This is a genomic window from Geopseudomonas aromaticivorans, assembly GCF_019097855.1.
GTDB classification, from domain to species: Bacteria; Pseudomonadota; Gammaproteobacteria; order Pseudomonadales; family Pseudomonadaceae; genus Geopseudomonas; species Geopseudomonas aromaticivorans.
The window spans coordinates 109,365-163,238 of sequence record NZ_JAHRGL010000010.1 but is presented as its reverse complement, the minus strand read 5'-3'; the positions used below and the strand labels follow the sequence as shown (position 1 = coordinate 163,238).

Below are 53,874 nucleotides of genomic sequence, written 5' to 3'. Positions count from 1 at the left end.
CGGTGGCCGACCGCAGCTGGCCAACGATCTGGCGCGGCAGGTGCGCCTGGACGTGGTCAAGCATGCCGGCGGCGACACCCTGCGGGTGCGCAACGAACTGTTCGCCCCAGTCGAACTGGAGCTGCGCCTGGAGGATGTGGCCAACGCCAGCGGCGCGCCGAACAAGCCGGTGCGCTGGGTGCTGCCGCCGCGCAGCCAGATCCGCCTGCTGACCCTGGCGCCGCGCGATCCGGCGCAGCCGCTGCGCTACACGCCGAAGCTCAGCCATGCACTCGGCGATCCGCGCCTGCTGCCCAAACCCTATAGCTACCCGCTGCCGTGGAATGGGGGGCCGTTCCGCCAGAGCCAGGGCGCCAACGGCCTGTACAGCCACTTCACCGCCAAGGGTCGCTACGCGGTGGACATCGCCATGCCGGAAGGCACGCCGATCCTCGCCGCGCGCCAGGGCGTGGTGGTGAGCACGCGCAACGACCAGGCCGGGGTCAAGCCCGAGCCGGGCGGCAACCATGTGCGCATCCTCCACGACGACGGCACCATGGGCGTCTACCTGCACCTGCAGCAGGGTTCGGTGCAGGTTGCCTCCGGCCAGCGGGTGCGTGCCGGTATGCCGATCGCCCGTTCCGGCAACACCGGCCGCAGCAGCGGCCCGCACCTGCACTTCGTGGTGCAGCGCAATGTCGGTCTGGCGGTGGAGTCGATCCCCTTCCGCTTCGCCCAGCCGGTCGACAGCCTGCCCAGGTACGCCGTCGGCGGCGAGGATTGAGGCGCCATCGTCCGCGCGGACCTGCAGCGGAGCGCCTGCTCGAGCGGCAACAAAAAGGGCCACCCCGCGGGGTGGCCCTTTTCGTTGCGATCGCCGCCAGGCGCTGGCGCGGGAGGCGCGATCAGTCGAGCTTGAGGACCTTGGCCAGCAGGATCTTCGGTCCCTTCATCTTCTTGACGATGATGCGCAGGCCATGGGTCTCGAGGGTTTCGTCTTCCGCGGGCAGGCGCTTGAGGGTGTCGTAGATCAGCCCGGCCAGGGTGTCGGCCTCGACCTCGTCGAGGTCGACCTCGAGCAGGCGCTCGATCTTGAACAGCGGCGTATCGCCGCGCACCAGCAGCTTGCCCGGCTGGTAGGCGAGCAGGCCGCGCTCGGTCTTGCGGTGCTCGTCCTGGATGTCGCCGACCAGCACTTCGAGCACGTCCTCCATGGTCAGGAAGCCGACCACCTTGCCGTCGGCCTCCTCGACCAGGGCGAAGTGCGCGCCACCCTGGCGGAACTGCTCGAGCAGGCGGCCGAGCGGCATGTGCCGCGACACCCGCTCCAGCGGGCGCAGCAGGGGACGCAGGTCGAAGGCTTCCGCCGGTCGCTCGGCACCGGCCAGGGCCAGCAGCAGGTCCTTGATGTGCAGCACGCCGATGAACTGCTGCTCGGCGTCCAGCACCGGGTAGCGGCTGTACTTGTGGCGGCGGATCTCGTCGAGGGTTTCGCTGAGGCTGGCGTCGGCGTCGAGGCAGACCAGGTCCTCGCGCGAGTTGGCCCAGTCCACCACCTCCAGTTCGCCCAGCTCCATGGCTGAGGCCAGCACGCGCATGCCCTGGTCGCTGGGGTCGCGGGCGCGACTGGAATGCAGGATCAGCTTCAGCTCGTCGCTGCTGTAGTGATGCTCGTGGTGCGGCCCCGGCTCGCCCTGGCCGGCAATGCGCAGGATGGCGTTGGCGCTGGTGTTGAGCACCCAGATCGCCGGGTACATGGCCCAGTAGAACAGGTACAGCGGCACGGCGGTCCACAGCGACAGCAGCTCGGGCTGGCGGATCGCCCAGGACTTGGGCGCCAGTTCGCCGACCACGATGTGCAGGTAGGAAATGACGAAGAAGGCGCTGAAGAAGGAGATGCCGTGTACCAGCGTCGGCGAGTCGATGCCGAGCTGCCCCAGCAGGGGTTCGAGCAGGTGGGCGAAGGCCGGCTCGCCGACCCAGCCGAGGCCGAGGGAGGCGAGGGTGATGCCCAGCTGGCAGGCCGACAGGTAGGCGTCGAGCTGGCCGTGCACGGTGCGCAGGATATGCCCGCGCCAGCCGTGTTCGGCGGCGATGGTCTCGACGCGGGTGGAGCGCAGCTTGACCATGGCGAACTCGGCGGCGACGAAGAAGCCGTTGAGCAGGACGAGGAGCAGGGCGAACAGAATGAGGCCGAAGTCGGCGAAGTAGCTGAACAGGGTGGCGCTGGGGGAGGGGTCCATGGACGGTCTTGTATAGGTAATGAGGGCTATAGGATGGGATCTGACGGCGCACCTTTCAAGTCCGCCGGGCTCCGCGCACCTTGCGCCGTGGCGGGGCAGGCGCCATCCCGGCGCCCGCTGCCCGCGCAGTCCGCGCGGGTGTGGCTCAGCTGCGCACCACCTGCGCCAGCGGGAAGTGGCAGGTGAAGGTGCTGCCCTTGCCCACAGTGCTGTCGATCTTCAGCCGGCCACTGTGGTGGATCAGCACGTGCTTGACGATGGCCAGGCCCAGGCCGGTGCCGCCGGTGTTGATCGAGCGGCTGGCGTCGACCCGGTAGAAGCGTTCGGTCAGGCGCGGGATGTGCTTGGCCTCGATGCCGATGCCGCTGTCCTGCACGGCCAGGTGGCCGCCGCTCTCGTCGGCCCACCAGCGGATACGGATCTCGCCGCCTTCCGGGCTGTACTTCACCGCGTTGAACACTAAGTTGGAGAAGGCGCTGCGCAGCTCCGACTCGCTGCCCTTGAGCTTCACCGTCGGATCGGCCTCCAGGCTGATGCGGTGACGGTCGGCGGACAGCGCCTGGGCGTCGGTGCGGATGCTCAGCAGCAGCAGATCGACCGCCACCGGCCGGCTGTCGGCTGGGTAGGGGGCGGCTTCCAGGCGGGCGAGCAGCAGCAGGTCGTTGAGCAGGTTCTGCATGCGCGAACCCTGCTGCTGCATCTGTTGCAGCGGCCGGCGCCAGCGCGGATTGACCGTCTCGACATTGTCCAGCAGGGTTTCCAGGTAGCCGGTGATCACCGTCAGCGGCGTGCGCAGCTCGTGGGAGACGTTGGCGACGAAGTCCTTGCGCATCTGCTCGAGTTGGTAGACGCGGGTCACGTCGCGCACCAGCATCAGGTGCTCGCCGTTGCCGTAGAGGGTCAGCTGAAACTGCAGGCGCACATGGTCGTTGACCGGCGAAGGCAGCTCGAGAGGCTCGCGGTGGTTGTCCTGGGCGAAATATTTCTTGAAGTGCGGGTGGCGCACCAGGTTGGTGATCGGCTGGCCACCGTCCTGCTTGCGCTTGAGGCCGAGCAGGGTGCCGGCGGCGCGGTTCCACCACTCGAGATTGCCCTGGCGGTCGAGCATGATCACCGCATCCTGCAGCGCCGCGGTCGACTCCTGCACGCGGTCGACCACCGCCTGCAGACGGCCACGTGCGTGCTGGTTGCGCTTCTGCAGCTGGTAGATCAGGTCGTACACCTCGCCCCACAGCCCGGAGCTTTCCGGTGGCAGGTCGTCGCTGGCCCGCTGCAGCCAGTCGAGCAGGCGCAACAGCTGGCGCAGGCACCAGAACAGGTAGCCGCCCAGGCCGAACGCCAGCGCCCAGGCGTATTGGCCCGTGATCAGGCCGAGCAGCAGACAGCCTCCCAGCAGCAACAGCAGGCGGCGGGTCAGCGCGCCGCGCCAGTCGTGGTTCACCTTGCAGTCCTTGTAAAGCGGCCCTGGTCAGCGGCACAGCGGGTTGTCGCGCCGAACCGGTTTTCAGCCCTTGGTGGAGAAACGATAGCCGGTACCGCGTACCGTCTGCACCAGGTTTTCGCAGGTTTCGCCCAGCGCCTTGCGCAGGCGGCGGATGTGCACGTCGACCGTGCGCTCCTCGACATAGACGTTGCCGCCCCACACCTGGTCGAGCAGCTGGCTGCGCGTGTAGGCGCGCTCCTGGTGGGTCATGAAGAACTGCAGCAGGCGGTATTCGGTCGGCCCCATCTCGGCCGCCTTGCCGTCGATGGTGACGCGGTGGCTAACCGGATCGAGGATCAGCCCGCCGATCTCGATCGGTGCCTCGGCATCGCTGGCGCCGGCGCGGCGCAGCACGGCCTTGAGGCGGGCGACCAGCTCGCGCGGCGAGAACGGCTTGGTGATGTAGTCGTCGGCGCCGACCTCCAAGCCCTGGATCTTGTTGTCCTCCTCGCCCTTGGCGGTGAGCATGATGATCGGCGTGTCAGCGGTCAGCTCGTCGCGCTTGAGGCGGCGGGCCAGCTCGATGCCGGTGGTGCCGGGCAGCATCCAGTCGAGCAGGATCAGGTCGGGCTTGCGGTCGACGATCAGCGCATGGGCCTGTTGGCTGTTTTCCGCCTCCAGGCACTCGTAGCCGGCCATTTCCAGGGCGACGGCGATCATTTCGCGAATCGGTGCTTCGTCGTCAACGATGAGGATGGATTTGCCAACCATGGGGGCTGTCTCTGTAGTCCGTGGGCATGCTGGGCATTACATAACGGAATTATTGCAGTGATGTGACATGTAGACGGGTTGCCGGGCCGCAGGTCGTCTGGTCGGGGCGGTTTCGCCCTGGCGGGGCGGCCGCCGACCGGGTGGCGGCCGAACCCCTCGACTATGCTGCAACGGCAGGCCGGCAGTTGCCGGCAGGCCATCCCTGGTGCGTCATCCCGCGCAGGTGGGGTCGGCGCCGGGTCGTTTCATCCCACCCGAGGAAGCTGCGATGCTCAGAATCTCCCCGACCCTGCTGGCCGTGGTCGGCGGCGCCACCCTGACGCTGCTGGGACAGGTCCAGGCCGCCGAACCGGCGACCGTCCAGGACGGCATGCTGGTCGATGCCAGGGGCATGACCCTGTACACCTTCGACAAGGACGCCATGGGCAAGTCCAGCTGCAACGACAGCTGTGCGACCAACTGGCCGCCGCTGGCCGCCAGTGCCGATGCCGACGAGGGCGACGACTGGACGGTGATCCAGCGCGCCGACGGCGGCTGGCAATGGGCCTACTACGGCCGGCCGCTGTACACCTTCGCTCAGGACCAGAAGCCGGGCGACATGCTCGGCGACGGCAAGATGAACGTCTGGCATGTCGCCAGGCCCGAGGCGGAGGACGCCGGCGACCGCTAGCCGGCCCGGCGCCCTCCGGCACCCGCTGGCGGCGGGGCGCGCGTTAGCGCAGTGCGTGGTCGGCGATGGTGCCGGCGAGGATCGCCAGGCCGGCCCAGTGGTTGTGCAGGAAGGCGCGGAAGCAGGCCTGGCCGTCGCGGGTGCGGGTGCTCCAGAATTCCCAGGCGAAGCAGGCCGCCGCCGCTGCCAGGCCGAGGTGGAAGTACAGGCCGAGGCCGAAGCGCCCGGCGGCCAGCAGCAGGCACAGCAGGCTGAGGCCCTGGAGGACGACGATGATCAGGCGGTCGGCGTCGCCGAACAGGATGGCGGTGGACTTCACGCCGATCTTGAGGTCGTCGTCGCGGTCGGTGATCGCGTAGTAGGTGTCGTAGGCCACCGTCCACAGCAGGTTGGCCAGGTACAGCAGGCCGGCCGCGGCGGGCAGGCTGCCGGCCTCGGCGGTGAAGGTCATCAGGATGCCCCACGAATAAGCGGCGCCGAGCACCACCTGCGGGTAGTAGGTGTAGCGCTTCATGAACGGATACAGCGCGGCCAGCACCAGCGCGCCGCACGACAGCCATACGGTGCTGGCGTTGGTCAGCAGCACCAGTCCGAAGCTCACCGCCATCAGCACGGCGAACGCCAGCAGCGCCTCGCGCGGGGTCATCCTCCCGCTGGCCAGTGGGCGGGCGCGGGTACGCTCGACATGGCCGTCGACGCGGCGGTCGGCGAAGTCGTTGATCGCGCAGCCGGCCGAGCGGGTGAGCACCACGCCGAGGGTGAAGATCAGCAGGTTGGCCAGCGACGGCACGCCGCCTGCGGCAATCCACAGCGCAGTGAGGGTCGGCCACAGCAGCAGGTAGATGCCGATCGGCCGGTTCAGGCGGGTCAGGTCGATGAAGTCCTGGGCGCGCGGATGCAGGCGCGCCAGGGGCTTGAGCAGGGTCAGGGACATCGCGGGCCTCCGCAGGTGAAACCGTCCGGCTGCCGCCGCGCGTGCGGCCGGGCAAAGGGCGCCAGTATAAGGGGTGGCGCCAGACAGGGGTGGTTCAGCTCTGTGGCGCGGCGTCCGCCTGCCACAGCGCTGACAGGAAGACCTCGGCCACCAGGACGCCCAGCGGCCCCTGGCAGAACAGCGAGCGGCGGCCCCACAGCGCTGTCGTGCGCACCGCCGCGGGCAGCAGCGCGGCCGGATAGCGGCAGGCTTCGATCGGCTGGCGGGTGAAGGCCGGATCGCGGAACAGCAGGTGGCCCAGCGACGTGGTGCCGAGCTGGTCGAGGGCGAAGGGGTGGCGCTCCAGCCCGCTGCGCGCGGCCACGCTGCGGGCGAACACCCAGGGCAGGCCCCGGCCGCGCAGGTAGACCTCGCGCACCCAGCCCTCGCTGCCGGGCGGCACGCCGAGGGCGGCGCATTCGTCGGCACGCAGGATCTGCCAGCCCTCGACCAGCGGCTCGACGGCGAAGGTGTCGCCGCTGAGGGCTGTGAGGCGGCGGGTCAGCGAACCCTGCTCGTTGAGCCAGTCGAGTTCTCGGGCGTCGGGCGTGGGGTGCAGCTGGTCAGTGGCCAGCCACTCGGGGCTGGCGCAGGCAGTCTGGGACACGGCGGGATACCGCAGCGAAAAACCAGCGGCCAGTCTAGCATGCACCTTCCGGCCTTGCCGACCGGCGCATGCCGGGGCGGGGCGCACGTGACGTACCGCTGGTCCGCCGCCGCCCTCTACGACCATCGGCCGGCTCCGGGCCGCTGGCGCCTGCCGGTCCGGCGTGCCATTCTTCAACGGTCAGCCGCAGCCCAGAGCCTGTGCGGCGCCTCTGCAGCCCCGACGGCGCAGGTGGCGGGCGGTGGCAGCAGGGATACGCCCATGCCGGGCAGCCCGCACAACAAGAACAAACCCGAGAGGCAAGTATGCGTAAACCGGAACTCGCTGCCGCAGTCGCGGCAAAGGCCGACCTGAGCAAGGAGCAAGCCAGCCGCGTACTCAACGCGGTGCTCGAAGAGATCACCAGTGCGCTGAACCGTGAGGACAGTGTCACGCTGGTCGGTTTCGGCACCTTCCTGCAGCGCCATCGCGGGGCGCGCACGGGCAAGAACCCGCAGACTGGCGAGCCGGTGCAGATCCGCGCCAGCAACACCGTCTCCTTCAAGCCGGGCAAGGCGCTGAAGGACGCGGTCAACTGAGTGTGCCAGCCCGGAGTCGTCCGACTCCGGGTCGTGGTAGCCGGTCGAGCGATCCGTGGTCCAGATAGTCTTCGACCGGCGTGCGACGCGCTAGAATCCAGGTTTCCTTTGCGTGGCTCAGAGGTTCTGCCGTGAAATTCCGCCTCCTTCTCTGGCTGCTAGGCCGCCTGCTGGCCGGAGCCAGTCGTACCAACCCCGAGTTCCGCGAGCAACTGGTTGATCGCGACCTGGTGTTCCAGCTGCAGACCCAGGACGGCAAGATCGTCCGCCATTTCGTGGTCAAGGACCGGCGCATCCGCAGCGCCGCCGGAAGCGTGACGCATCCGGCGTTCAGCATCGCCTTCCGCGACAGCGCCTACGCCTTCGCCACCCTCACGGCGGCGAACAAGCAGCTGGCCTTCATGCAGGGCATCCAGAACCGCGACATCCAGATCCACGGCAACCCGGCGCTGGTGATCTGGTTCCAGGGGCTGACCAAGTACCTCGGCCCGCAGAAGAAGCAGGCCGCCTGACTACACCTGGCCGTACTGCTGGCCATGCCTCAGCCAGCGCTCCAGCAGGGGCGCGGCGTGCTGCGGCCAGCGCGCCAGCAGGCTCTGCGCCGCGCCGCGCACCGCCGGCAGCAGGTCGGCGTCGCGCATCAGGTCGGCGACCTTGAACTGCAGCAGGCCGGTCTGGCGGGTGCCGAGCATCTCGCCAGGGCCGCGCAGCTCCAGATCCTTCTCGGCGATGACGAAGCCGTCCGAGGTCTCGCGCATGATCGCCAGGCGCTCGCGGCCCATGTGCGACAGCGGCGCGTGGTAGAGCAGCACGCAGTGGCTGACCGCGCTGCCGCGGCCGACCCGCCCGCGCAGCTGGTGCAGCTGCGACAGGCCGAGGCGCTCGGGGTTCTCGATGATCATCAGGCTGGCGTTGGGCACGTCGACACCGACCTCGATCACCGTGGTGGCGACCAGCAGCTGCAGGCGCGCGGCCTTGAACTCCTCCATCACCGCGGCCTTCTCCGCCGGCTTCATGCGCCCGTGGATCAGGCCGACGCGCAGCTCGCCCAGCGCGGCGGACAGTTCCTCGAAGGTGGTCTCTGCCGCCTGGCAAGTCAGTTCCTCGGACTCCTCGATCAGCGTGCACACCCAGTAGGCCTGGCGGCCCTCGGCGCAGGCGGCGCGCACCCGCTCGATCACTTCCGGACGGCGGCTGTCGGCGATCACCAGAGTGGTCACCGGGGTGCGTCCGGGCGGCAGTTCGTCGAGGATCGAGGTGTCGAGGTCGGCGTAGGCGCTCATCGCCAGGGTGCGCGGGATGGGCGTGGCGGTCATGATCAGCTGGTGCGGGCACAGGCGGCCGTCGACGCCCTTCTGGCGCAGCGCCAGGCGCTGCTGCACGCCGAAGCGGTGCTGCTCGTCGATGATCGCCAACGCCAGGCGCTGGAACCGTACCTCGTCCTGGAACAGCGCGTGGGTGCCGATCACCATCGGCGCGCCGCCGGCGATGCGTTCCAGCGCGCTGGCGCGCGCCTTGCCCTTGAGCTTGCCGGCCAGCCAGGCGACCTCGATGCCCAGCGGCGCGAGCCACTTGCCGAAGTTGAGGAAGTGCTGCTCGGCGAGGATCTCGGTGGGCGCCATCAGCGCCACCTGGTAGCCGGCCTCGATGGCCTGCAGAGCGGCCAGCGCGGCGACCACCGTCTTGCCGGCGCCGACGTCGCCCTGCACCAGGCGCAGCATCGGCTCGTGCTGCTGCAGGTCCCAGGCGATCTCGCCGGCCACCCGCTGCTGGGCGCCGGTCGGCTGGAAGCCGAGGTTGGCGAGGAACTGCGCCGGCAGGCGCGTGGCCTTGGCCAGCGGCGGTGCCTGCTGGGCGCGGATGCTCTCGCGCAGGCGCTGTAGCGACAGCTGGTGGGTCAGCAGCTCCTCGAAGGCCAGGCGGTGCTGCGCCCAGTGGCGGCCCTCGGCCAGCTCCTCGAGGTCGGCATCCGGCGGCGGTCGGTGCAGGTAGCGGATGGCGTCGGCCAGCGGCGCGAGGTCGTACTGGCGGGCCAGTTCGTCCGGCAGCCAGTCGGGCAGGCTGTGGCCGTTGAGGCTGCCCAGTGCCTGCTGGCTGAGAGCGCGCAGGCGCTGCTGGGTCAGACCCTCGGTGCTCGGGTAGATCGGCGTGAGGCTCTGTTCGACCGCGGCCGACGGCTCGTCGGCCGCCAGGGCGCGGTATTCGGGATGGTAGATTTCCAGGCCGGTGGCGCCGGTACGTACCTCGCCGTAGCAGCGCAGGCAGGTGCCGCGCTTGAGCGCGTCCTTCTGCGCCTGGCTGAAGTGGAAGAAGCGCAGGCTGAGGGTGCCGCTGGCGTCCTGCAAGCGCACCAGCAGGCTGCGGCGGCGGCCGAGGACGATGTCGGCGCCGCTCACCACGCCTTCCACCACCGCATCGCCGCCCGGGCGCAGGGCGCCGATCGGGCTGACCCGGGTGCGGTCCTGGTAGCGCAGCGGCAGGTGGAACAGCACGTCCTGCAGGCTTTCCAGGCCGACCTTGGCCAGCTTCTCGGCCAGTGCCGGGCCCACGCCCTTCAGCGTGGTGACGGCGATGCGCGCCAGTTCGGTCATGCCGGCTGCGCCGCCTCCGCGACATGCGGCGGGCGGGCCAGCGAGCACAGGCGGATGGAGTCGGCGAGGATCTCGATGGCCTTGGGCCGCGGAAAGCTGGCGCGCCAGGCGATGGCCACGGTGCGGTAGGGCACCGGCGGGGTCAGCGGGCGGATGGCGATCACGCCCGGAGCGTAGTGGTGGCTGTCCACCGCGGTGAACGGCAGCACCGAAATCCCCAGTCCCGAGGCAACCATATGGCGGATGGTTTCCAGCGAGCTGGACTCCACGGTGGTGTGCTGCTGCCCCTCGCTGCCCTTGCGGGTGGTCGGGCAGGCTTCCAGCACTTGGTCGCGGAAGCAGTGGCCTTCGCCGAGCAGCAGCAGGCTCTTGTCGTTGAGCATGGCGCTGTCGATGGTCTGCCGCGCGGTCCACGGATGGTCGGCCGGCATCACCACGAAAAATGGTTCGTCGTACAGCGGCTTGGTCAGCACGTCGGCCTCGGCGAAGGGCAGGGCGATGATGATCGCGTCCAGCTCGCCGGTGCGCAGCTTGTCGCGCAGCACGTGGGTGAAGTTTTCCTCGATGTACAGCGGCATCTGCGGGGCGACCCGGTGCAGCTGCGGGATCAGGTGGGGAAACAGGTAGGGGCCGACGGTGTAGATGGCGCCGACCTTGAGCGGCGCCGCCAGCTGGTTCTTGCCGGCCTGGGCTAGCTCGCGGATGCCCTGGGCCTGCTCGAGCACCTTCTGCGCCTGGGCGACGATGCCTTCGCCGACCGGAGTCAGGCGCACGGCGCTCTTGCTGCGCTCGAAGATCAGGACACCCAGCTCGTCCTCGAGCTTCTTCACCCCGACCGACAGAGTCGGCTGGCTGACGTGGCAGCGCTCGGCGGCGCGGCCGAAGTGCTGTTCCTGAGCGAGGGTGACGATATAGCGCAGTTCCGTGAGTGTCATAGCGAATATCCATTGAGATGCCCCCAAGCATAGCGGCTGTCTTCAATGGAACCAACCGCCCGCACGCCGGCGGGCGGTTGGCGGCCGCTCAGCGGCGCTCGAGGGAGTAGACGAAGGGTGCCACCACCTCGAGGCTGCCATTGCGCAGCAGCTCCGCCGGCGGCATCGGCAGCGGCTGGGCTCGGCGGATCATCTGCAGGGTGGCGCGGTCCAGGCTGGCGCTGCCGGACTTGCCGGCCAGCTCGAAGGACAGAACCTGGCCCTGGCCGTCGACCACGAAGCGCAGCTTGACCACCCCCTGCTGGCCGCGCCGGCGCGCGTCCTCGGGGTAGCGCTTGTGACGGTTGAGGTGGGCGAGCAGGCGGCTCTGCCAGCTGGCCTGGGCCTGGGCTGGCGCCGGGCTGCCGGCCGGCGGGCTCGGCTGGGCAGCCGGTTCGCTGCGTGCCGGGGCCATGGGCTGGGCGTTTGCTTGCGGCTCCACCGCTGGCTGGGGCTCGGCCTTGGGCGCCGGTTGCGGCTTGGCGACGGGCTTGGGCGGGTGCGGTCGCGGCTTGGGCGGCGGCGGCAGGGACAGCCTGGGCTTGGGCGCCTCGATCAGCTTGGGCTGCGGCGGCGGCTCGGGGGCGCGCACCGGCTCGGGCGGCGGTGGTGCGGCGGCGGGCGGTGCGGGCGCCAACTCGATGAGCATCGCCGGTGGCGGCAGCTCGAGCGGCGTGGCCTGCGGCTGCCAGTCCAGCGACCACAGCGCCACGCCGACGTGCAGGCCGAGCACCAGCAGCAGGCTGCTGGCCCAGCGTGGCAGGCTGCGCGCGAGACTCATGGCCGGCCGACCGTTTCCAGGCCGACCAGGCCGATCTTCAGGTAGCCGGCTCCGCGCAGCAGGTCCATGACCTCCATCAGCCGCGCGTAGTCGACCGCCTGGTCGCCGCGGATGAACACGGTCTGCTCCTTGTTTCCCCGGCTCTGGCGGTCGAGGGCGGCCCCCAGCTGCTCCGCCGCAACGGCGTCGTTGCCGAGGAACAGGCCCCGGTCTTCCTTGATGCTCAGGTAGATCGGCTGCTCCGGGCGTGGCTGCGGCGTGGCGCTGGAGGCGGGCAGGTCGACCTTGACGTCGACGGTGGCCAGCGGCGCGGCGACCATGAAGATGATCAGCAGTACCAGCATCACGTCGATGAACGGCGTGACGTTGATCTCGTGGGCTTCCTGCAGGTCGTCACTGCCCTCGTTCATGTGCATGCCCATGCTTCAGCCCACCTTGGCCATGGGGGCGGCGCCGCTGCGCGCGGCGGCTGCCGGCGGCTGGCGGTCGAGGTCGCGGCTGACCAGCAGCAGCACCTGGGCGGAGATGTCGGCGACCTGCGCCTTGTAGCCGGCGATGGAGCGGGCGAACACGTTGTAGATCACCACCGCGGGAATCGCCGCGACCAGACCGAGGGCGGTGGCCAGCAGGGCCTCGGCGATGCCGGGGGCGACCACCGCGAGGTTGGTGGTCTGCGATTCGGCGATGCCGATGAAGCTGTTCATGATGCCCCACACGGTGCCGAACAGGCCGACGAAGGGCGAGGTGGAGCCGATGGTGGCCAGCACGCCGGTGCCCACGCTCATCTTGCGGCCGCTGGCGGCGACCAGGCGCTCGAGGCGGAAGCTGACGCGCTCCTTGATGCCGTCCTTCTCCGCGATGCTGGCCGACAGGCGCAGTTCGTCCTGGGCATCCTCGATCAGCACGGCGCTGAAGCTGTGCTTGGCGTGGGCCAGCTCGGCGGCCTGGTCGAGGCTGCGCAGGCCCTTGAAGTCGGCCAGTTCGCCGCGCAGGCGGCGCCGCGCGCCGAGTAGCTCAAGGCCCTTGGCCAGGCCGATGGTCCAGGTGATCACCGAGGCCAGCAGCAGGCCGAGCATCACCCCCTGCACCACCACGTCGGCGTTCTGGTACATGCCCCAGGGCGACAGGTCGTGGGCCGGACTGCTGTCGTCCGCGGCGGGGCTGTCGGTGGCGGCGGCTGGCGCGGCGGCTGCGCTTGGCGCAGGAGCGTCACTGCTCACGCTGGCACTCGCAGCGGCCGGATTGGCGGTCTGGGCCGGCTGTTCGGCGCAGGCGAGCGGCGCCAGCAGCAGGCTGGCGAGCAGCGCGGCGATGGCGGGCAGGCGGATGGACTGGGCGCGGGGGACGAGAGGATTCATGCGGGCCGGACCTGTAGAGGGCAAACGGATGTCGGGCGCCGCCAAGGCCGGCGCGGAAGAAGCACGGTCGAGATTATTGCAAACTATTCTTGTTTGTAAACGATTCGTGAACATTTTCGCAACGCGCCCCCGCAGCGTTCCCGGCTAATGCCTTTCACCATCGACGGGGTATGCTGGGGTTTTCCGTCCGGAGTCATGCGATGTCCGTTCCCCCTTCCGTGGTGATCGCCGGCTGCGGCGATGTCGGCAGTCGCCTTGCGCTGCAGCTGTGCCAGGCCGGCTGGCAGGTGTACGGCCTGCGCCGCGATGTCGCGGCCCTGCCAGCGGGCGTGCTGCCGCTGGCGGCCGATCTGGGCGAGGTCGAGTGTCCGCCACGGTGGCCGGCGGCCGCGCCGGACTATCTGGTCTATTGCGCCACCCCGGCCAGCTCCGACGAGAGCGCCTATCGGGCCCTCTACGTCGACGGCTTGCGCCATGTGCTGGGCTGGCTGCGCCAGCGCGGCCAGCGGCCGCGGCGGCTGCTGTTCGTCTCCAGCACCGGCGTCTACGGCCAGCAGGAGGGCGAGTGGGTCGACGAGGGGGCGCCCTGCCAGCCGCCGGGCTACTCCGGGCAGGTGCTGCTGGAGGCCGAGGAGGTGGCGCTGACGTGCGGCTGGCCCGCCAGCGTGGTGCGCCTGGCCGGCATCTACGGGCCAGGCCGGCGCTGGCTGCTCAGTCAGGTGCGGGCCGGCTACCGGGTGAGCAGCGAGCCGCCGCTGTACGGCAATCGCATCCACGCCGACGATGCGGCCGGCCTGCTGGCCTGTCTGTTGCAAGTCGATGCCTGCGGGGGGGCGCTGGAGGCGGTCTATCTCGGCGTCGACGACGAGCCGGCGCCGCTGCATGAGGTGATTGCCTGGTTGCGCGGGCAGCTGGGCGTGAGCCACTGGGCGGCCGAGTCGACGGTACGCCGCGCCGGCAGCAAGCGCTGCAGCAACGCCCGGGCCCGTGCGCTGGGCTGGGTGCCGCGCTATCCGAGCTATCGCGAGGGCTACGCAGCGCTGCTGGAGGCGGCGGCCGAAAGCCCGCGGTGAGCGGAAGGGCCGCTGCGGGCTAGTCGCGCTCCAGCAGCCAGGCGCGCCGACCGGGACGGTACTGCGGCACGTCGCTGTGCAGGGCCTGGTTTTCCGCCGTGTAGATGCTCAGCTCGTCGTCGGCCAGCTGGAACAGCCATTCGCGCCCCTGCTCGCCGTTCTGCAGCCAGATGATCTCCTGCTCCTCGCTGCGTTCGGCGCAGTCGCCGGCCAGGCACAGGGCGTAGCGTTCGACGCCGGGCAGACCCTCGACCCGACCGTCGGGGTGGAAGCGCACCCGGCCCTGCTGGCCGGCGCCTTCGCGGATTTCCCAGTCGCCGCCGAACAGGGCGGCGTACAGCGCCTGTTCGAAGGCCTGGCCGGGCAGGCCGTCGGCGGCCTCTTCGGCGAGGCTGAAGCGTTGCTCGGGAGCACTGGCGCTGGGCTTCTGTACCAGCTCGTCGCCGTCGACGGCGAAACCTTCCTTATAGTCGCCGTGGAAGGTCACCCGCCAGTGCTCGTCGCCCTCAGGCGCCAGGTGGCCCTCGCCGAATTCGGCGCCGTTGCTCGACCAGGCGGTGTGCCGCTGTGGCGCGAAGCGCCATTCCAGGGTGGGGCCATAGGCGAGCAGGGCCTCGCGCAGCTTGCCGCTGTCGGCGGCGGCCTCGATGGCTGGCTGGTTGATCCAGGTGCCGGCGATATCGTCCGGTCCGCTGGCGCAGCCGCCGAGCAGGCCGGTGCACAGCAGAAAGGGCAGGGCATGGCGCATGGGGCGTCCTTTCCGGGGAAAACGGGGGATGTCGCGCTGCGCCGGCGCGGGTCCGGCGCAGCGCGGGGATCAGGCGAGGACGAGAATGGCGTCCATCTCCACCTGGGCGCCGCGCGGCAGGGCGGCCACGCCGATGGCGGCGCGCGCCGGGTAGGGCGGCTGGAAGTAGCGGCTCATCACCTCGTTGACGGTGGCAAAGTTGCCGAGGTCGGTGAGGAAGATGTTCAGCTTGGCGGTATCGGCCAGCGAGCCACCGGCGGCCTCGGCGACCGCCTTGAGGTTCTCGAACACCTGTACGGCCTCGGCCTCGAAGCCGCCTTCGACCATCTGCATGGTGGCCGGCACCAGCGGGATCTGTCCGGACAGGTAGACGGTGTTGCCGGCCTTGATGGCCTGGGAGTAGGTGCCGATGGCCGCCGGGGCCTGGTCGGTGCTGATGACGCTCTTGCTCATGGGAGCTCCTTGCAGAGAGGGTGGCGAAGGCAGGCGCCGGGGTGCGGCGGGCGCGCTGCCGGTGAGGGTAGCCGGCGCGGCTCAGGCGCGCAGGCGGGTGATGCGGGTGACCTCTTTGATCGTGCGCAGGCGCTTGATCACTCGCGCCAGGTGCACGCGGTCGTGCACGCTGACCACCAGCTGGACCACGCTGATGCGGCCGTCGCGCTCGTCCATGCTGATCTTCTCGATGTTGCCGTCGGCGCTGGCCACCGCGGTGGCCAGCAGGGCGATCAGGCCGCGCTGGTGCTCCAGCTCGACGCGCAGCTCGACGTTGAATTCGCCGCTGACGTCCTTGGCCCAGGACAGCGGGATGCACTTGTCCGGGTTGTGGCGGAATTCGCTGATGTTGTGGCAGCCATCGAGGTGGATGACCATGCCCTTGCCGGCCGACAGGTGGCCGACGATGGGATCGCCGGGGATCGGCGTGCAGCACTTGGCGTAGCTGATCACCAGGCCCTCGGTGCCGCGGATCGCCAGCGGGCCGTCGTGGCTGGGCATCTGCTCGCTGCCGCCCTCGGCCAGCAGGCGGCGGGCCACCACGTAGGCCATGCGGTTGCCCAGGCCGATGTCCTCGAGCAGGTCGTCGAGGCTGTCCTGCTGGTATTCGGCGAGCACCGCGGCGAGGCGCTCGGCGGCGATTTTGTCGAGGTGGCTGTCGAAGCCGGCCAGCGCCTTGTTGAGCAGGCGCTCGCCGAGGCTGACCGACTCCGAGCGGCGCTGCTGCTTGAGCGAATGGCGGATGTGGGTGCGCGCCTTGCCGGTGACCACGAAGTTGAGCCAGGCCGGATTCGGTCGCGCGCCCGGGGCGGTGACGATCTCCACCGTCGCGCCGCTCTGCAGCTGCTCGGACAGCGGCGCCAGGCGGCGGTTGATGCGGCAGGCGATGCAGCTGTTGCCGACGTCGGTGTGCACCGCATAGGCGAAGTCGACCGCCGTGGAGCCCTTGGGCAGCTCCATGATGCGGCCCTTCGGGGTGAACACGTAGACCTCGTCGGGAAACAGGTCGATCTTCACGTTCTCGATGAATTCGAGGGAGTTGCCCGCGCGTTGCTGCAGTTCGAGGATGCCCTTGACCCACTGGCGGGCGCGGGCGTGGCTGCCGCGGGGGCTTTCCTCCTCGTTGGACTTGTACAGCCAGTGCGCGGCGATGCCGTGCTTGGCCATCTCCTCCATCTCGCGGGTGCGGATCTGGATCTCGATGGGCACGCCGTGCATGCCGAACAGGGTGGTGTGCAGCGACTGGTAGCCGTTGGCCTTGGGGATCGCGATGTAGTCCTTGAAGCGCCCAGGGAACGGCTTGTACAGGCTGTGCACCGCGCCGAGCACCCGGTAGCAGGTGTCGACCTTATCGACGGTGATGCGGAAGGCGTAGACGTCCATGATCTCGTTGAACGCCCGGCGCTTGCCGCGCATCTTCTGGTAGATGCTGTAGAGGTGCTTCTCGCGCCCGGTGACTTCGCCCACCAGTTCTTCCTGGGCCAGACAGTTGGTCAGCGATTCCTGGATCTTGCCGACGATCTCGCGACGGTTGCCGCGCGCCTTGCGCACGGCCTGGCGGATGCGCTCGGCGCGCATCGGGTGCATGGCCTTGAAGCCGAGATCCTCGAACTCGGCGAACACGTTGTGCATGCCCAGGCGGTTGGCGATCGGCGCGTAGATCTCCAGGGTTTCCTTGGCGATGCGCCGGCGTTTCTCGCCGGCCAGCACCTCGAGGGTGCGCATGTTGTGCAGGCGGTCGGCCAGCTTGACCAGGATCACGCGGATGTCGCGGGCCATCGCCATGGCCATCTTCTGGAAATTTTCCGCCTGCGCCTCGGCCTTGGTCTGGAAATCCATCTGGGTCAGCTTGCTGACCCCGTCGACCAGCTCGGCGACGGTCTCGCCGAATTGCGCGCTGAGGGCATCCTTGGGGATGCCGGTGTCCTCGATGACGTCGTGCAGCATGGCGGCCATCAGGCTCTGATGGTCCATGTGCATGTCGGCGAGGATGCTGGCCACGGCCAGCGGATGGGTGACGTAGGGTTCGCCGCTGCGCCGGCGCTGGCCGTCATGGGCCTGCTCGGCGTAGTAGTAGGCGCGGCGGACCAGATTGACCTGGTCCGTCGTGAGGTAGCTGCAAAGCCTGTCGGCGAGGGCGTCTATGCTGGGCAAGTGTTCACTCCAGACCGGACTGTGCCGGTGCTTCAGGCGCGCGACGTCGACCCGGCAATTCAGATCTCCTCGCTGTTGTTTTCCTCGAAGGCCGCAAACAGCGGGGTTTCCTCGACGATGTCTTCCTGCGCGACTACTTCATAGTTGACCAGACCTTCGGCGATTTCACGCAGGGCCACCACGGTCGGCTTGTCGTTGTCCCAGGCTACTTTCGGCTCCTTGCCGCCGGTCGCCAGCTGGCGGGCGCGCTTGCTGGAGAGCATGACCAGTTCAAAACGGTTATCGACGTTGTCCAGGCAGTCTTCGACGGTGACGCGGGCCATGGTGTTCCTCTTTATCGCAACGGCTGGGCCCGGGAGTGCCGGGCGGATTGGATAGTCTAAAAAATCGCCAATGGTTAGGGAAGTGCCGAATGCGCTCGCGCTTCAGCGCAGCAGGCGTTCGAGCAACCCGCTATGGCGCTGCTGCTGGGCGCACTGGTGCAGCTGGCGGGCGCGGAAGATCGCCTTGAGGTCTTCCAGAGCATGGCTGAACTGGTCGTTGATTACCACATAGTCATACTCGACGAAGTGGCTCATTTCGCTGACCGCCTCGCGCATGCGCTGCTCGATGATCTCCTCGCTGTCCTGGCCGCGGTTGTTCAGGCGCTGGCGCAGCGCCTCCTGCGACGGCGGCAGGATGAAGATCGACTGCGCGTGCGGCATCAGCCGGCGGACCTGCTGGGCACCCTGCCAGTCGATCTCGAGGATCAGGTCGAGGCCGCCGGCCAGGGTCTGCTCGACCCAGCGCTGCGAGGTGCCGTAGAGATTGCCGAACACCTCGGCGTGCTCGAGGAACGCGTCCTGTTCGAGCATGCCGAGAAAGTCCTCGCGGGCGACGAAGTGGTAGTTCACCCCGTCCACCTCGCCCGGGCGCATGGCGCGGGTGGTGTGCGACACCGATACGCGGATCTGTTCGTTGCTGTCGAGCAGCGCCTTGACCAGGCTGGTCTTGCCGGCGCCGGAGGGGGCCGAAACGATGTAGAGGGTGCCGGACGTGGCGCTCATTTGGGTTCCTGTCACTGCGGGATTACTCGATGTTCTGCACTTGTTCGCGCATCTGCTCGATCAACACCTTGAGGTTGACCGCAGCCTGCGTGCTGCGCGGGTCGAAGGCCTTGGAGCCGAGGGTGTTGGCCTCGCGGTTGAGTTCCTGCATCAGGAAGTCCAGCCGCCGACCGGCGGCACCGCCGGCCTTGAGCACGCGGCGCACCTCGCGCACATGGGTGCTCAGACGATCCAGCTCCTCGGCCACGTCACTCTTCTGCGCCAGCATCACCAGTTCCTGCTCCAGGCGCTGCGGATCCAGTTCGACCTGCAGCTCGCTGCAGCGGTCGAGGATCTTCTGCCGCTGGGTGGCGAGCATCTGCGGCACCAGTTCGCGCAGGTTGTCGACCTCTTTGAGCATCGCGGCCAGGCGCTCCTCGAGCAGCGCTGCCAGGGCGGCGCCTTCGCGCTCGCGGCCGCTCTTCAGTTCGTTCAGCGCCTGCTCGAACAGCGCGAGGGCGGCGGCGTTGAGCGCCTGCGGATCGGCGGCGTCGGCCACCAGCACGCCCGGCCAGGCCAGCACTTCCAGCGGGTTGAGCGCGGCCGGCTGCTGGATCAGTGCGGCGACCGCTTCGGCAGCGGCGACCACCTGGGTGGCGCGCTCGCGGTCGACCTGCAGCGACTTGCCGCTGCCTTCCTCGGCCAGGCGCAGGGTGCATTCGACCTTGCCGCGGGCCAGGGCCTGGCGCAGCGCTTCGCGCACGGCGCCTTCGAGGTCGCGGAAGGCTTCCGGCAGGCGCAGGTGCGGCTCCAGGTAGCGGTGGTTGACCGAGCGCAGCTCCCAGCTCAGGGTGCCGTACGGCCCGGCCTTCTCGACCCGGGCAAAGGCGGTCATGCTGTGTACCATGGGCGGTCCTCGCAGTGATAAGGGGACGGCGCGCACGGACGCCGTGGATATTCAGTCCGCCAGTGTAACCCAGGCGCCGGGCGGCCCCAATGCGACGGTGGTTCGCGATGCGCAGGGGCCTCTATAATGGGACGCAGTTTTTCTTCATCTCGACAGGACATGCCGATGAATCGTCCCAGTGGTCGCGCCGCCGACCAGATGCGCCCGATCCGTATCACCCGCCACTACACCAAGCACGCCGAGGGTTCGGTGCTGGTGGAGTTCGGCGACACCAAGGTGATCTGCACGGTGAGTGCCGAAGCCGGCGTGCCGCGCTTCCTCAAGGGCCAGGGCCAGGGCTGGCTGACCGCCGAATACGGCATGCTGCCGCGCGCCACCGGCTCGCGCACCCAGCGTGAAGCCACGCGCGGCAAGCAGGGTGGCCGCACCCTGGAGATCCAGCGCTTGATCGGCCGCTCGCTGCGCGCCGCCCTGGACCTGAGCAAGCTCGGCGAGACCACCCTGTACATCGACTGCGACGTGATCCAGGCCGACGGCGGTACCCGCACCGCGTCGATCACCGGCGCCACCGTGGCGCTGATCGATGCGCTGGCGGCGCTGAAGAAGCGTGGCGCGCTCAAGCAGAACCCGCTCAAGCAGCTGGTCGCTGCGGTGTCGGTGGGCATGTATCAGGGCGAGCCGGTGCTCGACCTCGACTATCCGGAAGATTCGGCGGCGGGCACCGACCTCAACGTGGTGATGACCGACGCCGGCGGCTTCATCGAGGTGCAGGGCACCGCCGAGGGCACGCCGTTCCAGCCGGAAGAGCTGAATGCGATGCTCGAACTGGCGCGCAAGGGCATCGGCGAGCTGTTCGAGCTGCAGCGCGCCGCTCTCGACGCCCAGTAAGGTCAGCCGATCCGCCGGCGGGCGCCGCCCGCCTGGCCATCAAGGAGGCACGCCATGAGTGATTCAGCGCAGCCGGGGCCGCAACTGCCGGTCCCGCCGCCCTCCGCCGAGGCGCGCAAGTGGGCGATGCTTTGCCACTACGCGGCCTTCGCCTGGCTGCTGGCACCGATGATCGGCAACGTCGTCGGCCCGCTGGTGGTCTGGCAGCTCAAGCGCGAGAGCGATCCCTATGTCGATGCGCAGGGGCGCGAAGCGCTGAACTTCCAGCTTACCCTGAGCCTGGCGCTGCTGGTCTGCGGCGCGCTGGCCTGGCTGCTGATCGGCTTTCCGCTGATGGCGCTGGTCAGCGTGGTCGGCCTGGTGCTGACGGTGATCGCCGGCATCAAGGCCAACGAGGGCAAGCCTTGGCGCTATCCGTTCTGCATCCGCTTCCTCAGCTGACGCCCTGCCGCGCATAAAAAAGCCGACTCGCTGAGTCGGCTTTTTTCAGGGCGACCGGCCTCAGATGCTCAGCGTCCAGTCGTAGTCGACCAGCAGCGGCGCATGCTGGGAGAAGCGCGGCTGGCGCGGCAGCTGGGCGCTGCGCACGCAGCGGCGCAGGCCGGGGGTGAGCAGCTGGTAGTCGAAGCGGAAGCCGAGGTTGAGCATGGCCGCCTGCTCGGTGTCCGGCCACCAGCTGTACTGCTCGCCCTCGCGGCTGACTTCGCGCAGGGCGTCGACGTAGCCGAGGTTGCCCAGCACTTCGTCCATCCACGCCCGCTCGGGCGCGAGGAAGCCGGGCGCCTGCTGGCACTCGCGCCAGTTCTTCACGTCCAGCTTCTGGTGCGCCACGTACAGCGAGCTGCAGTAGATGTACTCGCGGCGCTTGCGACGCTGCTTGTTCAGATAGCTGGTGAAGTCGTCCATGAACTTGAACTTGGCGTTCAGGTCGTCGTCGCCTTTCTGTCCGCTGGGCATCAGCAGGCTGGCGATGCTGACCTTGTCGAAATCGGCCTGCAGGTAGCGTCCGTAGCGGTCGGCCTGCTCGAAGCCGAGGCCGAAGATCACCGCCTTGGGTTGCTGCCGCGAATAGATCGCCACTCCGCCCTGGCTGGGAACCTCGGCGTCGGCGGCATACATGAAGTAGCCGTCCAGCTGCCAGGCGGGATCTTCCATGTCGTAGCTCGAGGCGCGGGTGTCCTGCAGGCAGATGACGTCGGCATTCTGGCTTTGCAGCCAACCGAGCAGGCCGCGTTCGACCGCTGCCTGCATACCGTTCACGTTGACACTGACAATCCGCATAAATGGCCCCTGAAAAAACCTGTGTGTATGATACCTGAGCTTCGTGCTTTTTTGGCTAAAACAGGCATCCCATGCAGGCATATCAACGCGAATTCATCCGCTTCGCCATCGAGCGCGGCGTTCTGCGCTTCGGCGAGTTCACCCTCAAGTCCGGGCGCACCAGTCCCTATTTCTTCAACGCCGGGCTGTTCAACAGCGGCCTGGCGTTGGCTCGGCTCGGCCGTTTCTACGCCGAGGCGGTGCAGGCCAGTGGCATCGACTTCGACGTGCTGTTCGGCCCGGCCTACAAGGGCATCCCGCTGGCTTCCGCCACCGCCATCGCGCTGGCCGAGCAGCATGGCCGCGACCTGCCGTGGTGCTTCAACCGCAAGGAAGCCAAGGAGCATGGCGAGGGCGGCAGCCTGGTGGGTGCGCCGTTGGTCGGACGGGCGCTGATCGTCGACGACGTGATCACCGCCGGCACCGCGATCCGCGAGGTGATGCAGATCATCCAGGCGCAGGGAGCGCAGGCCGCCGGCGTGCTGATCGCGCTGAACCGCGAGGAGCGCGGCCAGGGCGAACTTTCGGCGATCCAGGAAGTCGAGCGCGACTTTGGTATACCGGTGGTGAGCATTGTCTCGCTGAGCCAGGTGCTGGATTATCTCGCCCAGGATCAGGCGCTCAAGCAGCACCTGCCGGCAGTGGAAGCCTACCGCGCGCAGTACGGAATCTGATCGGCGCAAAATTTTTTAGGCCATATAACAACTATTAGAAATATTATTTTTCTGAATTGGCATGCCAGTTCAAGGCCTGCCAGGTGGCCATGCGCAGCATGGTCACCTATCTCATAAGAATAATAGTGATTAAGCAGGGTAATTCGGCCATGGCCGGACTTCGTCTTAAATATTAATCTAATAATAGTTGAATGTATGTCTGATAATAATCAAAATAGTTATCGCGAGCTGCATAAGCCCAAAGAACAGTTTGCCTCGCGGGAAGAATATCTCGAGCACGAGCTGACCATCATGGCGCCGCGGCGCTGGGCGCTGAACCTGCCGTTTCGCGACTATCGCTTCGAACTGGAAGACTGGGTCCCGGCGATGGCCGCGACCATCGGCAAGATCGTCATGGTCGCCGCGGTGGTGGCCGCGTTTGCCGGGCCGCTGGGCCTGTCCAGCGAGTTCGTCATCGAAAACGCCCGCTTCGAGATGCTGATCGCCGCGCTGCTGTTCGTGCTGCTGTTTTCCGGGGTCTTCAACCCGACGGCCAACCTGGCCGGCACCCATGGCCCGCTGATTCCACTGATTCCGCTGATCGTCGCCTCCGGTGGCCACCCGATGGCGCTGGGCATCATGGTCGGCGTGCTGGGCTTCGTGCTGGGGATTTCCAAGGGCGGCAGTCTGCTGGCGCGGCTGACCAGTGACGGGGTGTGTGGCGGCCTGCTGCTTTATCTCGGCTTCATTGGCGTTACTTCGCAGATCAAGAGTCTGTTCGCCTGGGCCGATGGCTTCGACATGGGCTATATCGCCTTCGTGATCGTGTTTGCCACCATCGTTATGTATGCCTATCTGGAACATATTCGCATGCGCTGGCTGGCGATTCCGCTGGGCGCCATTCTGGCCGCGGTAATTGCCTTCGCGCTGGGTGCGCCGTTCGAGTTCTCCACGCAGCCGGGTATTCCCAATTTGAATCCGGCCTACTGGTGGGGCGAAGATACCGGCTGGCAACTGGGTCTGCCGGAATTCCAGCACTTCGTTGCCGTGGCGCCCTTTGCCGTACTGGCGGTGGCGATGTGGTCGCCGGACTTCCTCGGTCATCGGATCTTTCAGGAGCTGAACTATCCGCCCAAGGCCAAGAAGGTCCTGATGAACATCGACGACACCATGTGCATCGCCGCGGCGCGCCAGGCGGTCGGTACGGCGCTGGGCGGCGGCAACCTGACCTCGTCCTGGGGGACCTACATGGTGCCGGCGGCCATCGCCAAGCGGCCGATTCCGGCCGGCGCGATTCTCACCGGTCTGCTCTGCGTGATTGCCGCGCTGTGGGGCTACCCGATGGACCTGGCGATCTGGCCGCCGGTGCTCAGCGTGGCCCTGTTGGTCGGTGTGTACCTGCCGCTGCTCGAAGCCGGCATGCAGATGACCCGCGAGGGCAAGACCTCGCAGTCGGCGGCCATCGTGATCTTCTCCTCGGCGCTGGTGAATCCGGTGTTCGGCTGGTCGCTGACCATGCTGCTCGACAACCTCGGCCTGATCGGCGACAAGGAGCGCGGCCAGGGCCTGGGTCATCGCGATCGCTGGATCATCCCGGGCGTGGTGTTCCTCGTCCTCTGCGGGGTGATGGCGGGGATCGGCATGTTCCCGGGCATCCCGGCGCTGCTGGAGTCTTTCCGCGCGCTGGCCTGATAACATGGCGCGGGCAACAAGAGGGGGAGCCGCGGCTTCCCCTTTTTTGTCGCAGAACCAAGGTCGCGAACAGGCGCTCAGCGTCGCCCGAGCAAGCCCGATGACGTGAGGGGCTGATCAATGCAGATGGGAAACAAGGTGTGGCTGTTGTTGCTGGGGGTGCTGGCGGTGACCCCGGCGCAGGCCGAGCTGTACCGCTACCTGAACCGGCAGGGGGTGGTGGTGCTGGATCGCCAGGGCGTGCCGCCGGAATACGTCGGCAATGGCTACGAGGTGATCGACGAAGAGGGGCGGGTGCTGCGCGTAGTGCCGCCGGCACCGAGTGCCGAGGAACTGCGCCGGCGGGTCGCGGCGCAGCGTCAGGCTCGCGCCGATGCGCAGTTGCGGCGGCTCTACCCCCGGGTGGCCGACCTCGAGGTGGCGCGGGGACATCAGTTGCGTGATCTGGACGGCCTGATCGCGGTGGCGCGCGGCAACCTGCACGCTGTGCAGCAGCGGGCGCTGGGGTTGGAGCGTCAGGCGGCGGAGCACCAGCGTGCCAGCCAGCCGCTACCGGCGGCGCTGCTGCAGCAGCTGGAAGGATTGCGTGGCGAGCAGCATCAAGCCGAAGCTGAGCTGCAGCGGCTGCAGGGGCTGCGTCAGCGCAGCGAGGCGAGCTTTGCCGCCGACCGGCTGCGGCTGATCGAGATCCTCGGCCGCGAGCCCTGATGGTCGACGCCGGAGGAGACCTCCGGCGTGACCGCTCGCCTCGGCGCAGTCGCGCGTTGGCGAGCCCTCAGCCCTGGCGGGCGTTGCTGATCCCTCAGCGCGGCTGCGCGTTGGTGATCAGGGTGCCGACGCCGCTGTCGGTGAAGATCTCCAGCAGCACGGCATTCGGCACGCGGCCGTCGATGATGTGCGCGCTGTTGACGCCGCCCTGCACCGCCTCGAGGGCGCAGCGGATCTTCGGCAGCATGCCGCCGTAGATGGTGCCGTCGGCGATCAGGCCGTCGACCTGGGCGGTGGACAGACCGGTCAGCACCTGGCCCTGCTTGTCGAGCAGGCCGGCGGTGTTGGTCAGCAGCATCAGCTTCTCGCACTTGAGCGCTTCGGCCACCTTGCCGGCCACCAGGTCGGCGTTGATGTTGTACGACTCGCCGTCCGCGCCGACGCCGATTGGCGCGATCACCGGGATGAAGTCGCCGGCCACCAGCATGTTCAGCAGGTCGACGTTGACCCCGACGACTTCGCCGACGTGGCCGATGTCGATGATCTCCGGCTGGGTCATTTCCGGCGTCTGGCGGGTGACCTTGAGCTTCTTCGCCTTGATCAGGCCGGCGTCCTTGCCGGTCAGGCCGATGGCGCTGCCGCCATGCTGGTTGATCAGGTTGACGATGTCCTTGTTGACCTGGCCGCCGAGGACCATCTCCACCACGTCCATGGTCTGCGCGTCGGTGACGCGCATGCCGTCGATGAAGTGGCTCTCGATCGACAGGCGCTTGAGCAGGTCGCCGATCTGCGGGCCGCCGCCGTGCACCACCACCGGGTTGATGCCGACCGCCTTCATCAGCACGATGTCGCGGGCGAAGCTGGTCTTCAGCTCGTCGCTTTCCATGGCGTTGCCGCCGTACTTGACCACCAGGGTCTTGCCGGCGAAGCGGCGGATGTAGGGCAGGGCTTCGGTGAGGACCTTGGCTACCTGTTCGGCAGCTTCACGATTGAGAGGCATGCTGGGCTCCAGTGGCATCAGAAAGGCAGTTCCAGGTCAGGGGCCACGGCCTTGAGCTGGGCGTGGAAGACCTGCTGGATCCGTGCGAGTTCGGCGGCGTCGTCGGCCTCGAAGCGCAGCACCAGCACCGGGGTGGTGTTGGAGGCGCGCACCAGGCCCCAGCCGTGGGGGTAGTCGACGCGCACGCCGTCGAGGGTGAACAGGTTGGCGTCGCCCCACTGGGCGTCGCGCTGCAGGGCCTCGATCAGGGCGAACTTGCGCTCGTCGGTGACCTTGATGTTGATTTCCGGGGTGGACAGGGCGACCGGGAAGTCGGCGAACACCTCGGCGGCGCTGCGCTTCTCCAGGCTGAGGATTTCCAGCAGGCGCACGGCGCTGTAGATGCCGTCGTCGAAGCCGTACCAGCGCTCCTTGAAGAAGATGTGCCCGCTCATCTCGCCGGCCAGCAGGGCGCCGGTTTCCTTCATCTTCGCCTTGATCAGCGAGTGGCCGGTCTTCCACATCAGCGGACGACCGCCGTAGCCGCTGATCAGGCCGGCCAGACCGCGGGTGCACTTGACGTCGAAGATCACGTCGGCGCCGGGGTTGCGGCTCAGCACGTCGCGGGCGAACAGCATCAGCAGGCGGTCGGGATAGATCATCTCGCCGGCGTTGGTCACCACGCCGACGCGGTCGCCGTCGCCGTCGAAGGCCAGGCCCAGATCGGCGCCGGTCTCGGCGACCTTGGCGATCAGGTCCTTGAGGTTCTCCGGCTTGCCCGGATCCGGGTGGTGGTTGGGGAAGGTGCCGTCGACGTCGCAGAACAGCGGGATCACCTCGCAGCCGAGCGCCTCGATCAGCTGCGGGGCGTTGACCCCGGCCACGCCGTTGCCGCAGTCGACCACCACCTTGAGCGGACGGGCCAGCACCACGTCGTCGGCGATGCGCTGGTGGTACTGCTCGAGCACCTCGACCTGGGTCAGGCTGCCGTTGCCGCTGGCCAGATCGTTGCTCTCCAGACGCTGGTGCAGGGCCTGGATGCGCTCGTTGGCCAGGGTGTGGCCGGCGATGACGATCTTGAAGCCGTTGTAGTCCGGCGGGTTGTGGCTGCCGGTGACCATCACGCCGCTGCTGGCGCCGAGCACGTGGGTGGCGAAGTACAGCACCGGGGTCGGCACCATGCCGATGTCGGTGACGTTGCAGCCGCTCTCGCGCAGGCCGCGGATCAGCGCTGCGGCCAGCTCCGGGCCGGACAGGCGGCCGTCGCGGCCGACCACCACGCCGGGTTCGCCGCAGGCGAGGCTTTCCGAGCCGATGGTGCGGCCGATCCAGTAGGCGGTTTCGCTGGTCAGGCTGTCGCCAACCACGCCGCGGATGTCGTAGGCGCGGAAGATGCTGGCCGGCAGATGCGGGGCATTGGTGGTGTTCATCTGGGAGTGTTGCTCCATGCTGGGTTGAGCCGGCAGGGCCGGTTCGGGATCAAACAGGTCGAAAACGTCCGCCGTGGCCGGGGTCGGCGCTGTGGCGGGCGCGAGATTGTTCGGGGCGCCCGCTACTGAGACTGCGGCAACGCCGCGCGGTTCGCTCGGCGGCAGTCTGGCCAGCAGGTCGGCGAGGTCGCGGTATTCGTCCTCGAGCAGCTGCGGCGCCGGTGCCTGCGGGCTGATGCCCAGGCGCCGGGTATAGCTTTCCAGCGCCTCGCGATCATGCCGCTGGCGTTGCCGTTCGGCCTGCCGGTACAGGGCGGCGCCGCCGAGGGCGCCGGCCAGCACCAGCAGGCCGGCCAGCAGGCCGGTCCACGGCGCCGGCGTGGCCGGTTGCAGGGCGACGCCGGGACGCAGGCCGAGTTGCCAGTTGGGATGCGCGCTGGGCCAGGTGCGCAGCGGGCCGTCGCCCTGGCCGCGCTGCAGCAGCAGCTGCGCCGGGCTGGCGGGGAACTGCTGCAGCAGCTGCAGCTCGCCCACCGCGGCGGGCAGCGGCGGCAGGCGGTCGAGCAGGCGCTGCAGGTCGCTGACCAGCAGCAGGGTGCCGCGCACCTGGCCGTCGGCGTCGAGCACGGCGGCGGCGCTGTACAGCAGCCAGCGTGCGCCGATGCGGTAGGCCTCGGGGGGCGGTGCGATCCCCTGTTCGGCACGGCGCAGCAGGTCGAGGGCGGCGAAATTCAGCGGTGCGCTGCGCGTTTCGTCGAGCTGCGCGCCGCCGCGGCGGTTCAGCTGCGCGTCGAGCAGGTCGCTGCGGTAGCCGAGCAGGCGGGCGGCCGCCTGGCTGCGGCTGGCGGCATCGCCGGCCAGGGCGGCGTGCAGCTCGGGCTGCCCGGCGATGTCGCGGGTGTCCTGCGCCAACTGCTGCAGGCTCTGCTGCAGCGCCCCGAGCGGACCGGCGACCCACGCCTCGGCCAGCTGCTGGCGGTGCTCCGCGCTGCTCTGCTGCTGAGCGTGCTGCAGCAGCGCGCCGCCGGCCAGCAGGCCGAGCAGGCTGCCGGCGGCGATGGGCAGCAGGCGGGCGCGCAGGGCGCCAGGCGGGTTCGCGCGGGGCATGGGGGCGGTCAGTGCTGGCCGCTGTGGCCGAAGCCACCGGCACCGCGCAGGCTGTCGTCGAACTGCTCGACCAGCTCGAAGCGCGCCTGCACCACCGGCACCAGCACCAGCTGGGCGAGGCGCTCGCCGACGGCGATGGTGAAGGCGCTCTGCCCGCGGTTCCAGCAGGACACCATCAGCTCGCCCTGGTAGTCGGAGTCGATCAGACCGACCAGGTTGCCGAGGACGATGCCGTGTTTGTGGCCCAGGCCCGAGCGGGGCAGGATCAGCGCGGCCAGGCCCGGGTCGGCGACGTGGATGGCCAGGCCGGTGGGGATCAGCACGGTCTGGCCGGGCTCGAGGGTCAGTTCCTGCTGCAGCATGGCGCGCAGGTCGAGGCCGGCAGAGCCGGGGGTGGCGTATTCCGGCAGCGGGAAGTCGCGGCCGAGGCGCGGGTCGATAATCTTGGCTTGCAGTGCGTGCATGTAACGATCAGCTCTGGTGGAGTCGTGCGGCGATGAAGGCGATCAGCTGGCGGGCGATCTTGCCCTTGCTGGTCTGGGCGAAACTGTTCTGCGTGAGCTGGCGATCGATGATGGTGATCGCGTTGTCCTCGCTGTTGAAGCCGATGCCGGGATTGGCCACGTCGTTGGCGACGATCAGGTCGAGGTTCTTGTCCCTGAGCTTGCGCGCCGCGTAGTCGAGCAGTTTCTCGGTCTCGGCGGCGAAGCCGACGCTGAACGGCCGGTCGGCACGGGCGGCGAGGGTGGCGAGGATGTCCGGGTTGCGCACCATGCGCAGCTGCAGGCCGTCGTCGCTGCCCGGGTCCTTCTTCATCTTCTGTGTGGCGATGACCTCGGGGCGGTAGTCGGCCACCGCGGCGGCGGCGATCAGCAGGTCGCAGGGCATCGCCGCCTCGCAGGCGGCCAGCATGTCGCGGGCGCTGACCACGTTGACCCGCGTGACGCGCTGCGGGGTCGGCAGGTGTACCGGGCCGCTGACCAGGGTCACCACGGCGCCGGCCTCGGCGGCGGCCTCGGCGAGGGCGAAGCCCATCTTGCCCGAGCTGTGGTTGGTGATGTAGCGCACCGGGTCGATGGATTCCTGGGTCGGTCCGGCGGTGATCAGCACCCGACAGCCGGTCAGCAGGCCGCGCTCGAAGCAGTCGGCGGCGCGCTGCGCCAGCTCGTCGGCTTCCAGCATGCGTCCGGGGCCGACGTCGCCGCAGGCCTGGCTGCCGGCAGCGGGGCCGAACAGGCGCAGGCCGCGCGCGGCGAGCAGCTCGGCGTTGGCCTGGGTGGCCGGATCGCGCCACATCGCCTGGTTCATCGCCGGGGCCAGCGCCACCGGCGCGTCGGTGGCCAGTACCAGGGTGGTCAGCAGGTCGTCGGCGACGCCCTGGGCCAGGCGCGCCAGCAGGTCGGCGGTGGCCGGGGCGATCAGCACCAGGTCGGCCCAGCGGGCCAGCTCGATGTGGCCCATGGCCGCCTCGGCGGCGGGGTCGAGCAGGTCGTGGAACACCGGGTGGCCGGACAGCGCCTGCAGGGTCAGCGGGGTGATGAATTCGCGGGCCGCGCGGGTCATCACCACGCGCACCTCGGCGCCCTGGTCGCGCAGGCGGCGGACCAGCTCGGCGCTCTTGTAGGCGGCGATGCCGCCGCCGATACCCAGGACGATGCGTTTACGCTGCAGCCGCTGCATGGACCAGCCTTTTATTCTGTGGACGGGGTGGAATGCACGGCAGCGCGAACGGGGTCACAACAGGCGCTGCCGGCTTCGAAACAGGTCGGCTAAGATAGCACAGCGCCACTCGTGCAGGCAGCGTGGGACGCGGCCTGCAGGGTGAAATGCGCGGGTGCGCCAGGACGGCGCGCGACCATCACGCAGGGAGATGAGCGATGAGCATTCGGGACTGGCCGGTGCAGGAACGGCCGCGGGAAAAACTGCTGGCCCACGGGGCGGCGACCTTGAGCGATGCCGAGCTGCTGGCGATCTTCCTGCGCACCGGGGTGGCCGGGCGCAGCGCGGTGGATCTGGCGCGCCATCTGCTGGCCGCGTTCGGCGGCCTGCGCCAGTTGCTGGAGGCCGATCTGCACGGCTTCAGCGCCCATCTGGGCCTGGGGCCGGCCAAGTACGCCCAGCTGCAGGCGGTGCTGGAGATGGGTCGCCGCCACCTGGCCGCGCGGATCCAGCGCGACTCGGCGCTGGAAAGCCCGCAGGCGGTGCGCGATTACCTCAAGGCGCGCCTGCGCCACGAGCCGCACGAGGTGTTCGCCTGCCTGTTCCTCGACACCCGCCACCGCGTGCTGGCCTTCGAGGTGCTGTTCCACGGTTCCATCGACGGCGCCAGCGTCTATCCGCGCCAGGTGGTCAAGCGCGCACTGGCCCACAATGCCGCCGCGGTGATCCTCACCCACAACCATCCCTCGGGGGTGGCCGAGCCGAGCCAGGCCGACCGCCAGCTGACCCAGAAGCTCAAGGAGGCGCTGGCGCTGGTCGAGGTACGGGTGCTCGATCATTTCGTGGTCGGCGACGGCGAGCCGGTGTCGCTCGCCGAATACGGCTGGATCTGACACACTACGCGGTCTGTGTTCTTCCCGGCCGGTGGTCGGCTCCGCGGCGTGTGCCTTGCGAGCGCCGCGGCTTTCTGCTATAAAACTGCGCTCTTTTCTGGGGCCCGGCTTTTCAGCCCGATGGCACAGTCGGTAAGACCCCGATAGAAAGTAAAATTCACACCGATTCAAGCGGCCAACCCATGCCGGGTTGGGCATGTGGTTAAGAGGGCTGAGGTATGTCGAGAGTCTGTCAAGTGACCGGTAAGGGTCCGGTTACCGGGAACAAAATTTCCCACGCGAACAACAAAACCCGTCGTCGTTTCCTGCCGAACCTGCAGCACCATCGTTTCTGGGTCGAGTCCGAGAAGCGCTTCGTGCGTCTGCGCGTATCGGCCAAGGGCATGCGCGTCATCGACAAGCGCGGCATCGACGCCGTGCTGGCTGAAATCCGCACCCGCGGCGAAAAAGTTTAAGGAGCACAATCATGCGTGATCTGATCCGTTTGGTGTCCAGCGCCGGTACCGGCCACTTCTACACCACCGACAAGAACAAGCGCACTACCCCCGGTAAGATCGAGATCAAGAAGTACGATCCGGTCGTCCGCAAGCACGTGATCTACAAGGAAGGCAAGATCAAGTAATTGATCCGGCCCTTGAAGAAGAAACCCGCCCCTCGTGGCGGGTTTTTTCTTGCCTGCGTTTTCTGCGTTTTGCCGCTGCGGCTCAGGCGAGCTGGCGCAGGGCGCCGGCGAGGATCTCCAGCAGCCGGTCGATCTGCTCCCGCTCGATGATCAGCGGCGGCGACAGCGCCAGGGTATCGCCGGTGCAGCGCACCAGCGCGCCGTCCCGGAAGCACTGCTCGAACACCCGCTGGCCGCGGCGGCCGGCGCCGGCCGGATCGGCGGCGAGCTGCACGGCGCCGACCAGGCCGACGCAGCGGATGTCGACCACGTGCGGCAGGTCGCGCAGGCCGAGCAGGGCGGCGCACCAGTAGTCCTCCAGCGCGACAGCGCGCTGGAACAGCTCCTCTTTCTGGTAGATGTCCAACGCGGCAAGGGCGGCGGCGCAGGCCAGCGGGTGCCCCGAGTAGGTGTAGCCGTGGAACAGCTCGATGCCGTCCGGGCCCTGCATGAAGGCGTCGAAGATGTACTGGTGGACGAACACCGCACCCATCGGCACCGCGCCGTTGGTCAGCCCCTTGGCGCTGGTGAGGATGTCCGGTACCACCCCCCAGCGCTGCGAAGCGAAGGCCTCGCCGACGCGCCCGAAGCCGGTGATCACCTCGTCGAAGATCAGCAGGATGCCGTGCCGGCGGGTGATCTCGCGCAGCCGCTGCAGGTAGCCCACCGGCGGCAGGATCACCCCGGCCGAGCCGCTCATCGGCTCGACCATCACCGCGGCGATGTTCTCCGCGCCGTGCAGGGCGACCAGCCGTTCCAGCGCGTCGGCCTGTTCCGCGCCGAAGGCCGGCAGGCCGCGGCTGAAGGCGTTGCGCTCGATATCCAGAGTGTGCGGCAGGTGGTCGACCCCCGGCAGCAGGTTGGCGGAGAACGCCCGGCGGTTGCCGAGCATGCCGCCCACCGACAGGCCGCCGAAGCCGACGCCGTGGTAGCCCAGTTCGCGGCCGATCAGCCGGGTGCGGGTGCCCTGGCCGATGGCGCGCTGGTAGGCGAGGGCGATCTTCAGCGCGGTGTCCGCCGACTCCGAGCCTGAGTTGGTGAAGAACAGCTTGTTCAGCCCCGGCGGGGCGATGGCGGCGAGGCGCTCGGCCAGCGCGAACGGCAGCGGGTGGCCCATCTGGAAGCTCGGCGCGTAGTCCAGCGTGGCGACCTGGCGCGCCACTGCCTCGCTGATCTCGCGGCGGCCGTGGCCGGCGTTGCAGCACCACAGCCCGGCGCAGCCGTCGAGGATCTGCCGGCCGTCGACACTGCGGTAGTACATGCCCTCGGCGCTTTCCAGCAAGCGCGGGTTGGCCTTGAACTGGCGATTGGCGGTGAAGGGCATCCAGTAGTCATCGAGGCGCGGATTGGCAGCGTGCGGCTGGCTTGGCTCGCTCATGGCGTGGTCTTCCTGCGCAAAAGGGCGTGGTGGCTGGGCGATGTGTGCAGGATAGTGAACGCTAGGGCGTCTCGCGCATCGATTCGTCAAGAATCCTGAGCTGTTTCGCCTGCAATTTCGCCGGCCCCGGCTTGCGCAGGTTTTCCCGCTGCAGCCATGATGCTCAAAACAACAGCCCCGGAGCACCTCATGAGCACGCCTAGCCGTACCGAGTGGGAACACCGCGCCAGCATCCTGAAGATCGAGAGTCGCGCCTTTATCCATGGCGAGTACGCCGCGGCCGTCTCCGGGGCGACGTTCGACTGCCGCAGCCCGATCGACGGCCGTCTGCTGGCGCAGGTGGCCAGCTGCGACGCCGCCGACGCCGAGCGGGCGGTGGCCGATGCGCGCGCCGCCTTCGAGTCCGGGGTGTGGTCGCGGCTGGCGCCGGCCAAGCGCAAGGCGATCATGCAGCGCTTCGCCGGCCTGCTCGAGGCCCACGACGAGGAGCTGGCGCTGCTGGAAACTCTTGACATGGGCAAGCCGATCAACGATGCGCTGAAGGTCGACCTGCCGGCCGCGGTGCGCTGCCTGCGCTGGTGCGCCGAGGCGATCGACAAGCTCTACGACGAGGTGGCGCCGACCCCGCACGACCAGCTCGGCCTGGTCACCCGCGAGCCGGTCGGCGTGGTCGCCGCCATCGTGCCGTGGAACTTCCCACTGCTGATGGCCTGCTGGAAGCTCGGCCCGGCGCTGGCCGCCGGCAACTCGGTGGTGCTCAAGCCGTCGGAGAAGTCGCCGCTGACCGCCCTGCGCATCGCCCGGCTGGCGGTCGAGGCCGGCATCCCGCCGGGCGTGTTCAACGTGCTGCCCGGCTACGGCCACACGGTGGGCAAGGCGCTGGCGCTGCACATGGAGGTCGACACCCTGGTGTTCACCGGCTCCACGCGCACCGCCAAGCAGCTGATGATCTACGCCGGCGAATCGAACCTCAAGCGCGTGTGGCTGGAGGCCGGCGGCAAGAGCCCGAACATCGTCTTCGCCGACGCGCCGGACCTGCGCGCCGCGGCGCGTGCCGCCGCCGGGGCGATCTGTTTCAACCAGGGCGAGGTGTGCACCGCCGGCTCGCGCCTGCTGGTCGAGGCCGCGATCAAGGATGAGTTCGTCACCCTGCTGCTGGAGGAGGTGCAACGCTGGCAGCCCGGCCATCCGCTGGACCCGGCGACCAACGTCGGCGCGCTGGTCGACGAGCAGCAGCTCGGTACCGTGCTCGACTACATCGCCGCCGGCCACGCCGAGGGCGCCCAGCTGCGCTGCGGCGGCGGCCGGGTGCTGGCGGAAACCGGCGGAGTGTTCGTCGCGCCGACGGTGTTCGACGGCGTCAGCAACGCGATGAAGATCGCCCGCGAGGAAATCTTCGGCCCGGTGCTGTCGGTGATCGCCTTCGACTCGGCGGAGGAGGCGGTGCGCATCGCCAACGACACCCCCTACGGCCTGGCCGCGGCGATCTGGACCGCCAGCCTGTCCAAGGCCCACCTCACCGCCAAGGCGCTGCGCGCCGGCAGCGTGTGGATCAACCAGTACGACGGCGGCGACATGACCGCGCCGTTCGGCGGCTTCAAGCAGTCCGGCAACGGCCGCGACAAGTCGCTGCATGCCTTCGACAAGTACACCGAGCTGAAGGCGACCTGGATCAAGCTGTAAGCGGCCCGCGCGGGTCGCTGCGGATCTGCGGCCGGGCTCCCGTCATCGGGGCCCGGCCGCACTGTTTTGTGCCGCCCGGCAGCGCCGGAAGACCAGGAGAACGATGGTGCGTTGGGCAACCTACTTGGCGGTGACCGGGGCGGTGGTGCTGGTCGGGCTGGCGCTCGGCCTCAGCCTGCCGCTGGTGTCGTTGCGCCTGGACGGCTGGGGCTACGGCCCGTTCGCCATCGGCGTGATGGCGGCGATGCCGGCCGTCGGTGTGCTGCTCGGCGCGCGCCTGAGCGGCTGGCTGGCGGGGCTGTGCGGCACGCCGCGCAGCCTGCAACTGAGCCTGCTGCTCAGTGCCGGGTCGGTCGCCGCCCTGGCGCTGTGGCCGGACTACGGGCTGTGGCTGCTGCTGCGCCTGCTGCTCGGCATCTCGCTGACCGTGGTGTTCGTCCTCGGCGAAAGCTGGATCAACCAGCTGGCCCCCGAACAGTGGCGCGGCCGGTTGGTGGCACTGTACGGCACCGGCTTCGCCCTCAGCCAGCTGTGCGGGCCGCTGCTGCTCAGCGTGCTGGGCAGCGCCGGCGACCAGGGCTTCTGGCTGGCGGCGGCGCTGCTGGTGGTCGGCATCCTGCCGTTGCTCGGTCGCGACGGCGCACCGCAGGTCGGTCGCCACAGCCTGGCCGGCGGCGGGCTGCTGGTCTTCTGCCGCGGCCAGCCGGCGATCGCCTGGGCGGTGGTGCTGTTCGCCGCCTTCGACGTGCTGGTGCTGACCCTGCTGCCGGTCTACCTGCTGCGCGAGGGCATCGAGCAGGCCAGCGCGCTGCGCATGCTCGGCGCGGTGGTGCTGGGCAACGCCGTGCTGCAGCTGCCGCTCGGCCTGCTCGCCGACCGCCTGCCGCGCGCCGCGCTGCTGCGCGCCTGCGGCCTGGTGCTGTTGGGCGCCAGCCTGGGACTGCCGCTGGCGCTGCATTCGCCGCTGGTCTGGCTGCTGCTGCCGCTGCTCGGCGCCAGCGCCGGCGGCCTCTACACCCTGGCGCTGGTGCTGGTCGGCGCGCGCTATCGCGACGACGCGCTGGTGCGTGCCAACGCCCACATCGCCCTGCTGTGGGGCACCGGCTGCCTGCTCGGCCCGCTGTCCACCGGCGCCGCCAGCCAGTGGCTGAGCGGCCACGGCCTGCCGCTGTTGCTGGCGGGGGGCGCGGCGCTGTTCCTCGCCCTGGCCGCGCGGCGCGGTGCCTTCGAGCTGCGCGGCGATTCGCAGTAGGACGGGCTGGCCCGACAGGCGCCTGCGTGGTACGCGCGGCGCACCTTACCGTTCGGCACCCCTCCCGTCGTAGGGTGCGCCATGCGCACCAATCCTTGCGAGCAAGCGGGGCCGGGCAACGAGGTGCCTACAGCCGCTCTTTGATTTGCTCCCAGAGCATGCCCAGCGCCAGCAGCGGCGCGCGCAGCCGCGGGCCGCCGAGGAAGGTCGGGTGCGGCACCTTGGCGAACAGCTCGAAGCCGCTGCTGTCTTCGCCGTGGATGGCCATGGCCAGCAGCTGCGCCGCCAGGTGGCTGGCGTTGAGGCCGTGGCCGGAGTAGGCCTGGGCGTAGAAAACGTTGGGCTGCTCCGGCAGGCGGCCGAGCTGCGGCAGGCGGTTGGCGCCGATGCCGATCATGCCGCCCCAGGCGTAGTCGATGCGCGCCTCGCGCAGTTGCGGAAACACCTTGAGCATCTTCGCCCGCATGTAGGCGGCGATGTCCGCCGGATCGCGCCCGGAGTAGTGGCAGGCACCGCCGAACAGCAGGCGGCGGTCGCGCGACAGGCGGAAGTAGTCGAGCGCCACGCGCTGGTCGCACAGCGCCATGTCCCGGGGGATCAGTTGCCGCGCGCGTGCCTCGCCCAGCGGCTCGGTGGCGATGATGTAGCTGCCGGCCGGCAGCACCTTGCCGGCCAGCTGCGGCTGCAGGCCGGCGAGGTAGGCGTTGCCGGCGAGGATCAGCCGCTCGGCGCGCACCCGGCCACGGGCGGTGTGCACCAGGATCTGCGCGCCGTAGTCGATGCGCGTCGCCGCCGAGCGCTCGAACAGTCGGGCGCCCAGACCGACGGCCGCCGCCGCCTCGCCGAGGGCCAGGTTGAGCGGGTGCAGGTGGCCGGAACCCATGTCGATCAGCCCGCCGCAGTAGCGGTCGGAACCGACCACCTCGGGCATCTGTTCAGGCTGCAGCAGGCGCAGCTCGTGGCGGTAGCCGAGCGCCAGCAGCTCGTCGCGGGCGCGGGCGAAGTCCTCCAGATGCTGCGGGCGATTGGCCAGGTCGCAGTAGCCCCAGCGCAGGTCGCAGTCGATGGCGAACTCCGCGATGCGCCGACGCACCAGCTCCACCGCCTCCAGGCCGTACAGCTTGAGGCGGCGCACGCCGTCTTCGCCGAGCAGTGGCAGGAAGCGCTCGACGCCGTGGCCGACGCCGCGGATCAGCTGGCCACCGTTGCGCCCGCTGGCGCCCCAGCCGATCTGCCGCGCCTCCAGCAGCGCCACCGCGTAGCCGCGGCGGGCCAGTTCGATGGCGCAGTTCAGTCCGGTGTAGCCGCCGCCGACGATGCACACATCCACGCCGATCTCGCCGTCCAGCGCGGGAAACGCCAGCGCCCGGTTGGCGCTGGCGGCGTACCAGGACGGTGCGTGCTGGTCGGTGTGGGTCGGGATGCGGGACATGTTGTCGCGAAACCTCCGGGATTTCCGACGAGGATAGGCCAGTTGCCGCCAATCAGTCGGCAATCGGCAGCGCCAGGCTCTCCTTGACCTCTTCCATGACGATGTAGCTCTTCGACTCGCGCACGTGCGGCAGCTTGAGCAGGATGTCGCCGAGCAGCTTGCGGTAGGAGGCCATTTCCGAGATGCGCGCCTTGACCAGGTAGTCGAAGTCGCCGGACACCAGGTGGCATTCCAGCACCTGCGGCAGGCGCAGCACCGCGCGGCGGAACTCCTCGAAGGTGTCGCCGGACTTGTAGTCCAGGCTCAGCTCGACGAACACCAGCAGGCCGGCGCGCAGCTGCGGCGGATCGAGCCGCGCGTGGTAGCCGAGGATCACCCCGTCGCGCTCCAGGCGGCGCACCCGCTCGGTGCAGGGGGTGGTCGACAGGCCGACCCGCTCGCCCAGTTCGGTGAAGGAGATCCGCCCCTCCTCCTGCAGGATGCGCAGGATGTTGCGATCGATGCGGTCCAGGTCGCGGCGGGATTTGTGCGGACTGCTCATGGGGAATGCCCCTCCCGAGGCGCATTTGCTCTGCGATTTGTCGCAAAATAGCGCCTCGCCGCCAGTGAAAGCCACTGCCGCAGCGCTTCCCATGCCCGTCCCGGTCGCACTCGCCGGGGCCACCACCAGGAGACTCCCCCATGGCCATCCGCCGCCTGCACAGCGAGCCGCGCTACAGCGAGATCGTCATCCACAACGGCACCGTCCACCTCGGCGGGCAGCTGGCCGACGACCTGTCCGGCGATATCCGCCAGCAGACCCGCGAAACCCTGGCCAACATCGACCGCCTGCTGGCCGAGGCCGGTACCGACAAGACCCGCATCCTGTCGACCACCATCTACCTGCGCGATATCGCCACCGATTTCGCCGCCATGAACGAGGTTTGGGACGCCTGGGTCGCTCCCGGCGCGTCGCCGGCGCGCGCCACGGTGGAGGCCCGCCTGTACGCGCCGGAGGTGCGCGTGGAGATGATGGTGATCGCTGCGCTGCCGTGAGCGTGGCTGCCCCGGCAGGCCGGCGCTGCGCCGCGCCCTGTCGGCGGCTTTGTTGAAAATACTGCACGGCGTTGCCATGCTATACGCAACAACCCCATCAGCCTGAACGATCGAGGAGGACGCCAGCCTTGGACGTCGGAGCCCGTCTGTACGCCATCCGCAAACTCAAGGGTCTGTCCCAGCGCGAGCTGGCCAAGCGGGCGGGAGTGACCAACAGCACCATTTCGATGATCGAGAAGAACAGCGTCAGCCCCTCGATCAGCTCGCTGAAGAAGGTGCTGGGCGGCATCCCCATGTCGCTGGTGGAGTTCTTCTCCATGGACATGGCGCACGACGACCAGGCTCAGGTGGTCTACAAGTCCGACGAGCTGATCGACATCGGCGGCGGCGCGGTGGCCATGAAACTGGTCGGCCGGGCCTTCCCCAACCGCACCCTGGCGTTCCTCGACGAAACCTATCCGCCGGGCGCCGACACCGGCCGGGAAATGCTCAGCCACGAGGGCGAGGAGGCCGGCATGCTGGTCGAGGGGCGCCTCGAGCTGACCGTCGGCGAGGCGGTGTTCATCCTCGACACGGGGGACAGCTACTACTTCCGCAGCGACCAGCCGCACCGCTTCCGCAATCCGTTCGAGCAGCCGGCGCGGCTGATCAGTGCCACCACCCCGGCCACGTTCTGAACGGGCGGCGTTCGTCCGCACCGCTGTCAAGCCCTTGCGACCATCGGGCTTGTTTCGGCCGGCTCGGCTTTGCCGTTATACTGCGGCGCCCGCGTGGTCCATCGCCCCGGGCGTGACTAGCCACGAAAGAGGGTGTAAGGGTGAACCTGATCAAGAAATTCCTGGCAGCCCAGGCTGCCGTGCTGGCCCTGTGGGCGGTTGGTGCCCAGGCCGATAGCGATGACAACATCGCCGAGCGTCTCAAGCCGGTAGGCGAAGTCTGCATCGCCGGCCAGGAGTGCAAGGGCGTGGGTGCCGTGGCTGCCGCTGCCGGCGGCGCGCGCAGCGCCGATGACGTCATCGCCAAGCACTGCGGCGCCTGCCACAGCAGCGGCGTGCTGGGTGCGCCGAAGATCGGCGACGCCGCCGACTGGAAAGCCCGTGCTGGCGAGCGCGGCGGTTTCGATGCGCTGCTGAAGTCGGCCATCGCTGGTCGTAACGCCATGCCGCCGAAGGGCACCTGCGCGGATTGCTCCGACGACGAGCTGAAGGGCGCGATCCACAAGATGTCCGGCCTGTAATTCTGCCGCATCGCAAAAAAACCGCCGCTCAAGGCGGTTTTTTTGTGCTTGTGCAGTGCACACAACTACCCTGATTTAGTGCTAGGCTCTGATCTATCCGGCCAGCGATGGCAGCCCCGATGCGGCCTGCTTCGCGCGCCCTCCGCCCGCTGCGCACTTGGCTCCCCCGGCTTGCCGACCTGCGCGCTGCGCGGATTTCCTGCGAGCCCAGCGAGGAGCGGTAGATGAACATCAGTGCCCTGCAGCCTATGACTCCCCCGGCCGTCTCGGTTCCCCGTGTCGCCGGTAATCCTCTCGATCTCAAGGTCCACGCGGCGATCGCCCGCGCCAACAGCTCGGTATCGCCCATCAGCCTGCTGCTGGCCATGATGGACTGGTCCGGTCATCTCGCCGGCTCGCCCGGCAAGCAGCTGGAGCTGCTGAACCTCGGCCTGGAGCAGACCCGCCGCCTGCTCGAGTATGTCCGTGAAGTCGCCAGCGCCTCGCCCGACTGTCCGGCGCACGAGTGCGTCGAGCCGCCACGGCGCGACCGGCGCTTCGCGGCCAAGGAATGGCACCAGTGGCCGTTCAGCCTGATGCACCAGTCGTTCCTGCTCAGCCAGGAATGGTGGCAGGTGGCGACCCACGGCGTGCGCGGCGTCTCGCGCCACCACGAGGAAGTGGTGGCCTTCGCGGCCCGCCAGCTGCTCGACATGTTCTCCCCCGGCAACTACCTGGTGAGCAATCCGCTGGTGCTGCAGCGCACCGCCGCCACCGGCGGCGCCAACCTGGTGCGCGGCATGATCCACGCGCTCGAAGATGCCGAGCGCCTGGCCGCCGGCCATCCACCGGCCGGCACCGAGAACTTCGTGGTCGGCCGCGACGTCGCCGCGACCCCAGGCAAGGTGGTGCTGAAGAACCGCCTGATCGAACTGATCCAGTACACCCCGACCACCGCCACCGTGCATCCGGAACCGATCCTGATCGTGCCGGCATGGATCATGAAGTACTACATCCTCGACCTGTCGCCGCACAACTCGCTGGTCAAATACCTGGTCGACCAGGGCCACACGGTGTTCTGCCTGTCCTGGAAGAACCCGGGGGCCGAGGACGGCGACCTCGGCATGGACGAGTACCTGCAGCTCGGCTTCTTCGCCGCCCTCGACGCGATCAATGCCATCGTTCCCGATCGCAAGGTGCACGCCACCGGCTACTGCCTGGGCGGTACCCTGCTGGCCATCGCCGCGGCCGCGATGGCCCGCGACAACGACGAGCGCCTGGCGTCTATCTCCCTGCTCACCGCCCAAACCGACTTCACCGAGCCGGGCGAGCTGGCGCTGTTCATCGACGAGAGCGAAGTCAGCCTGCTCGAAGCGCAGATGCACGAAACCGGCTACCTCACCGCCGGGCAGATGGTCGGCGCCTTCCAGCTGCTGCGCTCCAGCGATCTGCTGTGGTCGCGCATGGTCGGCGAATACCTGATGGGCGAGCGCGCCGAGATGATCGATCTGATGGCGTGGAACGCCGATGCCACGCGGATGCCTGCGCGCATGCACAGCCAGTACCTGCGTCGCCTGTTCCTCAACGACGACCTCAGCGAGGGTCGCTACCCGGTGGGTGGCCGGCCGGTGTCGCTGAGCGACATCGACACCCCAGTGTTCTGTGTCGCCACCACCCAGGACCACGTGGCGCCGTGGCGCTCGGTGTTCAAACTGCACTACCTGAGCCCCACCGAGATCACCTTCGTGCTGACCAGCGGCGGCCACAACGCCGGCATCGTCAGCGAGCCGGGCCGGCCGCGGCGGCATTACCAGGTGCTGCAGCGGCCGGTCGGCGGCAATTACGTCGCCCCCGATGCCTGGCTCGCCAGCGCCCCGCGCCATGAAGACTCGTGGTGGCTGGAATGGCTCGCCTGGCTGCAGGCGCGCTCCTCGACGCCGGTTGCCGCGCCCGCCACCGGTGCGCCCGAGCAGGGTTACCCGGTCGTCGCCGACGCGCCGGGCGAGTACGTGCGGCAAAAGTAGCTTCGGCTTTCCTCCCCATCCGCTGCCCTCTGTAGGAGGTCGTCATGTACCTCGATGCGCAATCCTCGCTGACCCAGTACAAGGTCAATCTGCAGTTCTACTTCCGTCTCTGCGACCTGCTGCGGGAAAACAGCCTGCGCTGGAGCGAGGCGGGCAACCGCGCGGTCGACGCCTGCGCCGCCGAGCTGGAGAGCGCGTCCACTCGCATGCTCGACGCCCGCGACTGGAGCTCGCTGGGCTTTGTCGCCAGCGATCTGGGCTGGAAGGCCCTGCAGCTACAGTGCGGGGCGGTCCAGCAGCTGGCGGAAACCACCCTCAACAACCAGAGCGCCTTCAGCGCGGCGGTGCAGGAGGCGGTGTCGGGCTGGCAGCAGGACAGCGCCGTGGCCCTCAAGGAAAGCACCGGCGCCATGCCGATCAGCACCACCCTGCAGGATTACCTGCAGGACTACCTCCACCTGCTGGCCCCGCAGGCGCGGGGTAGCGCCAGCCGCAAGTCGTCGCCGCGCCGGGCGCGCTGATCGTCGCGACGCGCGGGGCCGGCTCACTCGACAAAGTGGACCTGGCCCCCGCTCAGCGAAGCGACTCGCGCCAGGGATTCGACCCGGTAGCCGAGCCTCTCCAGCTCCGCGCGGCCGGGCTGGAACGCCTTCTCGATCACGATGCCGATGCCGGCGATGCTGGCACCGGCCTGCTGGGCGATGGAAACCAGCCCCAGCGCGGCCTGGCCATGGGCGAGGAAGTCGTCGACGATCAGCACCCGGTCGTCGGCGGCGAGGTGCTGGGTGGCGATGGCGATGGTGCTCTCCACCTGCTTGGTGAAGGAGTACACCCGCGCGGTCAGCAGCTGGTCGGTCAGCGTCAGCGAGCGCTGCTTGCGCGCGAACAGCATCGGCACGCCCAGCGCCAGCGCGGTCATCAGCGCCGGCGCGATGCCCGAGGCCTCGATGGTCAGCACCTTGCTGATGCCCTGGTCGCGAAAGCGCCGGGCGAGTTCCGCGCCGATCTGCTGCATCAGCAGCGGGTCGACCTTGTGGTTGAGGAAGGCATCCACCTTGAGCACCTGCTCGGAGAGTACGATGCCGTGCGCGCGGATCTGCTGTTTCAGTTGCTCCATGGTGCCTGGCCGCTCCGCTCGGACGTTGTTCGCAGTTCAGTGTAGGGCACGCGGGTGGTGCCGCGCAGGTTGGCGGCCGTGTGCGATCAGGGTGCCGTTCGCCGGTTTATCGCCCGCTCACTCAGCACTTGTGCGCGCCGTGTGGTCATAGACAAGCCGCATCCCTTTTCTTCGAGGTTCGCCCATGCACGTGCTTCACTCTCTCAGCCTGTCCGCCCTGCTGCTCGCGGCGAGTGTCCCGGCCTTCGCGGTCACTGCGGGGGATGCCGCCCAGGCCATCCCGGCGCCGAGCGCGCCCGCCATCCAGGTCGTCCCGGCGGCATCTTCCGCTGCTCAGACCGCCCCGGTCGCCGGGCCTGCTGCTCCGCCCGGCAGCGCCGCCCTCGGCAGCCTGGTCAATCCGCAGACCCTGGCCCTGCTCGATTCGCTGCAGGCCCTGCAAGTGAGCCCGCAGCAGGCGGTGGGTGGCGTTGGAGCCTTGCTCGGCCTGGCGCAGAATCGCCTGGCGGGCGATCAGTATGCGCAGCTGGCCGGCGCCGTGCCGGGCCTGGAACTCCTGGGTAGCAATGCTGGCAGCGCTGCCAGCGCGGGCAATGGCGTCAGCGGTGTGCTGGGTCGCTTGAGCGCCTTGAGCGGCTTGCTCGGCGGCTCCGCCAGCCCGGCGCCGCAGGGCGGCGCATCGGCAGGTCCGGTCGACAGCCTGGAGGACGTCAACCAGGCGTTCTCGGCGCTGGGCATGGGAGCCGGCCTGGTCGGCCAGTTCGCGCCGATCCTGCTGCAGTTCCTCGGCAGCCAGGGCGTGGCCGGCACGCTGCTGCAGAGCCTCGGCGGCATCTGGGGCGTGCCCGGTGCGCTGATGCCGGCGCCGGTGTCGGGTCTCAGCGCGCCGGTGGCTGGCGCCGGGCTCTGATCACCTCGGCCCGCGCGCGCAGCTGGCCGCAGCCGCCGTCGATGTCCTGGCCGGCGCTGTTGCGCACCTTGGTCAGCACGCCGCGGCTGTGCAGGTAGCGCACCATCTGCACGATGCGTTCGCCGTCGGGACGCTGGAAGTCGTCGTCTTCCAGGCTGTTGTAGGGGATCAGGTTGAGCACCGCGTACTTGCCCTTGAACAGGCGCAGGATGGCGTCCATTTCCTCGACGCTGTCGTTGATGTCCTTGAGCAGCGTCCACTGGTACTGGATCGGATAGCCGACCGTGCGCGCGTAGGCCTCGCCCAGCTCGACCAGTTCCTCCGGGTCGAGCTGGGGCGCGCGCGGCAGCAGTTCGCGGCGCAGATCGGCGCGGGTGGTGTGCAGCGACAGCGCCAGCGCCGGCTTGACCCGCTCCAGCGGCAGACGCTCGAACACGCGCCGGTCGCCGACGGTGGAGAACACCAGGTTCTTGTGGCCGATGCCGCCGTCGGTGCCGAGCAGGTGGATGGCCTCCAGCACGTTGTCGAGGTTGTGCGCCGGCTCGCCCATGCCCATGAACACCACCTTCTTTACCGCACGGAAGCGCCGGGCGAGGGCGACCTGGGCGACGATCTCGGCGCTGCCGAGCTGGCGCAGCAGGCCGCTCTTGCCGGTCATGCAGAACACGCAGCCCACTGCGCAGCCGACCTGGCTCGACACGCACAGTCCATCGCGCGGCAGCAGCACGCTCTCGACCATCTGCCCGTCGGCCAGTTCGACCAGCAGGCGCGCCGAACCGTCGGCGGCCGGGTGCTCGGAGCGCAGACGCGCCAGGCCGGCGACCTCCGCGGCCAGTGCCGGCAGCGCCGCGCGTACCGAAAGCGGGAAATAGTCCTCGGCGGGCCGGTTGCGCGGTCCGCTGTCCAGCGCCCGGCCCTGCAGCCAGGCACGCAGGATGCGCCCGCTGTGGCAGGACTGGGCGCCGCAGGCGGCGAGACGTTGTTGCAGGTCGTGGATACGCATAGGGCGCGCATCCTATCACCAGGCCGCGGGAGAGGGCAGGTGGTTCTGGCCGGCGGCTCGAGGGGGAGCCGTTGGCCGCACCTCGGGGGTGGGGAGAGCTCTGCCGCGCCTAGGGCCGTGCGGGGCGGGGCGGCAACCGCCGGGGTTGCCTGCTTGCAGCGGCAGGCATCAAAAGGCCGCCGAAAGTGGCGGCCTCGGGTGTGCTGCGCTCGGCTCAGGACAGCTCGGACAGCACCTCGCGGCAGCTGGTCGGCAGCGGGTGAGGGGCATCCAGTCGAGCTTGCAGCCGCTCGGCAAATGCCTTCGCCTCATCCTGCGTCCTGAAGTTCACCGCACAGGTGTCCAGCCTGACCACCCAGTCCGTCTTGCCCACCACCTCTTCAATTTCGACTTTCATCAGCAGAGCCCTGAGAAGCATTGAAGGAACAGGAGACACGATGGTAGTCCGCCATCAAGACTGCCGCCAAGCGCCGGCAGGCGGCCGGCAGATGAGCTGCCCGTGGCATTCCGTCGCGCGCGCCGCTCTGGCTACACTGTGCCCCTCGCTTTGCCCACGCCACGAGGTGCCGATGGACAAGATCCTGGTCAGCCGCTGCCTGCTCGGTCACGCGGTGCGTTACGACGGCGCGGCCCATGGCCCGATCCCGCGCCTGCTGCAGTGGCAGGCCGAAGGGCGGGTGGTGGCGCTCTGCCCGGAGGTGGCCGGTGGCCTGTCGACGCCGCGGCCGCCGGCGGAAATTCAAGGCGGCCAGGGCGGCGCGGTGCTGGACGGCCTGCTGGCGGTGCGCACGGTCGACGGCGAGGACGTCGGCACCGCCTTCCTGGCCGGGGCGCAGGCCGCCCTGGCGCTGGTGCGCCAGCATGGCATTCGCGTCGCCGTACTCAAGGCGCGCAGCCCCTCCTGCGGCAACCTGGAAAACTACGACGGCAGCTTCAGCGGCCGCCGGGTGCCGGGCGAGGGGGTCACCGCCGCCTTGCTGCGCCGCGCCGGCGTGCGGGTGTTCAACGAAGAGCAGCTGGCGGAGGCGGCGCAGGCGCTGGCCGACTGAGCGCCACCCCCGCATGCCCTGCGCCCTCAGCTGCGCGGCAAGGCGCGGTTGTACCAGTCACGGCTGCGATTGATGCTGCGCACCAGCCAGAGCATCACCGGCACTTCGATCAGCACGCCGACCACCGTGGCCAGCGCCGCGCCCGAGTCGAAGCCGTACAGCACGATGGCCACCGCGACCGCCAGCTCGAAGAAGTTCGACGCACCGATCATGGTGGCGGGGCCAGCGATGTCATGGCGGACCTTGAAACGGCGGCACAGCCCGTAGCCGAGCGCGGCGATGAACAGGGTCTGCAGCAGGATCGGTACCGCCAGCAGGCCGATGACCAGCGGCTGCGCGACGATCGCCTCGCCCTGGAAGGAGAACAGCAGCACCAGGGTGGCCAGCAGGGCGACGATGGAGTACGGCGAGATCTTCGCCAGCGCCGCCTGGAAGGCCGCCTCGCCGCGCCTGCGCAGCTGCGCGCGGAAGAACTGGGCGATGGCCAGCGGGATGACGATGTACATCACCACCGACAGCAGCAGGGTGTCCCAAGGCACCGGGATCGACGACACGCCGAGCAGCAGGGCGACGATCGGCGCGAAGGCGAACACCATCACCAGGTCGTTGAGCGCCACCTGGGTCAGGGTGAAGTTGGCGTTGCCGTTGCACAGGTTGCTCCACACGAAGACCATCGCCGTGCAGGGCGCCGCGCCGAGCAGGATCAGCCCGGCCATGTAGCTGTCCAGTTCGCCGGCCGGCAACCAGTCGACGAACACGACCTTGATGAACAGCCAGCCGATCAGCGCCATCGAGAACGGCTTGACCGCCCAGTTGACGAACAGGGTGACTCCCATGCCGGCCTTCTGCTCGCGCACCTCGTGCAGGGCGGCGAAGTCGATCTTCATCAGCATGGGGATGATCATCACCCAGATCAGCACGCCGACCGGCAGATTGACCTGGGCCACCTCCAGCGCGCCGATGCCGTGGGCCACCGCCGGGGCATAGAGGCCGAGCAGGGTACCGGCGACGATGCACAGGAACACCCAGAGGGTCAGGTAGCGCTCGAAGAAACCGAGCGGGGCGCCGGCGGCCTGCCTGGCCGCCACTTCACAGTGATTGGACATCGGGGCTTACCTTCCTTACTCGCGGCCAGCTCGCGCGGAGGCGGCGGGCGCCGATGATGAGATGCCGAGCCGTCCGCGACGGACGCTACGCCGGTCGCCAGGCGATAACCGGGCCTGCAGCAGAATCTGCCTGAACCTTAACATATGGGAAATCGAATATTCAGTGCCGGCATTGAAAAGCCATGGTCATCTGATCCCGATCAGCCATCGGCATGCCTGTCTTTACTAGATATGCGTTTTGGCATATGTTTTTCGTCCCTGTCCTGCCTGGGAGCACGACGATGCCCGAACACCTGACGCCGCCGCTGGTCTGCAAGAGTCTGGCTGACGAAATCCGTGCGCGCATCGCCCTGTTGATCGCCCGCGAGGGCGAGCTGTGCGTGTGCGAGCTGGTCTGCGCCCTCGGCGAGAACCAGCCGAAGATTTCCCGCCACCTGGCGCAGCTGCGCAGCAGCGGCCTGCTCGCCGACCGCCGTCAGGGTCAGTGGGTGTACTACCGCCTGCATCCCGACCTGCCGGACTGGGTGCATGACCTGCTCAAGCTGATGCTCGATTCCAACCGGCATTGGCTGAGCCCGGAAACCCGCCGCCTGGCCGCGATGGGCGAGCGCCCCGCCCGCAGCGCCGCCTGCTGCTGACGGGACGAACGACGGCCCCGGCCGATGACCGGGCCCAAGGCAAACTCAAGGAAGCGCTATCGTGCAACATCCCTACGACATCCTCGGCGTGCCCGGCTGCCTTGGCCGGCTGATCTTCACCCCCTGCCCCGGCAGCAAGGACAGCAGCCTCGCCAGTGCGCTGGATACCCTGCAGGCGGCCGGCGCCGAGGCGCTGATCACCCTGATGCCGGGCGAGGAACTGCACCTGAACCAGGCTGGCGAGCTGCCGGCGCTATGCGCCGCGCGCCACCTGGAGTGGTTCCACCTGCCGGTGGCCGACGAGCAGGTGCCGCTGGACGACTTCGCCACCGCCTGGACGCAGGCGCAGGAACGCATCCGCGCGCTGCTCGACGAGGGCCGCAGCATCGCCATCCACTGCAAGGGCGGCTCCGGGCGCACCGGGCTGATCGCCGCGCGCATCCTCATCGACCGCGGGCTGCCGCGCGCCGATGCCGTCGCCCTGGTCCAGGTGCTGCGGCCCAAGGCCATCCAGCATCCGGCGCATGTCGCCTGGCTCGCCCAGTTCGACGCCGCATAAACCTCCACCGGGAAGAGAACGAGACCATGACCATCAAGGTAGGCATCAACGGCTTCGGCCGCATCGGGCGTCTGGCCCTGCGCGCGGCCTGGGGCTGGCCGGAGCTGGAGTTCGTGCAGATCAACGACCCGGCCGCCGACGCGGCGACCCACGCCCACCTGCTCAACTTCGACTCGGTGCACGGCCGCTGGCAGCATGAGGCGGGCAGCGAGGGCGACTGCATCGTCATCGAGGGCCGGCGCATCAAGGTCAGCCACAACAAGGCCATCGCCGACACCGACTGGTCGGGCTGCGATCTGGTGATCGAGGCCAGCGGCAAGATGAAGACCGTCGCCGTGCTGCAGGCCTATCTCGACCAGGGCGTCAAGCGCGTGGTGGTCAGCGCGCCGGTCAAGGAAGCCGGCGCGCTCAACATCGTCATGGGCGTCAACGACCAGCTGTTCGACCCGGCCCGCCACCGCATCGTCACCGCCGCCTCCTGCACCACCAACTGCCTGGCCCCGGTGGTCAAGGTGCTCCACGAGGCGCTGGGCATCCGCCACGGCTCGATCACCACCATCCACGACCTGACCAACACCCAGAGCCTGCTCGACCAGCCGCACACCGACCTGCGCCGCGCCCGCGCCTCGCTGATGAGCCTGATCCCGACCAGCACCGGTTCGGCCACCGCCATCGCCGAGATCTTCCCCGAGCTGCGCGGCAAGCTGAACGGCCACGCGGTGCGCGTGCCGCTGGCCAACGCCTCGCTGACCGACTGCGTGTTCGAGGTCGAGCGGGCGACCAGCGTGGAGGAGGTCAACGTCCTGCTCAAGGCCGCCGCCGACGGTCCGCTCAAGGGCATCCTCGGCTACGAGGAGCGTCCGCTGGTGTCCATCGACTACCGCACCGACCCGCGCTCGTCGATCATCGACGCGCTGTCGACCCTGGTGGTCAACGGCACCCAGGTGAAGGTCTACGCCTGGTACGACAACGAGTGGGGCTACGCCAACCGCACCGTGGAGCTGGCGCGCAAGGTCGGCCTGGCCGGCTGAGCCGCAGGCTCTCACTCCCGGCCCCTCTCCCGCAAGCGGGAGAGGGGCAAGGCAGGCCCGCAGGAGGCTCTCGGCCTCGTAGGAGCCACGTAGCCGCGTAGGGTGGAAAACGACCGCAGGTCTTTTCCGCCATGGGTGCCGGCGGGTTGCACGCGGGTGGAAAACGCTGCGCGGTTTTCCACCCGACGATTACGGCGCCGCGCCAGTGCCGGCGCCCACTCAACGACCTCATCCACCAGGTCCACCCATGCACGCTCTCACCCGACTGTCCCCCGAAATCCGCCAGTACCTGCTGGTCACCGGCAACTACTGGGCCTTCACCCTCACCGACGGCGCCCTGCGCATGCTGGTGGTGCTGCATTTCCACGGCCTGGGCTACAGCCCGCTGCAGATCGCCGCGCTGTTCCTGTTCTACGAGATCTTCAGCGTGGTCACCAACCTGGTCGGCGGCTGGCTGGGTGCCCAGCTGGGCCTCAACCGCACCATGAACATCGGCCTCGGCCTGCAGGTGGCGGCGCTGCTGATGCTCAGCGTGCCGGCGGCCATGCTCACGGTGCCCTGGGTGATGGCGGCGCAGGCGCTGTCCGGCATCGCCAAGGACCTCAACAAGATGAGCGCCAAGAGCTCGATCAAGCTGCTGGTGGCGGACGGCCAGCAGGGCACCCTGTACCAGTGGGTGGCGCTGCTGACCGGCTCGAAGAACGCGCTCAAGGGCGTCGGCTTCTTCCTCGGCGGCGCGCTGCTGGCCTGGCTCGGCTTCACCGCTGCAGTGCTGGCCATGGCCGCCGTGCTGGCGCTGATCTGGCTGGCCAGCCTGGCGACGCTGAAGAAGGATCTCGGCAAGGCGAAGAGCAAGCCGAAGTTCCGCGACCTGCTGTCGAAGAGCCGGGCGATCAACATCCTGTCCGCCGCGCGCTTGTTTTTGTTCGGCGCCCGCGACGTGTGGTTCGTGGTGGCCCTGCCGGTGTACCTGGCCAGCCGCTTCGGCTGGGACTTCTGGCAGGTCGGCGGCTTCCTCGCCGTATGGGTGATCGGCTACGGCTGCGTGCAGTCGTTCGCCCCGTACTTCACCGGCAAGCGCAGCGGCAAGCTGCCGGATGGCCGCGCCGCGTTCGTCTGGGCGCTGCTGCTGGCCGGGCTGCCGGCGGCCATCGCCCTCGGCCTGGGCCGCGAGCTGCCGGCGCAGACGGTGCTGGTCGGCGGCCTGCTGCTGTTCGGCGCGCTGTTCGCCATCAACTCGTCGCTGCACAGCTACCTGATCGTCAGCTATGCCAAGGAGGACGGCGTGTCGCTGGACGTGGGTTTCTACTACATGTCCAACGCCCTCGGCCGGCTGCTCGGCACCCTGCTGTCCGGCTGGGTGTTCCAGGCCTGGGGCCTCGAGGCCTGCCTGTGGGTGTCCAGCGCTTTCGTGCTGCTGGCCGCGCTGATTTCCATGGCCCTGCCGCGACATGCCGGGGCGACTCAGGCATCCTGAACGATAATGAGCGAAGGGATTGACCGCGCGCGCCACTGCCGGGCGTGCGGGGGAGGAGGCGGCACATGGCGCATGCGCATCACCACCACGCAGAACACCACCACCAGCATGTGCACGGGACGCCGCGCTACGATCGCGCCTTTGCCTTCGGCATCGCCCTGAACCTCGGCTTCGTGCTGGTCGAGGCCTTCTATGGCTGGCAGGTGAACTCGCTGGCCCTGCTCGCCGATGCCGGGCACAACCTCAGCGACGTCGGCGGACTGCTCCTCGCCTGGGCGGCCATGGCGGCCACCCGCCTGCGCCCCAGCGACCGGCATACCTACGGCTGGCGGCGCGGCTCGATCCTCGCCAGCTTCGTCAACGCCTCGATCCTGCTGGTGGCCATGGGCTCGCTGGGCTGGGAGTCGATCCAGCGCCTGAGCCAGCCGGCGGCGATCACCGGCGAGGTGGTGATGCTGGTGGCCGGCATTGGCGTGCTGGTCAACGCGATCACCGCCGCGTTGTTCTTCTCCGGCAGCCGCAGCGATCTCAACCTGCGTGGCGCCTTCCTGCACATGGCGGCCGATGCGCTGGTCTCGGTCGGCGTGGTGCTGGCCGGCGCGCTGTACCTGTGGCAGGGCTGGCACTGGATCGACCCCGTGGTCGGTCTGGCGATTGCCGTGGTCATCGTGCTCGGCACCTGGTCGCTGTTCCGCCAGTCGCTGCACCTGTTGTTCGACGGCGTGCCGGAGCAGGTCGACCTGCCGGCGGTGCGCCAGTATCTGCTGGCGCTGCCCGGCACCTGCGACGTGCACGACCTGCACGTGTGGGCGCTGAGCACCGCCGAGGTGGCGCTCACCGCGCACATGGCCATGGCCACGCTGCCGGACAGCGACGAATTCCTGCAGCGCATCGCCCGCGAGCTGCACGAGCATTTCGGCATCGACCATGCCACCCTGCAACTGGAGCGCGATGCCGGTTGTCCGCTGAGTTGCGCCCGTCCAGCCGCCGGCTGAGGCGCTGGATTTTAGTCACCGGGAAGAGAGGACGCAGGTATGCATCAGCCCATTCGAGTGTTGTTCCTGTGCGAGGGCAACGCCGACCGCTCGCAGATGGCCGAGGGCCTGCTGCGGGCCCGCGGCGGCGCGCGTTTCGAGGCGTACAGTGCCGGGATCGAGCCGCGGCCGCTGGATCCGCTGACGGTGAGCGTCATGCAGGAGGCCGGGATCGCCATTGCCGAGCAGCGCAGCAAGGGCCTCAACGATTACGAGGACACCCAGTTCGACTACGTGGTGATCCTCGATGACAAGCTGGACAGCAGCTGCCTGGACTTCCCGCGCGATGGCCATACGCTGCACTGGCGCGGCAGCGACCCTGCGGCGGCGACGGGGACGCCGGCCGAGCGCCAGGCGGCCTATCGCCAGGCGCGCGACGAGATCCAGCGCCAACTGGAGTCCTGGCTGGCCGGGTTGGCGGACTGACGGGCGCGGTCGTCCCGCCGCTGCTTGGCGAGTCGCCAGCGCAGCCGCGGGCTGCCCGGCCGCGCTGCGCGGCTACGCGCCCGGACTGGCGGCAGCGAGGGCGTTGTGCTTGAACACCATGGCCTTCAGCCCGGCGTCCGGATCGATGTCGGCAAACTCGGGCTGGTTTTCCAGGCGCTTCTCGAAGGTCAGGCTCGGCGCCTCGCTGGCCATGCCGTCGATCAGGAAGTCGGGACCGATGGCCGGATCGTTGATGCAGGCCAGCACCACCCCTTGCGCGGTGAGCAGGTCGGGCAGGCGGCGCAGGATCTTCTGATAGTCCTTGGTCAGGGCAAAGCTGCCCTTCTGGAACGACGGCGGGTCGATGATGATCAGGTCGTAGGGGCCGTACTTCTTCACCTTGCTCCACGACTTGAACAGCTCGTGGCCCAGGAAGCTGACCTGGCCGAGGTCCTGCTGGTTCAGCCGGTGATTGTCGCGCCCGCGGTTCAGGGCGGCCTTGGCCATGTCCAGATTGACCACCTGCTCGGCGCCACCGGCAAGCGCCGCCACCGAAAAAGCGCAGGTGTAGGCAAACAGGTTGAGCACGCGCTTGCCCGCGGCCTGCTCCCGTACCCAGCGCCGGCCATAGCGCATGTCGAGGAACAGGCCGGTATTCTGCTTCTTGCCCAGATCCAGCTTGAAGCGCAGGCCATCCTCGCTGATCAGCCAGTCGTTCACCTCATCGCCCAGCAGCCATTCCGTGCGGCTGTCCAGCTGGTAGCGGTGTTGCAGCAACAGGCTGTGCGCCTGGCTGTGCCGCCACTCGGCGGTTTGGCTCAGGGCCGTGAGCATCTGCTTGAGCATGGCCAGTTCCGCCGCCTCCGGCTCGCGGAACAGCGCCACCAGCAGCACGCCCTGCAGCCAGTCCACGGTGACATGCTCGAGCCCCGGCCAGCGCCGCCCGCGGCCGTGGAACAGGCGCCGGGTCTCGTCGGGTACGGCGCCCAGGGCGGCAATGACCTGCTGCTGCAGGGTGGCTATGGCATCGGCATTCATGGCTAGTCGTCAGTGATCGGTGATGGCGCATTTTAAGCGGTGAGTCGCGCGGCTGAGGACAAAATCCTTTCCGGCTAAGATGTGCTTTTCCGTATCCAGTGAGAGCGCCCCGTGAGCAGCACCCCCACCTATGGCGTCGGCGACGCCTCCTACCAGGCCGCCGGCGGTATCGACGGCCTGCGCCGGCTGGTCGACGACTTCTACCGGATCATGGACGAGTCGCCCGCCGCCGCCGACCTGCGGCGCATGCACCCCGAGAGTCTCGACGCCTCGCGCGACAAGCTGGCGTGCTTTCTCAGCGGCTGGCTGGGCGGGCCGAAGCTGTTCGCCGAGAAGTACGGCGCCATCGTGATCCCGTCCTTCCATGCGCAGTGGCCGATCGACGCGGCCGGCAGTACCGCCTGGCTGGACTGCATGGCCCAGGCCATCGCCCGCCAGGACTACGCCCCGGAGTTCGCCGAATACCTGCTGCGCCAGCTGCGCGTGCCCGCCGAGCGCATCGTCCAGGCCAGCCGCGCGCGCCACGGCCAGCCCTGAGCGCGCCTCAGCGCTTGAGCAGCGCGCGGATGTCCGCCAGCGCGCTGTTGCCGCGCACCGCCTTGACCTCCACCGGGGTGTCCTCCAGGCCTTCCCACTGCAGGTCTTCCCGGGGCAGCTCGTCGAGGAAGCGGCTCGGCGCGCAGTCGATCACCTCGCCGTACTGCTTGCGCTTGGCAGCGAAGGTGATGGCGAGGTTCTGCTTGGCGCGGGTGATGCCGACGTAGGCCAGGCGGCGTTCCTCCTCGACGGTGTCGGCCTCGATGCTCGAGCGGTGCGGGAGGATTTCCTCCTCCATGCCCATGATGAACACCGAGGGGAACTCCAGGCCCTTGGAGGCGTGCAGGGTCATCATCTGCACGCCCTCGGCGCCGTCTTCCTCTTCCTGCTGGCGTTCGAGCATGTCGCGCAGTACCAGCTTGGCGATGGCCTGCTCGATGGTCATGTCGCCGTCCTCGTCCTTCTCCAGGGTGTTCTTCAACGCCTCGAGGAGGAACCAGACGTTGCTCATCCGGTAGTCGGCGGCCTTGTCGGTGGAGCTGTTCTCGCGCAGCCAGTTCTCGTAGTCGATGTCGGCGATCATCCCGCGCAG

59 protein-coding genes (2 of these 59 running past the window's edge) are annotated in these 53,874 nt (G+C 68.8%); 29 read left to right on the top strand and 30 right to left on the bottom strand.

The window, feature by feature from the left end; all coding sequences use genetic code 11:
* Positions 1-763: the 3' portion of a peptidoglycan DD-metalloendopeptidase family protein gene (locus KRX52_RS03790; protein ID WP_217679828.1), read on the top strand. The gene continues 173 nt to the left of window position 1, outside the view; the window shows 763 of its 936 coding nt (coding positions 174-936); its start codon lies beyond the left edge, outside the window; its stop codon occupies positions 761-763.
* 121 nt (positions 764-884) lie between these two features.
* On the opposite strand, the gene KRX52_RS03785 is transcribed toward KRX52_RS03790, so the two are convergent.
* The 3 genes from KRX52_RS03785 to phoB form a co-directional block, all read right to left on the bottom strand.
* Positions 885-2,222, bottom strand: coding sequence for a hemolysin family protein (locus tag KRX52_RS03785; protein WP_217679827.1), 1,338 nt, complete (start codon positions 2,220-2,222; stop codon positions 885-887).
* A gap of 145 nt (positions 2,223-2,367) precedes the next feature.
* Complete coding sequence (gene phoR, locus KRX52_RS03780; RefSeq protein WP_217679826.1) at positions 2,368-3,663, bottom strand: phosphate regulon sensor histidine kinase PhoR; 1,296 nt, start codon at positions 3,661-3,663, stop codon at positions 2,368-2,370.
* 63 nt (positions 3,664-3,726) lie between these two features.
* Complete coding sequence (gene phoB, locus KRX52_RS03775) at positions 3,727-4,416, bottom strand: phosphate regulon transcriptional regulator PhoB (protein WP_217679825.1); 690 nt, start codon at positions 4,414-4,416, stop codon at positions 3,727-3,729.
* A gap of 268 nt (positions 4,417-4,684) precedes the next feature.
* Between phoB and KRX52_RS03770 the strand changes: the two genes are divergently transcribed.
* Positions 4,685-5,086 (top strand): COG4315 family predicted lipoprotein, encoded by a 402-nt coding sequence (locus tag KRX52_RS03770; RefSeq protein WP_217679824.1) that lies wholly within the window; start codon positions 4,685-4,687, stop codon positions 5,084-5,086.
* A gap of 43 nt (positions 5,087-5,129) precedes the next feature.
* Here KRX52_RS03770 and ubiA read toward each other — a convergent pair whose 3' ends face one another.
* A complete protein-coding gene (gene ubiA / locus KRX52_RS03765) occupies positions 5,130-6,020 on the bottom strand; it encodes a 4-hydroxybenzoate octaprenyltransferase (protein WP_217679823.1) in 891 nt (296 codons plus the stop codon).
* Between the two features lie 94 nt (positions 6,021-6,114).
* Entirely contained in the window at positions 6,115-6,666 is a 552-nt protein-coding gene (locus KRX52_RS03760) for a chorismate--pyruvate lyase family protein (RefSeq protein ID WP_367890519.1), read from the bottom strand.
* Between the two features lie 305 nt (positions 6,667-6,971).
* Between KRX52_RS03760 and KRX52_RS03755 the strand changes: the two genes are divergently transcribed.
* Both KRX52_RS03755 and KRX52_RS03750 read left to right on the top strand, forming a co-directional pair.
* The gene (locus tag KRX52_RS03755; RefSeq protein WP_217679821.1) at positions 6,972-7,244 is read left to right on the top strand and encodes an HU family DNA-binding protein; all 273 of its coding nucleotides are present in this window, start codon (positions 6,972-6,974) and stop codon (positions 7,242-7,244) included.
* Between the two features lie 131 nt (positions 7,245-7,375).
* Positions 7,376-7,756: a helicase gene (locus KRX52_RS03750; RefSeq protein WP_217679820.1), complete on the top strand. Its 381-nt coding sequence runs from the start codon at positions 7,376-7,378 to the stop codon at positions 7,754-7,756.
* On the opposite strand, the gene recG is transcribed toward KRX52_RS03750, so the two are convergent.
* From recG to exbB, 5 genes are all read right to left on the bottom strand, one after another.
* Entirely contained in the window at positions 7,757-9,835 is a 2,079-nt protein-coding gene (gene recG, locus KRX52_RS03745) for an ATP-dependent DNA helicase RecG (protein WP_217679819.1), read from the bottom strand.
* A complete protein-coding gene (locus KRX52_RS03740) occupies positions 9,832-10,770 on the bottom strand; it encodes a hydrogen peroxide-inducible genes activator (protein ID WP_217679818.1) in 939 nt (312 codons plus the stop codon). Before KRX52_RS03740 ends, recG begins: the two co-directional genes overlap by 4 nt.
* Before the next feature lie 88 nt (positions 10,771-10,858).
* The gene (locus KRX52_RS03735) at positions 10,859-11,590 is read right to left on the bottom strand and encodes an energy transducer TonB (protein ID WP_217679817.1); all 732 of its coding nucleotides are present in this window, start codon (positions 11,588-11,590) and stop codon (positions 10,859-10,861) included.
* The gene (exbD, locus tag KRX52_RS03730; RefSeq protein ID WP_217679816.1) at positions 11,587-12,012 is read right to left on the bottom strand and encodes a TonB system transport protein ExbD; all 426 of its coding nucleotides are present in this window, start codon (positions 12,010-12,012) and stop codon (positions 11,587-11,589) included. The genes KRX52_RS03735 and exbD overlap by 4 nt, the downstream gene beginning before the upstream one ends.
* A gap of 3 nt (positions 12,013-12,015) precedes the next feature.
* The gene (exbB, locus tag KRX52_RS03725) at positions 12,016-12,948 is read right to left on the bottom strand and encodes a tonB-system energizer ExbB (protein WP_217679815.1); all 933 of its coding nucleotides are present in this window, start codon (positions 12,946-12,948) and stop codon (positions 12,016-12,018) included.
* A 200-nt stretch (positions 12,949-13,148) separates the two neighbouring features.
* Here exbB and KRX52_RS03720 point away from each other — a divergent pair, with 200 nt between their 5' ends.
* Complete coding sequence (locus tag KRX52_RS03720; protein ID WP_217679814.1) at positions 13,149-14,021, top strand: SDR family oxidoreductase; 873 nt, start codon at positions 13,149-13,151, stop codon at positions 14,019-14,021.
* 19 nt (positions 14,022-14,040) lie between these two features.
* Here KRX52_RS03720 and KRX52_RS03715 read toward each other — a convergent pair whose 3' ends face one another.
* The 6 genes from KRX52_RS03715 to KRX52_RS03690 form a co-directional block, all read right to left on the bottom strand.
* Positions 14,041-14,769: a hypothetical protein gene (locus KRX52_RS03715; protein WP_217679813.1), complete on the bottom strand. Its 729-nt coding sequence runs from the start codon at positions 14,767-14,769 to the stop codon at positions 14,041-14,043.
* 69 nt (positions 14,770-14,838) lie between these two features.
* A complete protein-coding gene (locus tag KRX52_RS03710) occupies positions 14,839-15,222 on the bottom strand; it encodes a RidA family protein (RefSeq protein ID WP_217679812.1) in 384 nt (127 codons plus the stop codon).
* Positions 15,223-15,303: 81 nt separating this feature from the next.
* The gene (gene spoT / locus KRX52_RS03705) at positions 15,304-17,415 is read right to left on the bottom strand and encodes a bifunctional GTP diphosphokinase/guanosine-3',5'-bis pyrophosphate 3'-pyrophosphohydrolase (RefSeq protein ID WP_217679811.1); all 2,112 of its coding nucleotides are present in this window, start codon (positions 17,413-17,415) and stop codon (positions 15,304-15,306) included.
* A gap of 59 nt (positions 17,416-17,474) precedes the next feature.
* Positions 17,475-17,738 (bottom strand): DNA-directed RNA polymerase subunit omega, encoded by a 264-nt coding sequence (rpoZ, locus tag KRX52_RS03700; protein ID WP_217679810.1) that lies wholly within the window; start codon positions 17,736-17,738, stop codon positions 17,475-17,477.
* 102 nt (positions 17,739-17,840) lie between these two features.
* Positions 17,841-18,461, bottom strand: a complete 621-nt coding sequence (gmk, locus tag KRX52_RS03695; RefSeq protein WP_217679809.1) for a guanylate kinase — start codon at positions 18,459-18,461, stop codon at positions 17,841-17,843.
* 22 nt (positions 18,462-18,483) lie between these two features.
* Complete coding sequence (locus KRX52_RS03690; protein WP_217679808.1) at positions 18,484-19,347, bottom strand: YicC/YloC family endoribonuclease; 864 nt, start codon at positions 19,345-19,347, stop codon at positions 18,484-18,486.
* 165 nt (positions 19,348-19,512) lie between these two features.
* On the opposite strand from KRX52_RS03690, the gene rph reads away from it, so the two are divergent.
* On the top strand, positions 19,513-20,235 hold the full coding sequence (rph, locus tag KRX52_RS03685) for a ribonuclease PH (RefSeq protein WP_217679807.1): 723 nt from the start codon (positions 19,513-19,515) through the stop codon (positions 20,233-20,235).
* A gap of 54 nt (positions 20,236-20,289) precedes the next feature.
* Entirely contained in the window at positions 20,290-20,676 is a 387-nt protein-coding gene (locus tag KRX52_RS03680) for a DUF4870 domain-containing protein (RefSeq protein WP_217679806.1), read from the top strand.
* Between the two features lie 60 nt (positions 20,677-20,736).
* On the opposite strand, the gene crc is transcribed toward KRX52_RS03680, so the two are convergent.
* Positions 20,737-21,516, bottom strand: coding sequence for a catabolite repression control protein Crc (crc, locus tag KRX52_RS03675; protein WP_217679805.1), 780 nt, complete (start codon positions 21,514-21,516; stop codon positions 20,737-20,739).
* A 71-nt stretch (positions 21,517-21,587) separates the two neighbouring features.
* Between crc and pyrE the strand changes: the two genes are divergently transcribed.
* The 3 genes from pyrE to KRX52_RS03660 all read left to right on the top strand — a co-directional run bounded on the left by pyrE (position 21,588) and on the right by KRX52_RS03660 (position 24,608).
* The gene (gene pyrE, locus KRX52_RS03670; RefSeq protein WP_217679804.1) at positions 21,588-22,229 is read left to right on the top strand and encodes an orotate phosphoribosyltransferase; all 642 of its coding nucleotides are present in this window, start codon (positions 21,588-21,590) and stop codon (positions 22,227-22,229) included.
* A 195-nt stretch (positions 22,230-22,424) separates the two neighbouring features.
* Complete coding sequence (locus KRX52_RS03665; RefSeq protein ID WP_217679803.1) at positions 22,425-23,900, top strand: DUF3360 family protein; 1,476 nt, start codon at positions 22,425-22,427, stop codon at positions 23,898-23,900.
* A gap of 120 nt (positions 23,901-24,020) precedes the next feature.
* Positions 24,021-24,608 (top strand): DUF4124 domain-containing protein, encoded by a 588-nt coding sequence (locus KRX52_RS03660; RefSeq protein WP_217679802.1) that lies wholly within the window; start codon positions 24,021-24,023, stop codon positions 24,606-24,608.
* Positions 24,609-24,702: 94 nt separating this feature from the next.
* On the opposite strand, the gene argB is transcribed toward KRX52_RS03660, so the two are convergent.
* From argB to coaBC, 4 genes are all read right to left on the bottom strand, one after another.
* Positions 24,703-25,608 (bottom strand): acetylglutamate kinase, encoded by a 906-nt coding sequence (gene argB / locus KRX52_RS03655; RefSeq protein ID WP_217679801.1) that lies wholly within the window; start codon positions 25,606-25,608, stop codon positions 24,703-24,705.
* Positions 25,609-25,625: 17 nt separating this feature from the next.
* Complete coding sequence (locus KRX52_RS03650; RefSeq protein WP_217679850.1) at positions 25,626-27,017, bottom strand: phosphomannomutase/phosphoglucomutase; 1,392 nt, start codon at positions 27,015-27,017, stop codon at positions 25,626-25,628.
* A gap of 1,115 nt (positions 27,018-28,132) precedes the next feature.
* A complete protein-coding gene (gene dut, locus KRX52_RS03645) occupies positions 28,133-28,588 on the bottom strand; it encodes a dUTP diphosphatase (protein ID WP_217679800.1) in 456 nt (151 codons plus the stop codon).
* 7 nt (positions 28,589-28,595) lie between these two features.
* Positions 28,596-29,804, bottom strand: coding sequence for a bifunctional phosphopantothenoylcysteine decarboxylase/phosphopantothenate--cysteine ligase CoaBC (gene coaBC / locus KRX52_RS03640; RefSeq protein ID WP_217679799.1), 1,209 nt, complete (start codon positions 29,802-29,804; stop codon positions 28,596-28,598).
* Between the two features lie 197 nt (positions 29,805-30,001).
* Between coaBC and radC the strand changes: the two genes are divergently transcribed.
* The 3 genes from radC to rpmG all read left to right on the top strand — a co-directional run bounded on the left by radC (position 30,002) and on the right by rpmG (position 31,298).
* The gene (gene radC, locus KRX52_RS03635) at positions 30,002-30,676 is read left to right on the top strand and encodes a RadC family protein (protein ID WP_217679798.1); all 675 of its coding nucleotides are present in this window, start codon (positions 30,002-30,004) and stop codon (positions 30,674-30,676) included.
* A 218-nt stretch (positions 30,677-30,894) separates the two neighbouring features.
* Positions 30,895-31,131, top strand: coding sequence for a 50S ribosomal protein L28 (gene rpmB / locus KRX52_RS03630; protein WP_217679797.1), 237 nt, complete (start codon positions 30,895-30,897; stop codon positions 31,129-31,131).
* Positions 31,132-31,142: 11 nt separating this feature from the next.
* Positions 31,143-31,298 carry a 50S ribosomal protein L33 gene (gene rpmG / locus KRX52_RS03625; RefSeq protein WP_217679796.1) on the top strand — a complete coding sequence of 52 codons (156 nt, stop codon included), beginning with the start codon at positions 31,143-31,145 and terminating at the stop codon, positions 31,296-31,298.
* An 82-nt stretch (positions 31,299-31,380) separates the two neighbouring features.
* Here the strand turns inward: rpmG and aptA are convergent, their stop codons facing one another.
* Positions 31,381-32,715 (bottom strand): omega-aminotransferase AptA, encoded by a 1,335-nt coding sequence (gene aptA, locus KRX52_RS03620; RefSeq protein ID WP_217679795.1) that lies wholly within the window; start codon positions 32,713-32,715, stop codon positions 31,381-31,383.
* A 189-nt stretch (positions 32,716-32,904) separates the two neighbouring features.
* On the opposite strand from aptA, the gene KRX52_RS03615 reads away from it, so the two are divergent.
* Both KRX52_RS03615 and KRX52_RS03610 read left to right on the top strand, forming a co-directional pair.
* Positions 32,905-34,398, top strand: a complete 1,494-nt coding sequence (locus tag KRX52_RS03615; protein WP_217679794.1) for an aldehyde dehydrogenase — start codon at positions 32,905-32,907, stop codon at positions 34,396-34,398.
* 106 nt (positions 34,399-34,504) lie between these two features.
* On the top strand, positions 34,505-35,650 hold the full coding sequence (locus tag KRX52_RS03610) for an MFS transporter (RefSeq protein WP_217679849.1): 1,146 nt from the start codon (positions 34,505-34,507) through the stop codon (positions 35,648-35,650).
* A 127-nt stretch (positions 35,651-35,777) separates the two neighbouring features.
* On the opposite strand, the gene KRX52_RS03605 is transcribed toward KRX52_RS03610, so the two are convergent.
* A complete protein-coding gene (locus KRX52_RS03605) occupies positions 35,778-37,082 on the bottom strand; it encodes an NAD(P)/FAD-dependent oxidoreductase (RefSeq protein WP_217679793.1) in 1,305 nt (434 codons plus the stop codon).
* 52 nt (positions 37,083-37,134) lie between these two features.
* Positions 37,135-37,623: an Lrp/AsnC ligand binding domain-containing protein gene (locus KRX52_RS03600; RefSeq protein WP_217679792.1), complete on the bottom strand. Its 489-nt coding sequence runs from the start codon at positions 37,621-37,623 to the stop codon at positions 37,135-37,137.
* A 140-nt stretch (positions 37,624-37,763) separates the two neighbouring features.
* Between KRX52_RS03600 and KRX52_RS03595 the strand changes: the two genes are divergently transcribed.
* The 5 genes from KRX52_RS03595 to KRX52_RS03575 all read left to right on the top strand — a co-directional run bounded on the left by KRX52_RS03595 (position 37,764) and on the right by KRX52_RS03575 (position 41,878).
* Positions 37,764-38,117, top strand: coding sequence for a RidA family protein (locus KRX52_RS03595; RefSeq protein WP_217679791.1), 354 nt, complete (start codon positions 37,764-37,766; stop codon positions 38,115-38,117).
* Positions 38,118-38,245: 128 nt separating this feature from the next.
* Entirely contained in the window at positions 38,246-38,794 is a 549-nt protein-coding gene (locus KRX52_RS03590; RefSeq protein ID WP_217679790.1) for a cupin domain-containing protein, read from the top strand.
* Positions 38,795-38,934: 140 nt separating this feature from the next.
* The gene (locus tag KRX52_RS03585) at positions 38,935-39,354 is read left to right on the top strand and encodes a c-type cytochrome (RefSeq protein WP_217679789.1); all 420 of its coding nucleotides are present in this window, start codon (positions 38,935-38,937) and stop codon (positions 39,352-39,354) included.
* Positions 39,355-39,578: 224 nt separating this feature from the next.
* Positions 39,579-41,357, top strand: a complete 1,779-nt coding sequence (locus tag KRX52_RS03580; RefSeq protein WP_254797364.1) for a PHA/PHB synthase family protein — start codon at positions 39,579-39,581, stop codon at positions 41,355-41,357.
* A gap of 44 nt (positions 41,358-41,401) precedes the next feature.
* On the top strand, positions 41,402-41,878 hold the full coding sequence (locus KRX52_RS03575) for a hypothetical protein (protein WP_217679788.1): 477 nt from the start codon (positions 41,402-41,404) through the stop codon (positions 41,876-41,878).
* 23 nt (positions 41,879-41,901) lie between these two features.
* Here KRX52_RS03575 and KRX52_RS03570 read toward each other — a convergent pair whose 3' ends face one another.
* Positions 41,902-42,474: a xanthine phosphoribosyltransferase gene (locus KRX52_RS03570; RefSeq protein ID WP_217679787.1), complete on the bottom strand. Its 573-nt coding sequence runs from the start codon at positions 42,472-42,474 to the stop codon at positions 41,902-41,904.
* Between the two features lie 184 nt (positions 42,475-42,658).
* Between KRX52_RS03570 and KRX52_RS03565 the strand changes: the two genes are divergently transcribed.
* A complete protein-coding gene (locus tag KRX52_RS03565) occupies positions 42,659-43,384 on the top strand; it encodes a DUF2780 domain-containing protein (RefSeq protein WP_217679786.1) in 726 nt (241 codons plus the stop codon).
* On the opposite strand, the gene KRX52_RS03560 is transcribed toward KRX52_RS03565, so the two are convergent.
* Both KRX52_RS03560 and KRX52_RS03555 read right to left on the bottom strand, forming a co-directional pair.
* On the bottom strand, positions 43,353-44,387 hold the full coding sequence (locus KRX52_RS03560) for an RNA methyltransferase (protein ID WP_217679785.1): 1,035 nt from the start codon (positions 44,385-44,387) through the stop codon (positions 43,353-43,355). The genes KRX52_RS03565 and KRX52_RS03560 overlap by 32 nt on opposite strands.
* A 214-nt stretch (positions 44,388-44,601) precedes the next feature.
* Complete coding sequence (locus KRX52_RS03555; protein WP_217679784.1) at positions 44,602-44,784, bottom strand: hypothetical protein; 183 nt, start codon at positions 44,782-44,784, stop codon at positions 44,602-44,604.
* 172 nt (positions 44,785-44,956) lie between these two features.
* On the opposite strand from KRX52_RS03555, the gene KRX52_RS03550 reads away from it, so the two are divergent.
* Entirely contained in the window at positions 44,957-45,436 is a 480-nt protein-coding gene (locus tag KRX52_RS03550; RefSeq protein WP_217679783.1) for a 2-thiouracil desulfurase family protein, read from the top strand.
* 26 nt (positions 45,437-45,462) lie between these two features.
* Here the strand turns inward: KRX52_RS03550 and arsB are convergent, their stop codons facing one another.
* Positions 45,463-46,542, bottom strand: coding sequence for an ACR3 family arsenite efflux transporter (gene arsB / locus KRX52_RS03545; protein ID WP_217679782.1), 1,080 nt, complete (start codon positions 46,540-46,542; stop codon positions 45,463-45,465).
* A gap of 281 nt (positions 46,543-46,823) precedes the next feature.
* Here arsB and KRX52_RS03540 point away from each other — a divergent pair, with 281 nt between their 5' ends.
* From KRX52_RS03540 to KRX52_RS03515, 6 genes are all read left to right on the top strand, one after another.
* Complete coding sequence (locus KRX52_RS03540) at positions 46,824-47,180, top strand: metalloregulator ArsR/SmtB family transcription factor (protein ID WP_217679781.1); 357 nt, start codon at positions 46,824-46,826, stop codon at positions 47,178-47,180.
* 61 nt (positions 47,181-47,241) lie between these two features.
* A complete protein-coding gene (locus tag KRX52_RS03535) occupies positions 47,242-47,739 on the top strand; it encodes a phosphatase domain-containing putative toxin (protein WP_217679780.1) in 498 nt (165 codons plus the stop codon).
* A 26-nt stretch (positions 47,740-47,765) separates the two neighbouring features.
* On the top strand, positions 47,766-48,770 hold the full coding sequence (locus KRX52_RS03530; RefSeq protein WP_217679779.1) for an ArsJ-associated glyceraldehyde-3-phosphate dehydrogenase: 1,005 nt from the start codon (positions 47,766-47,768) through the stop codon (positions 48,768-48,770).
* A 247-nt stretch (positions 48,771-49,017) separates the two neighbouring features.
* Positions 49,018-50,247, top strand: a complete 1,230-nt coding sequence (gene arsJ / locus KRX52_RS03525) for an organoarsenical effux MFS transporter ArsJ (protein ID WP_217679778.1) — start codon at positions 49,018-49,020, stop codon at positions 50,245-50,247.
* A gap of 65 nt (positions 50,248-50,312) precedes the next feature.
* Positions 50,313-51,242 carry a cation diffusion facilitator family transporter gene (locus KRX52_RS03520; protein WP_217679777.1) on the top strand — a complete coding sequence of 310 codons (930 nt, stop codon included), beginning with the start codon at positions 50,313-50,315 and terminating at the stop codon, positions 51,240-51,242.
* A gap of 39 nt (positions 51,243-51,281) precedes the next feature.
* Positions 51,282-51,707, top strand: coding sequence for an arsenate reductase ArsC (locus tag KRX52_RS03515; RefSeq protein WP_217679776.1), 426 nt, complete (start codon positions 51,282-51,284; stop codon positions 51,705-51,707).
* 72 nt (positions 51,708-51,779) lie between these two features.
* Here KRX52_RS03515 and KRX52_RS03510 read toward each other — a convergent pair whose 3' ends face one another.
* Entirely contained in the window at positions 51,780-52,745 is a 966-nt protein-coding gene (locus KRX52_RS03510) for a class I SAM-dependent methyltransferase (protein ID WP_217679775.1), read from the bottom strand.
* Between the two features lie 111 nt (positions 52,746-52,856).
* On the opposite strand from KRX52_RS03510, the gene KRX52_RS03505 reads away from it, so the two are divergent.
* Positions 52,857-53,282, top strand: a complete 426-nt coding sequence (locus KRX52_RS03505; protein ID WP_217679774.1) for a group II truncated hemoglobin — start codon at positions 52,857-52,859, stop codon at positions 53,280-53,282.
* Between the two features lie 7 nt (positions 53,283-53,289).
* Here KRX52_RS03505 and rep read toward each other — a convergent pair whose 3' ends face one another.
* A protein-coding gene (gene rep / locus KRX52_RS03500; RefSeq protein ID WP_217679773.1) for a DNA helicase Rep crosses the window boundary here: on the bottom strand, positions 53,290-53,874 show its final stretch. 1,425 nt of this gene lie beyond the right edge of the window; only the last 585 of its 2,010 coding nucleotides appear in the window; its start codon lies off the right edge, out of view; its stop codon occupies positions 53,290-53,292.

Bases quoted from the DNA above. Each gene is read 5' to 3' on its own strand.
- KRX52_RS03785 (WP_217679827.1), bottom strand. From the start codon at position 2,222: ATGGACCCCTCCCCCAGCGCCACCCTGTTCAGCTACTTCGCCGACTTC.
- phoB (WP_217679825.1), bottom strand. From the start codon at position 4,416: ATGGTTGGCAAATCCATCCTCATCGTTGACGACGAAGCACCGATTCGC.
- KRX52_RS03770 (WP_217679824.1), top strand. From the start codon at position 4,685: ATGCTCAGAATCTCCCCGACCCTGCTGGCCGTGGTCGGCGGCGCCACC.
- ubiA (WP_217679823.1), bottom strand. From the start codon at position 6,020: ATGTCCCTGACCCTGCTCAAGCCCCTGGCGCGCCTGCATCCGCGCGCC.
- KRX52_RS03755 (WP_217679821.1), top strand. From the start codon at position 6,972: ATGCGTAAACCGGAACTCGCTGCCGCAGTCGCGGCAAAGGCCGACCTG.
- recG (WP_217679819.1), bottom strand. From the start codon at position 9,835: ATGACCGAACTGGCGCGCATCGCCGTCACCACGCTGAAGGGCGTGGGC.
- KRX52_RS03740 (WP_217679818.1), bottom strand. From the start codon at position 10,770: ATGACACTCACGGAACTGCGCTATATCGTCACCCTCGCTCAGGAACAG.
- KRX52_RS03735 (WP_217679817.1), bottom strand. From the start codon at position 11,590: ATGAGTCTCGCGCGCAGCCTGCCACGCTGGGCCAGCAGCCTGCTGCTG.
- exbD (WP_217679816.1), bottom strand. From the start codon at position 12,012: ATGGGCATGCACATGAACGAGGGCAGTGACGACCTGCAGGAAGCCCAC.
- exbB (WP_217679815.1), bottom strand. From the start codon at position 12,948: ATGAATCCTCTCGTCCCCCGCGCCCAGTCCATCCGCCTGCCCGCCATC.
- KRX52_RS03720 (WP_217679814.1), top strand. From the start codon at position 13,149: ATGTCCGTTCCCCCTTCCGTGGTGATCGCCGGCTGCGGCGATGTCGGC.
- KRX52_RS03715 (WP_217679813.1), bottom strand. From the start codon at position 14,769: ATGCGCCATGCCCTGCCCTTTCTGCTGTGCACCGGCCTGCTCGGCGGC.
- KRX52_RS03710 (WP_217679812.1), bottom strand. From the start codon at position 15,222: ATGAGCAAGAGCGTCATCAGCACCGACCAGGCCCCGGCGGCCATCGGC.
- rpoZ (WP_217679810.1), bottom strand. From the start codon at position 17,738: ATGGCCCGCGTCACCGTCGAAGACTGCCTGGACAACGTCGATAACCGT.
- gmk (WP_217679809.1), bottom strand. From the start codon at position 18,461: ATGAGCGCCACGTCCGGCACCCTCTACATCGTTTCGGCCCCCTCCGGC.
- KRX52_RS03690 (WP_217679808.1), bottom strand. From the start codon at position 19,347: ATGGTACACAGCATGACCGCCTTTGCCCGGGTCGAGAAGGCCGGGCCG.
- rph (WP_217679807.1), top strand. From the start codon at position 19,513: ATGAATCGTCCCAGTGGTCGCGCCGCCGACCAGATGCGCCCGATCCGT.
- KRX52_RS03680 (WP_217679806.1), top strand. From the start codon at position 20,290: ATGAGTGATTCAGCGCAGCCGGGGCCGCAACTGCCGGTCCCGCCGCCC.
- crc (WP_217679805.1), bottom strand. From the start codon at position 21,516: ATGCGGATTGTCAGTGTCAACGTGAACGGTATGCAGGCAGCGGTCGAA.
- pyrE (WP_217679804.1), top strand. From the start codon at position 21,588: ATGCAGGCATATCAACGCGAATTCATCCGCTTCGCCATCGAGCGCGGC.
- KRX52_RS03665 (WP_217679803.1), top strand. From the start codon at position 22,425: ATGTCTGATAATAATCAAAATAGTTATCGCGAGCTGCATAAGCCCAAA.
- KRX52_RS03660 (WP_217679802.1), top strand. From the start codon at position 24,021: ATGCAGATGGGAAACAAGGTGTGGCTGTTGTTGCTGGGGGTGCTGGCG.
- argB (WP_217679801.1), bottom strand. From the start codon at position 25,608: ATGCCTCTCAATCGTGAAGCTGCCGAACAGGTAGCCAAGGTCCTCACC.
- KRX52_RS03650 (WP_217679850.1), bottom strand. From the start codon at position 27,017: ATGAACACCACCAATGCCCCGCATCTGCCGGCCAGCATCTTCCGCGCC.
- dut (WP_217679800.1), bottom strand. From the start codon at position 28,588: ATGCACGCACTGCAAGCCAAGATTATCGACCCGCGCCTCGGCCGCGAC.
- coaBC (WP_217679799.1), bottom strand. From the start codon at position 29,804: ATGCAGCGGCTGCAGCGTAAACGCATCGTCCTGGGTATCGGCGGCGGC.
- radC (WP_217679798.1), top strand. From the start codon at position 30,002: ATGAGCATTCGGGACTGGCCGGTGCAGGAACGGCCGCGGGAAAAACTG.
- rpmB (WP_217679797.1), top strand. From the start codon at position 30,895: ATGTCGAGAGTCTGTCAAGTGACCGGTAAGGGTCCGGTTACCGGGAAC.
- rpmG (WP_217679796.1), top strand. From the start codon at position 31,143: ATGCGTGATCTGATCCGTTTGGTGTCCAGCGCCGGTACCGGCCACTTC.
- aptA (WP_217679795.1), bottom strand. From the start codon at position 32,715: ATGAGCGAGCCAAGCCAGCCGCACGCTGCCAATCCGCGCCTCGATGAC.
- KRX52_RS03615 (WP_217679794.1), top strand. From the start codon at position 32,905: ATGAGCACGCCTAGCCGTACCGAGTGGGAACACCGCGCCAGCATCCTG.
- KRX52_RS03605 (WP_217679793.1), bottom strand. From the start codon at position 37,082: ATGTCCCGCATCCCGACCCACACCGACCAGCACGCACCGTCCTGGTAC.
- KRX52_RS03600 (WP_217679792.1), bottom strand. From the start codon at position 37,623: ATGAGCAGTCCGCACAAATCCCGCCGCGACCTGGACCGCATCGATCGC.
- KRX52_RS03595 (WP_217679791.1), top strand. From the start codon at position 37,764: ATGGCCATCCGCCGCCTGCACAGCGAGCCGCGCTACAGCGAGATCGTC.
- KRX52_RS03580 (WP_254797364.1), top strand. From the start codon at position 39,579: ATGAACATCAGTGCCCTGCAGCCTATGACTCCCCCGGCCGTCTCGGTT.
- KRX52_RS03575 (WP_217679788.1), top strand. From the start codon at position 41,402: ATGTACCTCGATGCGCAATCCTCGCTGACCCAGTACAAGGTCAATCTG.
- KRX52_RS03570 (WP_217679787.1), bottom strand. From the start codon at position 42,474: ATGGAGCAACTGAAACAGCAGATCCGCGCGCACGGCATCGTACTCTCC.
- KRX52_RS03565 (WP_217679786.1), top strand. From the start codon at position 42,659: ATGCACGTGCTTCACTCTCTCAGCCTGTCCGCCCTGCTGCTCGCGGCG.
- KRX52_RS03560 (WP_217679785.1), bottom strand. From the start codon at position 44,387: ATGCGTATCCACGACCTGCAACAACGTCTCGCCGCCTGCGGCGCCCAG.
- KRX52_RS03555 (WP_217679784.1), bottom strand. From the start codon at position 44,784: ATGAAAGTCGAAATTGAAGAGGTGGTGGGCAAGACGGACTGGGTGGTC.
- KRX52_RS03550 (WP_217679783.1), top strand. From the start codon at position 44,957: ATGGACAAGATCCTGGTCAGCCGCTGCCTGCTCGGTCACGCGGTGCGT.
- arsB (WP_217679782.1), bottom strand. From the start codon at position 46,542: ATGTCCAATCACTGTGAAGTGGCGGCCAGGCAGGCCGCCGGCGCCCCG.
- KRX52_RS03540 (WP_217679781.1), top strand. From the start codon at position 46,824: ATGCCCGAACACCTGACGCCGCCGCTGGTCTGCAAGAGTCTGGCTGAC.
- KRX52_RS03530 (WP_217679779.1), top strand. From the start codon at position 47,766: ATGACCATCAAGGTAGGCATCAACGGCTTCGGCCGCATCGGGCGTCTG.
- arsJ (WP_217679778.1), top strand. From the start codon at position 49,018: ATGCACGCTCTCACCCGACTGTCCCCCGAAATCCGCCAGTACCTGCTG.
- KRX52_RS03520 (WP_217679777.1), top strand. From the start codon at position 50,313: ATGGCGCATGCGCATCACCACCACGCAGAACACCACCACCAGCATGTG.
- KRX52_RS03515 (WP_217679776.1), top strand. From the start codon at position 51,282: ATGCATCAGCCCATTCGAGTGTTGTTCCTGTGCGAGGGCAACGCCGAC.
- KRX52_RS03510 (WP_217679775.1), bottom strand. From the start codon at position 52,745: ATGAATGCCGATGCCATAGCCACCCTGCAGCAGCAGGTCATTGCCGCC.